Here is a 57671-nt window from a genome sequence, read left to right on the forward strand (position 1 = left end):
CCAGCACCGCTGCGACCACCGAGCCGCCATGCGTCGGCGGGTTCGAGTAGTTCGTGCGGATCACGCGCTTCAGTTGCGACAGCACGCGGGCCGATTCTTCCTTGCTCGCAGTGATGATCGACAGCGCGCCGATCCGTTCGCCGTACAGCGAGAACGACTTCGAGAACGACGACGACACGAACACGTTCAGTTCCGATGCAGCGAACAGGCGAACTGCTGCAGCGTCCGATTCGATGTTGTCGCCGAAACCCTGATACGCGATGTCGAGGAACGGCACCAGATTGCGCGCCTTCACGACTTCGACGATCTGCTTCCATTGGTCGACGGAGAGGTCGACGCCGGTCGGGTTATGGCAGCAGGCGTGCAGCACGACAACCGTGCCCGCCGCGTAGCCGTTCAGCGCGGCCAGCATGCCTTCGAAGTTCACGCCATGCGTCTTCGCGTCGTAGTACGGGTACGACACGACTTCGAAACCTGCACTTTCGAACAGCGCGCGGTGGTTTTCCCAGCTCGGGTCGCTGATCGCGACCTTGCCATTCGGGTTCAGACGCTTCAGGAAATCTGCGCCGATCTTCAGCGCGCCCGTGCCGCCCAGAGCCTGTGCCGTCACGACGCGGCCTGCTGCGAGCAGCGGCGAGTCGTTGCCGAGCAGCAGCGTTTGCACGGCTGCATCGTAAGCGGCGATGCCTTCGATCGGCAGGTAACCGCGCGGCAGCGCAGCTTCGACGCGAGCCTTTTCAGCATCGCGGACAGCGCGCAGCAGCGGAATCTTGCCTTCTTCGTTGAAGTACACGCCAACGCCCAAGTTGACCTTGGTGGGACGTGCATCGGCGTTGAAGGCTTCGTTCAGGCCCAGAATCGGGTCGCGGGGAGCAAGTTCGACGGCGGAGAACAGAGACATGATGGGTGGCAGCAGTAGTGGGAAGAGGGCAAAGAAGGCGGCATCGAGCGCGAGCGGCCCAGCCTGACGGGTATGACGCAAAACGCAGGTCAGGTGACGGACGGCGGCGAGCGAGCGCAACTTCGCATTGTAACGAATCCGCGCGCATTTTTCGGACGACTCGGTTCGCAGAAGGGAATTATTTGCTTGAAAAACAGGCACTCTGGCGTCATGTGGCTTGAGCGGATCGGCGTGGAAAATGCCCGGCGAAGGCCGTCGCGTGCGTTCCGCCGTGCAAATAACGTTCAGAATGCAAGCGCCGCGAACCCGCGAGCAAAAGAAACGGACTGTTCATGCAAAGGGCCAGAGCGTGTGGTTTGCGCCGGCCGGCAGTCACCCCGCGCAAAGGTCTGGAAAGCTGCAAATCCTGGCCCGATCCGCGTTTCCCGCAACCCGTTAGAATGATTCTTTGCCCAAGGCCCGCGCCGTCCCCATGTCCGAACAACATCTGACTGAAGCCGAAGACACGCTCGACGAATCCAAATTCGCGACGTTCGAAGGCTCGCCGTTCCAGTTGTACCAGCCGTACCCGCCCGCCGGCGACCAGCCCACGGCAATCGCCACGCTCGTCGAAGGCGTCGAGGACGGTCTCGCGTTCCAGACGCTGCTCGGCGTAACCGGCTCGGGCAAGACTTTCACGATGGCGAACACGATCGCGCGTCTCGGCCGTCCGGCTATCGTGTTCGCGCCGAACAAGACGCTCGCCGCGCAGCTTTATTCGGAGTTCCGCGAGTTCTTTCCGCGCAACGCGGTCGAGTACTTCGTGTCGTACTACGACTACTACCAGCCGGAAGCATATGTGCCGCAGCGCGACCTGTTCATCGAAAAGGACTCGTCGATCAACGAGCATATCGAGCAGATGCGCCTGTCGGCCACCAAGAGCCTGATGGAACGGCGCGACGTGGTGATCGTCGCGACCGTGTCGGCGATTTACGGTATCGGCAACCCGTCCGAATACCATCAGATGATTCTGACGCTGCGCACCGGCGACAAGCTCGGCCAGCGCGACATCATCGCGCGGCTGATCGCGATGCAATACAACCGCAACGAAGCCGACTTCCAGCGCGGCTCGTTCCGCGTGCGCGGCGACACGATCGACATTTTTCCGGCCGAGCATGCCGAAATGGCGGTGCGCGTCGAGTTGTTCGACGACGAAGTCGAGACGCTGCAACTGTTCGATCCGCTTACGGGTCGCGTGCGGCAGAAGATTCCGCGTTTCACGGTTTATCCGTCTTCGCACTATGTGACGCCGCGCGACACCGTGGTGCGCGCGGTCGAAACGATCAAGAACGAACTGCGCGAGCGGCTCGAATTCTTTTATAGCGACGGAAAACTTGTCGAAGCGCAGCGGCTCGAACAGCGCACGCGTTTCGATCTGGAAATGCTTCAGGAGTTGGGCTTCTGCAAGGGCATCGAAAACTATTCGCGGCACTTTTCTGGCGCGGCTCCGGGCGAGCCGCCGCCGACGCTGGTCGACTACCTGCCGTCGGACGCGATCATGATGCTCGATGAATCGCACGTGTTGATCGGCCAGTTGAACGGCATGTACAACGGCGACCGCGCGCGTAAAGAGAACCTGGTCGACTACGGCTTCCGCCTGCCGTCCGCGCTCGACAACCGGCCGCTGAAGTTCAACGAGTTTGAGCGGAAGATGCGCCAGATCGTGTTCGTCTCCGCCACGCCCGCCGATTACGAAAAGAAAACCGCCGGGCAGGTGGCCGAACAGCTGGTGCGGCCAACCGGTCTCGTCGACCCGGAAATCGAGGTGCGCCCCGCACGCAGTCAGGTCGACGACGTGCTCGGCGAGATCAACGAGCGCGTCAAGGTCGGCGACCGCGTGCTGGTCACCGTGCTGACCAAGCGCATGGCCGAGCAGCTAACCGAATTTCTCGCCGACCACGGCGTGAAGGTGCGCTATCTGCATAGCGACATCGACACGGTGGAGCGGGTCGAGATCATCCGCGATCTGCGGCTGGGCACGTTCGACGTGCTGGTCGGGATTAACCTGCTGCGTGAAGGGCTGGATATTCCGGAAGTGTCGCTGGTCGCGATTCTCGACGCGGACAAGGAAGGCTTCCTGCGCGCCGAGCGCTCGCTGATCCAGACCATCGGCCGGGCGGCGCGTAACGTGAACGGCAAGGCGATTCTGTACGGCGACAAGATCACGGATTCGATGCGCCGCGCCATCGACGAAACCGAGCGGCGGCGCACCAAACAGATCGCGTTCAATGTTGCGAACGGCATTACGCCGCGTGGGGTTGTCAAGCGGATTCGCGACATTATCGACGGTGTGTACAACGTCGACGACGCGCGTGCCGAACTCAAGGAGCAGCAGACCCGCGCGAAATTCGAGGACATGTCCGAGAAGCAACTCGCAAAGGAACTGAAGCGCCTCGAAAAGCAGATGATGGAGCACGCCAAGAATCTGGAATTCGAAAAAGCAGCCCAGACTCGCGACCAGTTGGCGTTGCTGCGCCAGCGCGTGTTTGGCGCGAATGTCGGCGATCACGTTTCCGGCGTCTGACACGTCATCTGATATTTCCTTCTCCCACGGGCGTGGCGATCTGCCGCGCCCTTGTCAATTCCAGCCGGTTCCCTGCCTGGCCGCGTTGGGCGTCACCGGTGTGCCGTTCCACACGCGCTTCCTTAAAACAACCTTAAGACCCTTTTGCGACAAGGCTTTGCGAGTTTCGCAATTTGTTCTCCCCAAGGATCGGTGATAAACTCCGCCAATATTGAGAATGGTTCGCATTAACGTTTCATGTATGCGGTTTGCGGACGGTCGATCGCCCGATTAAGGACGGTGGGACCCTGCGCACAGGCATGCGCACCAACTGTTCCAATGGGTTTGATCCAGTCTGATAAAAAAACAAGGAGTTTCAATGCGAATTTCTTCATTTGTGCGTGGTAGCGCCGCTGCGGTCGCCGCAGTGGCGACCTTGTCGGCTTCGGCGGCGGAATACCCGATCGCCAAGCAGCAGATTCACGGCGGCATGGAAATCGGCGTGGTCTATCTGCAGCCGATCACGATGGAGCCGGAAGGCATGATGCGCAAGGCATCGGATTCGGACGTTCACCTCGAAACCGACATTCACGCGGTCAAGAACAACCCGACCGGTTTCGCCGAAGGCGACTGGATGCCGTATCTGCAAGTGCATTACGAACTGAACAAGGTTGGCTCGAAGAACGTGCAGAAGGGCGACCTGATGCCGATGGTCGCGAACGACGGCCCGCACTACGGCGACAACGTCAAGCTGGAAGGCCCGGGCAAGTATCACCTGAAGATGATCGTCGAACCGCCGATGCAGATGGGCCACATGGCTTTCGGCCGTCACGTCGACAAGGAAACCGGCGTGGGTCCGTGGTTCAAGCCGATCACGCTCGAATACGATTTCACCTTCGCCGGCATCGGCAAGAAGGGCGGGTACTGATCGTCGCATTGCCGTGCTTCGCCGCGTGAGTTCACTGCGAGGCGTCGGCAAATAAGTGATTGAGTCAATGCAGCAGGCGGCGCGCGGGTGGTCATCTTCGTCGCGCCGCGTTTTCCGGAAGGGCTAATGAGAATCAACCGAAAGATCGCGATGTTTGCCGCCACGGCTTTGCTGGCGGGCGCAGCTCACGCAGCGGACCTGCCGACCTTCAAGCTGGAAATGAACGACGGCAAGCTGAACCCGGCCCGCATCGAAGTGCCGGCGGGGCAGCGTATCAAGATCGAAGTGCGCAACACCGGCAAGGGCGCGGCCGAATTCGAAAGCGTCCAGTTGCGCAAAGAAAAGGTGTTGGCGCCGGGCGCGGATTCGTTCGTCGTGATTGCTCCTCTGGAGCCGGGCGAATACAAGTTTTTCGACGATTTTCACCAGCAGGCGCAGGGCGTGATCGTCGCGAAGTAATGGCCTGAATGCGAGCGCCGGCCCGGGAGTGGCGGCGCGTTCGCACAGGCAGTAGAAGGATCGAAGGGAGAGCTTGGAATGGGTCAGATTCTGTTCGTCGTGTGGCGGGAAAGTGTCGAGGCGTTGCTGGTCGTCGGCATCCTGTATGCGTGGTTGAAAAATGGCGACGACGATGCGCGCCGCGGTTTGCCGTACCTGTGGGGCGGTGTCGCGGCCGGGCTGATTGCGGCAGTAGCGCTGGGCGCTGCGCTGGTCGGCTTCACGGAAGTGCTGTCCGGCGACGCGCAGGATTATTTCCAGACCGCGATGGTGCTGGTCGCCTGTGTGCTGATCGTGCAGATGGTGCTGTGGATGAAGCAGCATGGCCGCACCCTCAAGCGCGACATGGAACAGTCGCTGCAAAAGAGCAAGCGCGATTCGAACTGGTGGGGCGTTGCGTTGCTGGTCGCTCTGGCGATCGCGCGCGAGGGCAGCGAAACGGTGATCTTCCTGTACGGCCTCGGTTTCGGCCAGTCGGGTCACGTGGACGGCAGCCAGATGCTCGCCGTCGTGCTCGGCCTGGGCCTCGCGTTCCTGACCTTCTACGTGCTGCAACTGGGCGGCAAGATTTTCTCGTGGCGCCTGTTTTTCCGTGTCACTGAATTCATGCTGCTGTTCCTCGGCGCGGGGCTGTTCCAGACCGGTGTCGACAAGCTGATCGACAAGGAAATCCTGCCGACCATCATCGACCAGGTATGGAATTCGTCGGCGCTGCTCGACGACTCCAGCACCTTCGGCTCGCTGGTTTCCACGCTGACAGGTTATCGCGCGCATCCCGCGCTGATGAACCTGATTGCTTACGCGGTCTACTGGGCGGTCGTCTACCTGCTGGTGCGCCGCGCCAACCGTAAGAACAGCAAGCCGGCGCAGCAGGCGGCAGGGCGCGCAGCATGAGCACCGTGATGACCCGTCCGGGCCGCCTCGCGGCGGCAGGGCAGTGGATGCAGCGTCACGGCGCCGTGATCCGCGGCATTCAATGGGTCGTGGTGGCGGTGTACGCGTTCCTGATCATCGTCCCGGCGGTGATGCCGCTGCCGGACGATACCGCGCATCTCTGGAACAACCTGACGCTCGCCGCGCAGTTCGTGTTCTGGGGCATCTGGTGGCCGTTCGTGCTGCTGTCGATGGTGATGCTCGGTCGAGTGTGGTGCGGCGTGCTGTGTCCAGAGGGCGCGCTCGCCGAGTTCGCCAGCAAATTCGGCCGCGGCTGGGCGATTCCGCGCTGGATGCGCTGGGGCGGCTGGCCGTTCGTCGCGTTCGGCATCACGACGATCTACGGTCAGATGGTGAGCGTCTACCAGTATCCGAAAGCGGTGTTGTTGGTGCTGGGCGGATCGACCTTCGCGGCGATCATCATCGGTTTGCTGTACGGGCGGGAGAAACGCGTCTGGTGCAAATATCTCTGCCCCGTCAACGGGGTTTTTTCGCTTCTGGCGCGGCTCGCGCCGTTCCACTACAAGGTCGATGAAGACGCTTGGCGCCGCTCGTACAAGAACGGTGAGCATGGGCATCGCGTGATCCCGATCAACTGCGCGCCGCTGGTGCCGTTGCGCAATATGAAGGGCGCGTCGGACTGCCATATGTGCGGCCGTTGCAGCGGTCACCGCGACGCAGTGGCGCTGACGTGGCGCAAGCCGTCGTCGGAAGTGGTGCAGCTCGGCGACAAGCAGGCGAATCCGTGGGACACCGCGCTGATTCTGTACGGCTTGCTGGGCATCGCGATCGGCGCGTTCCACTGGACCGCTTCGCGCTGGTTCGTCGACCTGAAGATGTTCTTCGCCAACTGGCTGGTCGATCACAACATCCTGTGGCCACTCGATACCAACGCGCCGTGGTTCCTGTTCACGCATTACCCCGAACAGAACGACGTGTTTTCGTGGCTCGACGGCACGATGGTGATCGGCTACATCCTCGCGACCGCGCTGGTGTACGGCACGACGCTGCTGGTGCTGCTGATGGGCGCGACGCGCATGCTCGGTCGCTTTAACGCCGTGCGTCTGCATCATCTGACGCAGGCGTTGATTCCGATTGCCGGTACTGGCGTGTTTCTTGGTTTGTCGGCGACGACGTTGTCGTTGCTGCGCGCCGAGCATGTATCGCTGTGGTGGGCGTCGGACATGCGCATTGCAATTCTCGCGATTGCGAACCTGTGGAGTGCGTGGCTCGCGTGGCTGGTCACACGTCGCTACAGCGAACGATTCGTTCAACGCGGTCTCGCGATGGTGTGGTTCCTCGCAGCGTTGGCGGTGGTCGATAGCGCGTGGTGGTTGATGTTCTGGGGCTGGTCAGGGAAGTAAGCCTTTAAGCCTTGCATGAACTGGCGCGCCGCATAAAAAAAGCCGTGGAGATGATTTCATCCCACGGCTTTTCGTTTTCTGCATTGAGCATTGCACGGCATGTCGTGCAATCGCGTCGGTGAGGACCGAAAAAAGCGGCCTGGCTTGCTGCGACGGCTGGCTTGGTGTCTGCACGAAGGGGTCTAGTTCTCACGTGCAAGCCGTCGTGGCTGGCTACTGCCTAACACCTCTCTGGGAGGTGGTCCCCACAATACCCGGTACTGACTGCAATTCGTTACTTCGTCAGGATCAGCTTGCCTAAGCGCGTAGCACGCAGCTGGTAGGTTTCGCCGTTATGCAAGATGCTGATGTGACTGTGGCCTTGCAGCAGTGCGTCGCTGCGCACCGACCGCTCTGAGGTCTCCGCCGAACCGCTCGCACGGTCCGCTGCAGGCTTCGCCGCGGAGGTGCTCGCCGTCGAAGCTTTCGGACGGCTGGTCAGCGCGGCTGCCGGACGGCGCAGGCTGAGGGTAGAGGTTCGGTTGAGATCGGTCATTCGTTTTAGGTGTTCGTCGATTCGATGGATTAATTCTAAATGATAACTATTCCCATTTACAAGAAAGAGAAATTGATCGGTTTTGAGTTTCGATAGTTAGATGAATTCGAGGAGGGAGCTGAGCGAGGCCGGTCGTGTCAAATGGCCTCGTCATCGGCGGATATGCAGTTCAGCGGACCCGCACGCGGCGGCGCGGGCAGGGCGCCCGCGCGATGTTCACATACAGCGGCGATTGACGGCTTTTAATGCAGCGAGCCCGGCTCCTGCTTCGTCTGCACGTATTGACGGATCAGCCGCACGGTATCGATATCGTTCTCCCGATACGCCGACTTCACGATTTCCTGCGTCTGCACGGCGTCCTGATCGGTCGAGACAGGCAGGGTGGTCGCGTATTCGAAGCGCAGGAACAGTTGCAACTCGTCCGGCTGCTCGATGGTCATGGTCAGCGAGCCGCCCACATGGTCGGCAGTCGGCAGGATGTCGTAGCGCACGCTGCGGCCGTCTTCCAGCGTGACGCGGTCGCGTACGGTGGCTTTGCCGTAATGCAGTTCGCGCTCGAGCACATTGCCTTCGCGCGAAACGATCGTGCAGCTATCGAGCCCGAGCACGAACAGCTGGGGTTGCTCGGCGCGCAGCACGAGACCCTCCCACAACTGGTCGCGGGTCATCGAGTCGACAAAGGGATTCAACGGATCGTTGATCTGGATAAGGTGTTCGAAATTCAAGACGACAGCTTCCTATGAAAGCGTTGCGATACGTGCGGCCCGCTCACTCGTGGCCGCTTCTTCAAATCGCCGCGCGTCAGGCGACGGCGAGGCCCGAACGGATCGTGATGGAATGCGTGAGGATCTTGTGAACTGGGCATGCATTGGCAATTTGCAAGAGCCGTTCCCGCTGCTCGTCCGACAGATCGCCTTCGAGCACGATCCTGCGGTCGATGGTCGAGCCTTCGGCGCCGGTTTCGATCGACAGCGTCACGCGAACGTCGGCGAGCGGCCATTGCTTGCGCTGGGCGTACATCTTCAGTGTGATCGACGTACACGCGCCGAGGCTCGACAGCAACAGCGTGACGGGCGTCGGGCCGCGATCGCCGCCGCCGAGCGACTCGGGTTCGTCGGCGATCCACGTGTGCTTGCCGTCGTCAAATAAGACCTGGAAATTCGTCGAACCGATGTGGGCGGTGACGGTGGACTCTGCCATGCGCGCTCCTGAACAGGACGGAAAGTCGCCGCGCGCCCAGGTTCATTGCAATGAGACGGCGCGGCGCGCGGCCTGAGCCGCTATTGTGAACGAAATTACCGGGGATAGCGGCCTGGGGTGATCCGCGTGATGGAGCGCGTCGCGGTTCGGCGCGGAAGGGCGTAGCGTGCGTTTTACGGCCTGGCGTGATCGCTGCGCACTGACCGCTGGCATCGACCGGGCAAGCCGGGAACCCTCAGCGGACGGGGAAGCCGCAGCGGCAGTGATGCACGCCTACAGCAACCTCACGTGCCTTGTCGCCACCTCTCGCCACCGCCGCTCGAATTGCGCGAACGCTCAATGCGTAATCTCGCCCATCCGTCCGGCCTGGTAATCGATCACCGCCTGGCGGATTTCGTCTTCGGTGTTCATCACGAACGGGCCGTACCGCACGACAGGTTCTTTCAGCGGCACGCCGCCGAGCAGCAGCACCTCGAGCGGCTCTGCGCCCGCCGTCAGCGTGACGGAGTCGCCATCGTTCTGGAACACCACCATCTTCTGCGCGTCGATTTCCTGCCGCGCTTCGCCTTCGCCATAAAAGCCCTTGCCCGACAGCCCATAAGCGAACACGCGATAGTCAGCGGGCACCGGCTGCGTGATCGTTGCTCCGGGTTGCAGCGAGAAATGCTGATACAGGATCGGCGTGCGTGTTTCGATCGCGGCCTTCACGCCGAGCGCCTCGCCGGCGATCACCTTGACGCGCACCTTGCCATCCGCGGAAGTCGCGACCGGAATGCTCGACGACGGCATTTCCTGATAACGCGGCGCGATCATTTTGTCGCGACGCGGCAGATTCACCCACAGTTGCAGACCGTGCACGCGGCCGCCGGTACGCACGAACGACGGGTCGGGCATTTCGCTATGCACGACGCCCGCGCCGGCGGTCATCCACTGCACGTCGCCCGCATGCAGGGTGCCGGAATGGCCCGCCGAGTCTTTGTGGCCGAACTGGCCTTCGAGCACATATGTCACGGTTTCAAAGCCGCGATGCGGATGATCGGGCGCGCCCTTGGCTTCGCCTGGCGCGTAGTCGATCGGACCCATTTCGTCGAGCAGCAGGAACGGATCGAAATCCATCAGCAAGCGGGTCGGAAACGGGCGGTGGACGATAAAGCCGCCGCCTTCGGTCGTGCGGACGGCGGGAAACGTGCGTTCGATCGTGCGTGCCGAGCTCATTAAAGTCACCTTGAAAAATGGGGAATAGCGTTATTTTTGAAACATGGAGCTATTATAGGGACCGTTTTTCGAGGTGCCAGCCGCCGTCACGCAATGGATTGTTCTATTACTGGAACGATGAGATGAAGATCGATTCACACAACCTGAATGACCTGATGTACTTCTCGCAGGTCGTCGAGCATGGCGGGTTTTCGGCCGCAGAACGCGTACTGGGCATCTCGAAGTCGCGGCTATCGCGCCGTCTGACGGAGCTGGAAGCATCGTTGGGCGTGCGTTTGCTGCAGCGTTCCACGCGCAAGCTGGCGCTGACCGAGGCCGGCCAGCTGTTCTATCAGCACTGTCAGGCGATGCTGAGCGAGGCGCAGGCGGCGGTCAACGTGGTGCAGCAACTGCGTTCGTCGCCGCGCGGCACCGTGCGCGTAAGCGTGCCGGTCACGATCTCGCAAACCATTCTGTCGACGATCCTGCCCGAATTCATGCACCGTTATCCCGAAGTGAAAGTGGTGATGCGGGTGACGAATCGCGTGGTCGATCTGTTCGAGGATTCGATCGACGTCGCGCTGCGCGTGCGTTCCGATCCGCCTGAAAACGCGAACATCGTCGTGCGGCCGCTGTGGCGCACGCAGCAGATGCTGGTCGGTGCGCCGAGCCTGCTGCAGCAGAATGCGCCGCCGTTGCTGCCCGCCGATCTGAACCGCTTCGAAACGCTGGATGTGCCGACCGGCGACGGACGCCACGTGTACAACCTGATTTCGCCCGACGGCACACGTCACGCGCACGAACACGATCCGCGCCTCGTGACTGCCGATCTGATGACGATCCGCGAAGCCGTGCTGTCGGGCGTCGGTATCGCGGCCTTGCCGGAGATGATGTATGGCTCCGCATTGCGCGCGGGGCAGTTGTCGCCGGTCATGCCGGGATGGACTTTTCCGACGCCGCAGTTGTACGCGGTATTCGTGTCGCGGCAGGGGATGGTGCCGGCGGTGCGCGCGTTCGTCGATTATCTTGTCGAAATGCTCGATCCCGACGATGGAAAACACATCATGGACGAGTGCCCGGTGCGCGAAGCCAAAGCCGCCGCACAAGCGTCGATGGCGACGGCGATCTAGCCGCTGTTACGCATTGCAGCATCGTTTTTAGCATTTAAGCGCGGCCTGTCATGAGTACTTTCAATGACCGTTTTCTTGAATGCGCGCGTTCACGGGCCTATATTGAAATCCCTTCGCTAAGGAGTCTCTTATGCGAAAACTCATGGCCGCTATGATAGTCGGCCTGATAGGGCTGACCGCGCTGTCCGTGTCGATCACGGCCGTCGCATGCGATGATTCTAGTGGCCCTCATACTTCGACCGAGGGCAAATGATCCCGCCGCCCGAAGGCGCCGAGTGCGCACAAAAAAAGGCCTTCATCTGACGATGAAGGCCTTTTACTTTTAGCCCTTGAAACAAGGGCTTTTCTTATTTTTTGGCGGGCTGCGTGACGAAGCCGATCTTGGTGAGACCGCCAGCTTGCGCCGCCGACATCACCTGCGCCACTTTCTCGTACGGAACCTTGCGATCTGCGTCGAGATGCAATTCCGGTTGCGGCTCCGCTTGCGCGGCCGCTGCGATTTTTGCGTTCAGCGTCGCGTCGTCGACCTTCTGATCGTCCCACATGACGTTGCCGTCCGCGTCGATCGCGATCGTGACCTGCGCGGGCTTCGTATCTTCCTTCTGACTGCTTGCATGCGGCAGATCGATCTTGACCGCGTGACGGATCACCGGAATCGTCACCATGAAAACAATCAGGAGAACCAGCATGACGTCGACGAGCGGCGTCATGTTGATTTCGTTCATCAGGCCGTCGTCATCGTCGCCGGCGAAGGGGCTCATTGCCATCGGAAAAAGCCTCGTCGATTAGTTGGCGCGGGTCGCGAGACGCAGGCCGTCTGAGGCGGCCGCGCCGGTACCGCGTTTGGACGACGACAGGCGTGCGCCGGTCACGAAGAATGCATGCAGACCGTGTGCGAAGCGGCTCAGCTTGGCGACGACTGCCTTGTTGGCACGCGTCAGTGCGTTGTAACCGAGCACGGCCGGAATGGCGACGAACAGACCGAACGCGGTCATGATCAGCGCTTCGCCGACCGGGCCTGCGACCTGGTCGATCGACGACTGGCCGCTTGCGCCGATAGCCAGCAGCGCGTGATAAATACCCCACACCGTACCGAACAGACCGACGAACGGCGCCGTGCTGCCGATCGACGCGAGAATCGCGAGGCCGCTCTGCATGCGCGACACGCTTTCATCCATCGTGTCTTTCAGGCAGCGCGTGACCCAGTCCGACACGTCCATGCGGTCATGCAGATGCGGCTGCGTCTGGTGATGGTGATCGGCCGCTTCCTGGCCCGACAAGGCGAGCGCGAGGAACGGGTTGTCGTGCGGCGTCGACGAACCGGCGCCGAGCTTCTTGATGCCGTCGGCGAGATCGTCCGAATGCCAGAACGCCTGTTCGGCATTCTTCGTGAGACGCTTCAGGCGCATCACGTTCCACGCTTTAATGACGATGACGCTCCACGACATCACCGACATGATCAACAGGGCGAGCGCGATACCGCGCGTCACGAAATCCCCTTGCGCCCACACGTGCGCCAGTCCGTAGTTTTGCATTGCAATTCCTTATTTTTAAAATCTGCTTCAGTTCGGTTTCAATCGTCGAGACTGAAGGCGAAAGGCTGGTTGTACGCGGCCCGAATCGGCTGGCCGTTTTCAAGATAGGGTTTGCAGGCGCTTGAACGCACGGCGGCGAGCGCTGCGTCATCGAGACGGCTGAAGCCGCTGCTCTTTTTGAGCTCGATGTCTTCGAGTTTGCCGGTCAGGCCGACCACGAATCTCACATAGGCCGTGCCGGTTTCTCCACGACGCCTCGAGAGCGCGGGGTAATCCGGTTTGCCGATATTGCATTCCAGGTGCGACACGTTTTTCGGCGCGCTGATTTCCATCGTCTGACGACCGATGGCCGGCGCGGCCGCAGCAGGCGGCGTGGCCGGAGCGGCGGGCGCGGGCGGCGTCGGGTCCGGCGCCGCAACGGGCGTGGGCGACGGCGCGGCAGCCTCGTGCAATGGCGTGGGCGTCGGTTTGGGTGTCGGAGTCGGCTTCGGCTGAACCTTCGGCTTCGTATGAACCGGCGGCGTCGGCTTGGGCGGCGGCGGCGCGATCGATTGCATCGCGACGGGCGCAGCGACAGGCGCGGGCGGCAGCAATTGCGCGGTCATCACGTGCGATTCGAGCGCGACCTGCACCGGCTCATTGCGCAAGGTCAGGATCACGGCGAGCAACGCGACGTGAACGCCCACCACAATGGCGGTCGCGGTCAGCGCGCGATAATTCGTTCGGACGGACGAAGCCGGCGGAGCGCCGGCGGTAGCGGTATGCGAGGCCTGCATTTCAGTGGGGCAGCGCGCTGTCGAGGCAGCGCGTCCAACGAGACATCGTCATGTTCGGAAGATCAGCAGCGAAATGAACAAAGTAGTCACGAAACCAATCAGCAATTCCATCTCAAACTCCTTTTAACGGGTGAGCGGGGTAGCTGGCTGGTACGGGTACTGGCTTGCTGACGGCAGTGGGATAAAACGTAACAGCGAACGAAGCGGGACTTCAAGGAAGCGACCGGCACTTCAGGGCGCGGCTCACACCGCGCCGAAGTAGTGTTTCAGGCGGCCTTGCGTTCGTAAAACGTCAGCGGTACGGCATTCGTCTGATGATACTCCACGCCACAGCGGCTTGCGCACACGCCGCTTTGCATCATCACGTCGCGCACAGATTCCGCGCACTTGCCACAGCAGGAAGCGACACCCAATTCGAACTGAAGCTCGTCGAACGAATCGATGCCGTCCGCGATCGACGAGCGGATCGTTCGGTCAGAAACAGATTTGCAGACACAGACAATCATGGCAGGGCGTCATAGCTAACGTTAATGCGAATTATTATCATTCTGTTGGGGCCGTTTGGCAAGCGTCGTGCATGATTTTTTGTAACAAAACCAGACTCTTAGAAGGGTTTCGTCTACACAGCGGCTTCTGGCGGTGGATGCGCGCCGATGAACAGGCGCTTGGAAAACACGCAAAAACGCGTCGGGAAGATGTTCTGACGATAGATACAGCGCTGTTTATGCGGCTTGGGAATCCGGCGCTGACGTACGGCGCGACGGGATCAGCACCGTCTCGACATCTGTCTCTATATTGAGAAGAGTGGCGGCCAGTTGCTGTTGATGACTGCCGTCGCCCGTCGAGTAAAAACGGGGCAGAACAGAGGCTGCTTTTTCCGGCGCAGCGCGCAGGCCATGTTGATCGAGCACACGTTCCAGTTGGCGGGCAATCGCCACGCTGGTGTCGATCAGTGTGAGCCGGTCGCCCACGATTTCGCGGATCACCCCATCGAGAAACGGATAGTGCGTGCAGCCGAGCACGAGCGTGTCGGCGCCCGCGTCGAGCATCGGCTGAAGGTAGCTGCGCAGCAGCGCGCGCAATTCCGCCGAGCCGATATCGCAGCGCTCCACCGCCTGCACAAGCCCGTGGCCCGGTTGGCATAGGAAGCGGCAATCGGCGGCGTAACGTTCGAGCAGCCCCTGGAAACGGGCGCTGCGCAGGGTCACCTGGGTGGCCAGCACGCCAGCAACGCGGGTTTTCGATTGCAGCGCGGCAGGTTTGATGCCCGGTTCGACGCCCACCAACGGAATGGTCAGCTTTTCGCGAACTTCGGCGATCGACTGGGCGGTCGCCGTGTTACAGGCCACCACTAGCGCCTTCGCTCCTTGCTTGACCAGCCATTCGCCGATCGCGAGCGTGCGGTCGGTGATGAAGTCGTCGTCGCGTTCGCCGTACGGAGCGTAGAGCGAGTCGGCTACGTACAGCAGCGCTTCGTCGGGCAATTGCGCGCGGACCGCTCGCAGTACCGACAAACCGCCCAGACCCGAATCGAAAATGCCGACCGGCGCGCGCGAAGCGGCATCCGGCGTGAGCGTCCTGACAGCAGGAGACGGCGATTGTTCAGGCATAGGCGGCGAGGGCACGTATCACGCGCGGTCGAAGGAAATTGGGGTAAGCGGGATGCGCAAGTATATCGCCCGCACCTCGCGCGTCATGGCGCACGCGAAAAAAATGCCATGGCGGATGCCATGGCATTTGAGCGGTTCTCATGAGTCGAGCAATGAACTGGCCCACGACTCGACTCATAAGCGGCGCGATGTGCTTCAGCGCCGGGTCGATCAGGATTCGACCGAACCCATCGCGCTTTGCTGGTAGTTCTGAATGCCGATCTTGTCGATCAGGTCGATTTGCGTTTCCAGCCAGTCGATATGCTCTTCGGTGTCGTCGAGAATCTTGACGAAGATTTCGCGCGAGATGAAATCGCGAACCGATTCGCAATACACGATGGCTTCTTTACACGTGCTCTGCGAAATCTGTTCGAGCTTCAGGTCGCATTCCAGAATCTCTTTGGTTTCTTCGCCGATCAGCAGCTTATGCAGGTCTTGCAGATTAGGCAGACCATCGAGCATGAAAATACGTTCGATAAGCCAGTCGGCATGTTTCATTTCGCCGATCGATTCGTCGTATTCATGCTTGCCCAGTTTTTCCAGACCCCAGTGACGATACATGCGCGCATGCAGGAAGTACTGGTTAATGGCGGTCAGTTCGTTTTTCAACTGCGAGTTGAGATATTCGATGACCTTTTTATCGCCTTGCATGATGTGTCCTGTGGAGGGTTTATATAGCGGTTTCAATTTCCCAGAACAATAAACGCCGAAGGCCAAAAAGCCAAGGCAAAAATGCAGTTTCACGCTTGATTTTCAAGGTTTTTTGCGTGATGCGTATTGTTCTCATTTCACCATAAAAAAACCGGGGCGCGTGGCCCCGGTTTCTGTTTTTCAGTTCATCTGATTATCGGTCGAATTGCAATCAGACTGTCGCGACTGGAATCTTTCCAATTTTTGCCTGCCATTCTTTCGGGCCGGTTTGATGCACCGAAGTGCCGGTCGAATCGACGGCAACTGTTACCGGCATATCCTGGACGTCGAACTCGTAAATGGCTTCCATGCCGAGGTCTTCGAATGCGAGGACCTTGGCGCTGCGAATCGCCTTCGACACGAGATACGCCGCGCCGCCCACTGCCATCAGATAAGCCGCCTTGTGTTTCTTGATGGCTTCAATGGCAACCGGGCCGCGTTCCGCTTTACCGATCATCGAGATGAGACCGGTTTGCGACAGCATGGTCTCGGTGAACTTGTCCATGCGCGTGGCGGTGGTCGGGCCTGCAGGGCCAACCGCTTCGTCACGAACCGGGTCAACCGGGCCGACGTAGTAAATCACGCGGTTCGTGAAGTCGACCGGCAGCTTTTCGCCCTTGGCGAGCATGTCGGCGATACGCTTGTGCGCGGCGTCGCGGCCCGTCAACATTTTGCCCGACAGCAGCAGCGTTTGACCCGGCGTCCACGAAGCAACCTGTTCCGGCGTCAGCGTGTTCAGATCGACGCGCTGGCTCTTTTCGGTGTCCGGTTCCCACTGCACTTTCGGCCATGCGTCGAGCGACGGTGCTTCGAGTTTCGCGACGCCCGAGCCGTCCAGCGTGAAGTGCGCATGACGTGTGGCCGCGCAGTTCGGGATGATCGCGATCGGCTTGGACGCGGCGTGCGTCGGCGCGGCCATGATCTTCACGTCGAGCACGGTGGCGAGACCACCGAGACCCTGTGCGCCAATACCGAGCGCATTGACCTTCTCGTGCAGTTCGACGCGCAGTTCTTCGATCCAGTCCTTCGGGCCGCGAGCGATCACGTCCTGAATGTCGATCGGGTCCATCAGCGATTCCTTGGCCATCACCATCGCTTTCTCGGCAGTGCCGCCGATGCCGATGCCGAGCATGCCCGGCGGGCACCAGCCGGCGCCCATCGTCGGCACGGTCTTCAGAATCCAGTCGACGATCGAATCCGACGGATTCAGCATCGCGAACTTCGACTTGTTTTCCGAGCCGCCGCCCTTCGCCGCCACCTGCACGTCGACGGTGTTACCCGGCACGATCTCGTAGTGGATCACGGCCGGCGTGTTGTCCTTCGTGTTCTTGCGCGCGCCTTCGGGCGGGCTCACGATCGACGCGCGCAGCACGTTGTCCGGGTTCAGGTAACCGCGGCGCACGCCTTCGTTGATCATGTCGGTGACGCCCATCGTCGCACCGTCCCAACGCACGTCCATGCCGACCTTCACGAACACCGTGACGATGCCGGTGTCCTGGCAGATCGGGCGCTTGCCTTCGGCGCACATGCGGCTGTTGGTGAGAATCTGGGCGATGGCGTCTTTCGCGGCCGGGCTCTGTTCGAGTTCGTACGCGCGGCCGAGTGCCTGGATGTAATCGAGCGGGTGGTAATAGCTGATGTACTGAAGCGAATCAGCAATGCTCTGAATCAGATCTTCCTGTTTGATGACGGTCATAGCTAGGCTCAGTGGGGACAGCGGCGCTTCTGTTCCGATCGCAGTGCAATGCGGCCGGTTGCGCGCCTTAGGGACGGAAACTTTTGTTTCTGACACGCAGTCGAGTGCGTGTCAGTCGTGCGCTTTCAGTGGAGTCGAACCTTTAACCGAACCGACGGCGTGCAGCACCGCGGGCTCTTCGAAATGCTTCGGATGCGTATGGGTGGTGAGACGGTCGACCAGCGCCATCACGAGTGCCGACACCAGGAACGCCACGTGGATGATCACCTGCCACATGATGGTATGCGTCGAATTCTGGTCGGGGCTGATGAAGGTCTTCAGCAGATGGATCGACGAGATGCTGATCAGCGCCATCGACAGTTTGACTTTGAGCACGCCCGCGTTCACGTGGTCGAGCCACTCCGGTTCGTCCGGATGACCTTCTACACCGAGGCGCGACACGAACGTTTCATACCCGCCGATGATCACCATGATCAGCAGGTTCGAGATCATCACCACGTCGATCAGTCCGAGCACGACCAGCATGATGTTGGTTTCGTCGAGCGTCATCGAGGCCGTGACGAGATGCCAGACCTCCTTGATGAACAGCACGACGTAGACCGCCTGCGCGACGATCAGGCCGAGATAGAGCGGCACCTGCAGCCAGCGGCTCATGAAAATGATGGCGGGCAGCGGGCGCATCGGGCGGCGCTGACGGGTCGGGTCGGGTCGCGAAGCGGACATAGGCAAGTGTCAGATGAAACGCAGGTGACGGAACAGGGGCGAAACGCGCGGACTCGAGGTGCGGGCCGTTGACCAGGCGCAGCACAGAAACCGGACACGCAAAACCGGGCGCCGACGACGCGGTGCATGGCCGGGAGAGGCCGGAAAAGCTCGCGTCAGGCGCGCTATTGTACAGCGTCGGCCTGGTTTGCTGCGGCGCGGCGGGCAGCGTGGCGGATCGGTGCTTGACAGATGGCGGGAGGGGTGTCGCGACGTGTCGACGGGAACCGCCGCCGATGATCACACGCCGCGCCGCGCGTTGCGGGCGAAACGCGCAGCTGGGCCTCGGCGGCCCGTCGGTCAGGATGCGACCGGCGGCACCCGCTTCGGCTTCAGACTGGCGAGCCCGATCCCCACGATCACGCAGGCAAGCGCGAAACCATGTGCGAGCGTCGGCCGTTCGCCGAGAAACGCGATGCCGTAGATCGCCGCCGCCACCGGCAGCACCGCGCTGAACACGCCCGCGAGACTGCCCGGCACGTGCCGGATGCCCTTCATCCACAGCCAGAACGAGAAGATGCTGGCCGACAGCCCGTACCACAGCACCAGCGTCCACACGCTGACCGGCACCGCGCGATAGTCGAAGTGCGTCAGCGCGCCCGCGCCGAACGGCAGCATCAGCAGCAGGCCGAACAGATGCGTGTACGCGCAGATGTCGATCGGCTCGAGGGTTTGCGTGAGACGGCGCGACAGGATGATGTAAAGCGACTCGCAGCACACTGCGCCGAGCACCATCAGATTGCCCGCGAGCGACGTCTCGCCGCCCGCGCTCTCCTGCACATGCACGAGATTGATCACCACGACGCCGACGATTGCCAGCACGATCGACGCGAGTGCGCGCCCGTTCGGACGCTCCTTGAGGATCAGCCACGACAGCAGCGCAACGACCGCGGGGATCGTGCTGGTGATGACCCCGGCTGCGACCGCGCTGGTGCGCTGTACGCCATTGAGCATCAGCAGCGTAAACCCGAAGGTGCCGAACAGCGCCTGCAGGAACAGATTGATCCACTCGTCGCGTTTGACGCGGCGCAGTTTGGCGACGCGCAGCAGTGGCCACAAAACCGCCATCGCGATCACAAAACGCAATAGCGCGAACAGCGGGACGGGGACGAATTCGACGATCGATTTGCCGATGCCGACATTGCTGCCGACCAGCAGCATCGAGGTAATGAGAAGCAGGGAGTAGCGATTCAAGCTGGAATCCAGACGGCTAGTTCAGTTAGCATTGTAAGAGGCCGTGTGAGGCAGCGTAAAGAAACGCGCCGACTGTCACCTGGTGTGGCGGCATGCGGGATACTTGCCGTGTGTCCGTCGTAGGCTGCTTCGATGGATGAATGTGTCGGCTCGAATACATGAATGTGCGCCGACGCGTAGCATGCGCGCGATGCATCGATTGCGTCGGCTTGCAGAGCATGACCTGCACATCACGCTCTAAGGGTTTTCGCTGGCGAGCCAATGCCGCTCGCGTAAGTGGACGGTAAGTTGCAACGCTTATGTTTGAACACGCGCGAGAAAGTGCGGCACGCATTGACTCTTGTTGCGATGCCGCATGAGCATGTCGTGCAAACGAACGGCGACGCGGCGATCAGCGGCCAGCGATCACGCCCAGAGCGCGAACATGGAAGACAGCGCGCCGCCTGTCGAATCCCGGCAGCGGCTCGGAAAACGTAGCAACACTTGACGCGCGAGTCGCGCGTCGGCACAGATTGACGTTTCATCTTCACCAAGGGGTTGTCGATGTCTGCGATTGAATCGGTTCTTCAGGAACGCCGTGTTTTCCCGCCCTCCGCTGAAGCAGCGGCCGGCGCGGCGATCTCCGGCATGGACGCATACCGGGCGCTCGCCGCCGAAGCGGAGCGCGATTACGAAGGTTTCTGGGGGCGCCTCGCCCGCGAAACGCTGAGCTGGAAACAGCCCTTCACCAAGGTGCTCGACGAATCGAAAGCGCCTTTCTACACGTGGTTCGAAGACGGTCAACTGAACGCGTCGTATAACAGCATCGATCGTCACGTCGAAGCGGGCAACGGCGAGCGCGTCGCGATCGTCTTCGAAGCCGACGACGGCACCGTCACCAACGTCACCTATCAGGATCTGCTGCAACGCGTGTCGCGTTTCGCGAACGCGTTGAAAAAGCGCGGCGTGAAGAAGGGCGACCGCGTAGTGATCTATATGCCGATGTCGATCGAAGGCATCGTCGCGATGCAGGCCTGCGCGCGCATCGGCGCGACGCACTCGGTGGTGTTCGGCGGCTTCTCGTCGAAGTCGCTCAACGAACGGCTGGTCGACGTGGGCGCGGTCGCACTCGTCACATCGGACGAACAGATGCGCGGCGGCAAAGCGCTGCCGCTGAAAAACATCGCCGACGAAGCCCTCGCGATGGGCGGCTGCGAAGCGGTCACGAGCGTGATCGTTTATCAACGCACCGGCGGCAAGGTCGCGTGGAACGAAGGCCGCGATTTGTGGATGCATGAGCTTGCCGAAGCCGAATCCGATCAGTGCGCGCCCGAGTGGGTCGGCGCGGAACATCCGCTGTTCATTCTCTACACGTCGGGTTCGACCGGCAAGCCGAAGGGCGTGCAGCACAGCACCGGCGGCTATCTGTTGTGGGCCGCGCAAACGCTGAAGTGGACCTTCGACTGGAAGCCCACCGACGTATTCTGGTGTACCGCCGACATCGGCTGGATCACCGGGCATAGCTACATCACATATGGTCCGCTGGCACTCGGCGGCACCCAGGTCGTGTTCGAAGGCGTGCCGACCTACCCGAACGCGGGGCGCTTCTGGGACATGATCGCGAAGCACAAGGTCTCGCTGTTCTACACGGCGCCCACGGCAATCCGCTCGCTGATCAAGTCCGCCGACGCCGATCCGAAAGTGCATCCGAAGAGCTACGACCTGTCGACGCTGCGCATCATCGGCACGGTCGGCGAGCCGATCAATCCGGAGGCGTGGGTCTGGTATCACGAGAACGTGGGCGGCGGCCGCTGCCCGATCGTCGATACGTGGTGGCAAACCGAAACCGGCGGTCACATGATCACGCCGCTGCCGGGCGCGACGCCGCTCGTGCCGGGTTCGTGCACGCTGCCGCTGCCGGGCATCATGGCTGCGGTCGTCGACGAAACCGGGCAGGACGTGCCGAACGGGCAGGGCGGCATTCTGGTCGTGAAACGTCCGTGGCCGTCGATGCTGCGTAACGTGTGGGGCGACCCCGAGCGCTACAAGAAGAGCTACTTCCCTGAAGAACTCGGCGGCACGCTGTATCTCGCCGGCGACGGCGCGGTGCGGGACAAGGAAACCGGCTACTTCACGATCATGGGCCGGATCGACGACGTGCTGAACGTGTCGGGTCACCGGCTCGGCACGATGGAGATCGAGTCGGCGCTGGTGTCGAATCCGCTCGTCGCCGAGGCAGCGGTCGTGGGCCGTCCCGACGCAACCACGGGCGAAGCGGTCTGTGCGTTCGTCGTGCTGAAGCGCGCTCGTCCGGAAGGCGAAGAAGCGGTGAAGCTCGCCAACGAACTGCGCAACTGGGTCGGCAAGGAGATCGGGCCGATCGCGAAACCGAAGGACATCCGCTTCGGCGAGAATCTGCCGAAGACGCGCTCCGGCAAGATCATGCGTCGCCTGTTGCGCTCGCTGGCGAAGGGCGAGGCGATCACGCAGGACGTGTCCACGCTGGAGAATCCGGCAATTCTCGATCAACTCGGCGAGTCGTTGTGACGGTTGGTTTTGTCGGGTACCAGGTCGAAGCGTGTCGAGTCACACGTTTGCGACCTGACCGGTTCTGACGACCATAGGGGTTCGACTCGCGTTCGTCGCACCAACATGATCCCGCCTCACGCGGATCGTTGAGTCAGCCTCCCAAAGCCACCGCGCGGTCAATCCCGATTGCCTGCGCGGTGGCTTTTTGATACATAGGCGCATGACCGCGCCGCAGCACTCCTCTCACGCCACGCTGAACCCCGCGCCCGAACCGCCTCCGGTCTCGGCGGCGATGGCGCGCGCGCATCGAACCTACTGGCGTTTCAATCTCGTGCTGATCACGACGCTGATGGCGCTCGGCTTCGTCGTCTCGTTCGTATTGCCATTGATGGCGCCCGCGTTGTCACAGTTGCGGATCGGCGGCTTCAGGTTGCCGTTCTACTTTGGTGCGCAGGGCGCGATCCTCATCTACCTGGCGTTGATCGTCGTGTATATCGTGCTGATGCAGTTCGCCGACCGTCGGCTGCAACGTGCTTTCGATGCCGATATCAACGAACGCAGGCAAGCCAACGCGAGCCTGCCGTTGAACGAACCCGATCGCGGACGCTGAGCCACTCGATGAAACTGACGCATCGACTCATCCGTTCCTACGCGCTTTATACGCTCGGTTTCCTGCTTTTCATCTACGTGATGTGGCGCATCGAGCGCACCACGGGTCCGGGCGTGTGGATCGGCTACGTGTTCCTGTTCGTGCCGATCGCCGTGTATGCGGTGATCGGCGTGCTGTCGCGGACCTCCGATCTGGTCGAATACTACGTCGCGGGGCGGCGCGTGCCGTCCGCGTTCAACGGCATGGCGACGGCCGCCGACTGGTTATCGGCGGCGTCGTTCATCGGTCTCGCCGGCTCGATCTATGCCACCGGATACGACGGTCTCGCGTATCTGATGGGCTGGACCGGCGGCTATTGCCTCGTCGCGTTTTTGCTCGCGCCGTACGTGCGCAAGCTCGCGCGCTACACGATTCCCGATTTCCTCGGCACGCGCTTTTCGAGCAACGCGGTACGCGGACTCGCGGCGCTCGCCGCGATTCTCTGCTCGTTCGTTTATCTGGTCGCGCAGATTCAGGGCGTCGGCCTGATCGCCACGCGCTTTATCGGCGTGGATTTCGCGGTCGGCATTTTCTGCGGACTCGCGGGCATTCTGGTGTGCTCGTTTCTCGGCGGCATGCGTGCGGTGACATGGACCCAGGTTGCGCAGTACATCATCCTGATCGCCGCGATCCTGATACCCGTATCGATGATTGCGCATAAGGACGGCCTCGGCTGGGTGCCGCAATTCAGCTACGGCCGTTTGATGGAGCGCATCGAAGGCCTGGAGAAACAGGTGCGCGACGCGCCGCTCGAACAGACCGTGCGCGACGATTACCGACGCCGCGCGACGCTGATGCAGATGCGGCTCGACACGTTGCCGCAATCATTCGTCGACGAAAAGCAGCGTCTCACGCGGGAGGTGGCCGATTTACGCCGTCATAACGGCCCGTTGCGCGACATCAAGGAACGTGAGAGGGCGCTCGAACAGTTTCCACGCGATGCCGCCGCCGCGCAGATCGTGTGGACGCAACGCCGCGATGAAATGCTGATGCGCGCGGCCGCGCCGGTGCCGATGCACGAACCGTTTCCCGCTACCGGCGACGAAGACCGGCGCACCCATGAGCGCAATTTTCTGTCGCTGCTGCTGTGTCTGTCGCTGGGGACGGCGAGCTTGCCGCACATCCTGACGCGCTATAACACGACGACGTCGGTGGCCTCCGCGCGACGCTCGGTCGGCTGGACGCTATTTTTCGTCGCGCTGTTTTATCTGACCGTGCCGGTGCTCGCGGTGCTGATCAAGTATGAAATTCTGACGAGTCTGGTCGGCCATCATTTTTCGGATCTGCCGCAGTGGCTCACGCAATGGCGCAAGGTCGAGCCGAGCCTGATCAGCCTCGCGGATATCAACGGCGACGGCATCGTGCGCTGGAGCGAGATTCAGATGCAGCCCGATATGGTCGTGCTCGCCGCGCCAGAAATCGCGGGGCTGCCGTATGTGATGTCGGGCTTGATCGCGGCGGGCGCGCTGGCCGCAGCGCTTTCCACGGCCGATGGCTTGCTGCTCACCATCGCCAATGCTTTATCGCACGACGTGTATTACCACATGGTCGATCCGGGCGCGTCGAGTCAGCGGCGCGTGACGATCTCGAAGATTCTGCTTCTGGGGGTCGCATTGTTCGCGTCGTATGTGGCGTCGTTGAATACGGGGAACATTCTGTTTCTGGTGGGGGCGGCGTTTTCGCTGGCGGCGTCGAGTCTGTTTCCGGTGCTGGTGCTCGGCGTGTTCTGGAAGCGCACGACGCGGCTTGGGGCGGTCGCCGGCATGGTGGCGGGGCTGGTGGTGTGCATCTATTACATCGTGTCGACATACCCGTTCTTCACGCAGCTGACGGGTTTCGCCGGCGGACGATGGTTCGGCATAGAGCCGATCAGTTCCGGCGTATTCGGCGTGCCGGCGGGGTTTCTGGTGGCGATCGGGGTGAGCCTGATCGACCGGAAACCGGATGCTTATACGATCGCGCTGGTCGACTATATCCGGCATCCTTGAACGGGTTTGCACAGGGGTGTGGCATAAGGCGCGAAGTTTGCTATAATTCGGCTCCCCGCCGGAGAGATGGATGAGCGGTTTAAGTCGCACGCCTGGAAAGCGTGTATAGGTTAATAACCTATCCGGGGTTCGAATCCCCGTCTCTCCGCCAGAATCGAACACTAAAGCCCTGTAAGTTCAACGACTTACGGGGCTTTTGTTTTTGTCGGCTCATCAATTAGCCCATCATCAGGCAAGATTTCATGGCTGGCATGGCGAGTTCTCTTGTCCGTCGCGACCCGTCGCACGTTCGCCACACTCCGCTAGAATCCGGCTTGTCTGGGGCGCGCAGTTTCTGCTGCGGTCGCATCGTTAAGACCACAGCGAGCGTTTGGGGGCAACGTGAAACAGCCCATATTCGTACAAACATCAATCCGTTGTGGAGTCTGGTTGATCCGCGGACCGTTGTGCAGGCGGCACTAGTCGCAGGCTTCGACCCAAACTCGGTTGATGAAAGCGGCGACTAGTTCAAGAACCAGCAAACCGGAATGACCGACAGTAACGGGATCACATGGATTCACACTGCATTTGCAGCGCTGGTCAATGCGGTTAATGCCCGCACGCTGAAAGGCAACGATACGCCGCTCAGCATGGGAACGGGGTGGGACGAGGAGCCGGGCGAGGGTGAAGCGTATGCGCAGAAAGTCACGGTAAGAGACGATGACGCCGCGCAGGCTTGGGACATTGCCGAACCTCATGTCGTCAAGGTGCGACGGTCGATTATCTATCGTGTTGCACCTGACTGGAAGTTGACCACCGTGGACGTTGACGACATTCGCGAGTGGCTCGCATCGCGAGGTATAAAGACGGGTTTTTCTTTCCCGATGCAACGGATGCGCCGGACTATCTCAACTCCAAACACCCACGCTACGCGCCGAGGCTCGCCGCTGCTGTCAATGCGTGGCTGGCTGTCACGCAGGGCAGGGGCAAGAGTGTCAAGGACGCAATCAGGAAGTGGCTCCGTGAGCATGCGGCAGAGTTCGGCCTGACCAACGACGATGGCAACCCGAACGAGACGGGCATCGAGGAAGTTGCGAAGGTTGCGAACTGGCAACCGGCAGGCGGCGCGCCGAAGACCCCCGGCCAGTAACCTACCCGCCCCTTTGGGCTTTGGCAGGGGTGGGTTTTCTGAACCCACCCAGCTATTCACGGCCCGATTGCGCCAATCTAATACCGCCATGTCGCGTCATTCCGGCGCGCACTTTCGCATCGATGGTGAGTCATGGCCGATCAAACTATTCCCATCAGGATTCCTCGCTATCGCGTGTCGCAGATTACGGGGCTTCAACGTAGCGCGCTGTACGAGCGCATCGCACGCGGCGAATTCCCGAAGCCCGTCGCTATTGATAGTGCCGCTGTACGCTCGATCGAAGCCGAAGCCGAAGTCGAAGTCGAAGTCGAAGCCGAAGTCGAAGTCGAAGTCGAAGTCGAAGTCGTGGCATGGGTTCAGCAGCAGATCGATACAAGCCGCAAGCATGCTGCGCGGGGAAAAAGCGATGAACGTCGCAAGCCCGCATAACGCGACGCGTCCCGACGATGCCGAAGCACTCGACGTCGCGTGTGCGCTCGATACTGCGGTTATCCGCGTCGATCAATTGCAAGCGCTGGCGGGATTGCTGAGTCAGGAAGAAGTCGCGGAACAGTTCTCTGATCTTTTAACCGGCGTGCAAGTTTCCATTTTTGGTCTGTTCGAGGATGCACTTGCGGACATACGCGCAACACTAACGCAGACAGTGGCGCATGAGTAACCGTGCTGGCTAAATCGGTCGCCTAAAAAAAAGGCGACGTATACCTAACACGGCGCACCGCCTCACCATTTGACAGCCGGGAAAGACCGGCATGAAAACCGACCTCGCAAGGGTCGGTTTTTTGTTTGAGACATAAACAGACCAATAGCGCGACTCATTGGTACGAGTTAACTTTTGACGAATGTTGACAAAACATCTAGAGCACGGAGGTTACTCTTGCGAGACGCGTTCGTATCAGATACGGCGGTCGTTCATATAGGAGACTTAAACATGCCGGAAAAGCAAAGCAATAAAACCGCCTACCTTTTCGTTATCCAGGATTTGCGTACTGAGCGCGGCGGGCGAGTCAGCCGGGTAACGACCAAGGCGGAGTATCAAGGGATGGCGCTGGCGAGTGTCGGCGATACAGTCACTTATGACGACGGCAGCGAGGCCACGATCATCGACGGTGCGGGCTTTGCTGCTTCATGGGATGGCAAGCCGTATGCCCTTGTCGGTTCCCGCCTGAGCAACGGCGACACAATCACGGAAACATTGCAGGATGGCTGCGGTATCACGGTTCGCAGCGGCAAACCTGTGCCCGGTCTGTTTGGCCCCGCCTATGTGTCGTTTTCGTCCGGATCTGCTTGCTGACGGGGAACGTCTATGAATCGAGCTATGGTTCGACACGGTGATCCGACGACAACAGGCGGCTTTGTTATCGCCCTCACTTCTACCATGTTTGACGATGGAAAGCGGAGGCATGTCTGCACATGGGGCGATGCCGGCCACCAGGTCGCGCTAATCGGCGGCGTGGCGTATTGCGAGGCGTGCAGGAGTGTCGGCTCGATTGCAAAATCGGGAGACCCACGCCGTAATCAAGTTATGAGCGAAACCGCCGCTGATGGCGATATCGTCCTGTGCAACTGCGCGTTGCCGCCTCGTATTGTCGAGAAACTGGCAGGCGAATCATGGTGCGATGATATGGCCGAATCAATGGGCACGGTGGTCTCCAGCAGGGCTGGCGGCGGTGTCGCGTCTGTCGTCATAGTTGCATATGACGAACAGGTACGGGCAGTAGGACAGGGCGCGTTCGAAGGTTATCCGTATGTCATCGAAACAGCAGATGGACGGACTCACGCGGGAAGTATTGACGCTAGTTGCCACCTACCACGCATGTACACCGACTCAAGCGACGACTACACAGTGCATTGGGGCGACGAGGCCCTGGTAAGACAGAATGGAATCTGAGACATGCGAAACAAGAAAACTGTGGTCCGAACCAACACGACGCTGAACTCAATCAAGGAAGTACAATTAAAAGCCCTGACCTTTCAGGATCTGTGGGACAACTACCCGTCAGGTCATCCCTACGACGATCCGAGCGGCAACTATGGCAACCAGTGTGCGATCCGCATGAGCGTAACGTTCCATCGTGTCGGCAGCGAGATGAAATCATTTTCGCAGAAGATTGTAAAACCGATGCCGGGAAAGCCGACTTTGGGGCGGCTTATTCTGGACGGAAAAGCTACAGCTACTCGCGCCTATGAGCTGGCCGAATGGCTTCAGCAAAGGCCATTCGCAGGCGTTTCAACGGCTGAGAGCATTACTGGACCGGATTGGCCGAGCAAGATAAAGGGGCGCACAGGAATCGTGTTCTTCTATGGTTATTGGCGACAGGATGGCGATTCGGGAGCGGACTTAAGCGGCGGCCATATTGATCTGTGGGACAGAGATACTCTTACACCTTCGGCGGAATCGTTTCTACGATTTCGTGTCGGAGTGCCCAGCATTCCCAATCCTTTGTCATGGCTGAGAGGCCGGAGCGATAACATTTATTCGAACCTCGGAAAATCCAGGCAGATACTATTTTGGGAAGTGCGGTGAGGCGGTTATCCGTCGCGGCGCTGGGGTTCGTGTGGGGGCTTCTGCTGACATGGCTCCTGCTCTATGTGTTCAGCCATGTAAATTGGCAACGTGAAGTTGCGCCAATGTCCGGCTGCTCTGACATGGAGCATTGCAGTCCGCGGACTCTCACGTTGTTCGTCCTTTTCGGTACGTTGTTTTGTCCCGCGTTTGTTTTTGCGGGCATCAACGCTGTGGCGTATAAACACTGGTCAACCCAAAAATGGACGTTAGTTTTTAGCGTTGGGAGCATTTTTGTCATGCTGTTTTATACGGTTCTTTACGCCATGCCGCAATCTGGAAGCTATTTGAAGTAACGCTTGTTGTAATACGGTGGCGCGCCTCTTCACCGTGCGGGTTCGCGCTGCCGCGACCGACTAACAGTTAGTCCGTCACACTGCAAACATGCTTTGCCCACGCCTCCGTCAGCGGTCGCCGCTGCTCCAACAAATCAGTCCGGTGATACGCCGCTTCGACCTTGTTCGCGATTGTATGAGCGAGCGCCCGCTCGGCAAGATCACGCACATAACCTTGTTCACTGGCCCAATCGCGGAAGCTGGAACGGAAGCCATGCGCCGTCGCCACGCGTCCCGGCGTATCGCTGTTTGCCTTGACCCGGCGTAGCAGTGCAGTAAGCGTCATGTCGCTGAGTACCTTTTCGCGTGGCGGCGGAAAGACAAGGGTTTCATGCTGCTTCTGTTCCTTGAGCGCCTTTACCAGTGTGAGCGCCCTGTCGGCGTTGATAGCAACATTGAAGGAGTTCTTCAACATCACGGCGTTAGGTGGGCATCGCGAATATCAGCTTCTGGCGCCAAGGAACGAAGGGCGGGCCTGTCCAGGTAAGTACGGCATGCAGGTGGTTGAAGAAATGCGCGCGAAATTCGGGCTTGCGGCACCCTCAAAGTGAGATTGTCCAGCCAAGCTGCTCATTGATGATGTAAGTATGGCGTTCAAGTTGGTTCTGAACCAATCGGCAGCGTTGCGGTTTTGAAAGGCGATTGGTCTCCGGCAGCCGGGCCTTTTCCTCAAATGCGTTGAACCACTCACTGTTGCCCAAGTCGGGTCCGTGCCCTTCACCATCTGAGATGTCGAAGTAGTGGCTGTCGAGGTATGAGAACCACTCTTGCGTACACGGTTGGACGACTGGAGCATGTGCTACCCTGGTAGTCGCAAACAGCCACGCGAGAACAATAACGGAACAGATGCCAATGAGGATTTTCATTTGCGCTTTTTAAAGAGAATTGCTTGCTTGTGGCTACTTTCGGGGGGCGTGCTGGCTTCAGTTGGCCTGTTTTCTCGGGCCCATCCAGCGGATGTTGCCGTTGTGCTGGGAAATACGGTACATGTCGATGGTAGTCCGTCGCCCAGGTTGGCGGCAAGGCTGGATAAAGCCTACCAGTGCTATGAACAGCGGCAATGCAAGCTGGTTTTTGTCAGCGGCGGTGTCGATGCCTCCGGTACAGACGAAGCGCTCGCAATGCGAACCTATCTCGTGTTTCGTGGTGTTCCATCCGACAGCATCGTGCTCGATCGTTCGGGTAACGATACCTGGTCAACCGCACGTAACGCGAGTGCCTTCATGCGGGCTCGCGGCCTGTCGAGTGCATTGGTCGTGACGCAGTATTTTCATCTTCCGAGGGCGATGTTCGCGCTCAAGCGCTTTGGCGTGCGTCAAGTCAGTGGTGCGTACCCGGCGTTCTGGGAGGCGCGTGATGTCTATTCGATTGCGCGTGAAGTGCCGGCCTTGGTCTGGTATGCCATTCGCCCACTTTAGTATTGGTTTGCGAATGCTCGGCTGCGGCTCGGTGGCGCTGAATATGCGGTATGTGAAACGCTCGTTCAGCTTCGTCCTCGACCAAGCGCATCACAAGTCACAAAAATTCCCCCCTCGTGCCCAATCCGCCAGCACGATCACGCCCAATCACACGCGCCAATGACGCACTTCGTGCGTGAATCATCCCAGGTGCCAGGCTTCTGACCCAGCAGAAAAAGACGTCCCGACACAAACGCAAATCCAATCCCCAGCCACACCTGCCACGACGCCCCCCAACAAGGCAAAATCATAAACGACGCTCCGGAGCCCACTAACAGATCCAGAAGGCCGTTGATGAATACTTTGCTTGCATGGTTCGCCGCAGCGCGTTGGCGGTTGTCGCTGTCCCATTGCCTCGAAGGGCTGCTGATTCAGGCACCACTCGGGCTGCTGTTCGATTTTCGGCTCGGCGCGCTTGCTGTCATCGTCTGGTACTGGTCGCGCAAGAAGCTCGAGGCGGAACTCGAAACCTTGCCGCCAGAGAAAGCGCAAGAGTTCGAAGCCCACGCTTATACCTGGGCGATCGGCTGGTTCCCATGGCAGTGGGATGCCTACAAGGTGCTGGACCTGGTGCTCCCGGCAATTTCGTCGGCGCTGATTGCCGTGGCGTTAGCGGGATACCGTGGCCCGCTAACGGTGTATTAGAGACTTGCAGCCTCGGGCTACGTCCCGGGCTCAACCCCCAGCTTCGCGTGACCGACCGGTGAAGCGATCCACTTCGAATCATTTGCGTACAATTGCCGTTCTTTCCCGACCCGGCAAAAGAAGCGTGCGGCCCATCCATGCCGCGCGAAGCGCGTCGGCCGAACCGGTGGCATAACATCACCGCGCGTTCCGGCTGCATGCAGAAGCGACTACCTGTGACCACCTGACGGCAATCGAGACCACTTGCGCCGTCAGGCCAGCCCTGTAACGAACCCACACTCATGTCTACCGACCCAAGCGGCTCCGAATCTTTCAGTTTGCCAAAACACCCTGCGTTCCAGCGATTCTGGTGCACCCGCATCTTCTCGTCACTGTCGTTCCAGATGCTGGCCGTCGCGATGGGCTGGCACATCTACGCGCTCACGCATAGCGCCTTCGCACTCGGCCTCGTCGGCCTCGCGCAGTTTCTGCCGATGTTCGCGCTGACGCTCGTCGTCGGCCACGTCGCCGATACCTTCGACCGCCGACGCATCGCGGCCATCTGTCAGGGCCTCGAAAGCGTCGCTGCGTTGTTATTCGCCGTCGGCACTTTCGGCGGCTGGATCAGCGCGCCGATGATCTATGTGCTGGCCGCATGCGTCGGCGCAGCGCGCGCATTTGAATCGCCTGCGGTGGCCTCGCTGCTGCCCGCCGTCGTGCCTCGCGGACAACTGCCGAAAGCAACCGCATGGGCGACTTCCGCGAATCAGACCGCGCAGATCGCGGGGCCCGCGTTGGGTGGCTTGCTGTACGGCATCGGTCCGGGCACGGTCTATCTCGCCTGCACGCTGTCGTTCGCTGCCGCTGCGGCAGCGGTATGGAGCATTCCGCTGCAGACGAAACCTGCGGTTCGCGCACCCGTCACGCTGGAATCGGTGTTCTCGGGCATCGCGTTTATCCGCAAGGAACCGGTGATTCTCGGCGCGTTGTCGCTCGATCTGTTCGCCGTGCTGTTCGGCGGCGCGACTGCGTTGTTGCCGATTTTCGCGCGCGATGTCCTGCACGCGGGACCGCTCGGCCTTGGTCTGTTGCGCTCGGGCACCGCCATCGGCGCGCTCGCGGGCACCATCTGGCTCGCGCATTTTCCGTTGCGCAACCGCCCCGGCGCGGCGATGTTCGGCGGCGTGATTGCGTTCGGCCTGGCTACGCTGGTGTTCGGTCTGTCGAATCAGTTTTTCGTGTCGCTGCTTGCGTTGATCGTGCTGGGCGCGTCCGACACCATCAGCGTGGTGGTGCGTCTGTCGCTCGTGCAGTTGCGCACGCCGGACGAGATGCTCGGACGAGTCAGCGCGGTCAATTCGCTGTTTATCGGAACCTCGAATCAATTGGGCGAGTTCGAATCGGGCGTGACGGCAGGGTGGTGGGGCGCGCGCCCTGCGGTGCTGGTCGGCGGCATCGCGACGATCACCGTCGCGTTGCTGTGGATGAAGCTATTTCCGGAACTTCGTCTCACGCGTTCGCTGGAAAAAGAAGAAGAACTGGCGCCGAGCAATTGATCAAGCGCAGCTGCCACTAGCTGCGTTTCTATCGATGATCGAAGAAAACCCCTTGCCAGAAGGGGTTAACGCGAAGCGGCCAGCGCTCTGCGCCGCTTCGCACCCGCTATGATGATGTGATCGTCACTCGATAAAAACATCATCATGCGCATTGCCCCTCTACCTCCGCTGCAATGTCTGGTCGCGTTTGAATCGGCCGTGCGGCATGCGAGTTTCACCAAAGCCGCCGCTGAATTGCATCTGACGCAAAGCGCCGTGAGCCGGCAGATTGCGCAACTCGAAGACTTCCTCGGCCGCTCGCTGTTCGTGCGCGAGCATCGCGCATTGCGCTTGACGATCGCGGGCGAAGGCTACGCGAAACACGTGCAGTGGTTGCTTGCCACGTGTTCCGAAGCCACGCTCGACGTGATGAAACGTTACGGCGATCTCGAACTCACCATCGCCTGCTCATCGGGCGTCGCGGTGTTGTGGCTGACGCCGCGACTCGGCGCGTTTCGCGCCGCGCATCCGACCGTCAAGATCAGAATGATCGTGCGTGACGGACTCGCTTCGTTATCGCCCGCTGAATTCGACGTGGGGCTGTATTACAGCCGTCAACGCGCCGAGCCGCATTTCACCGCGCGCCGTATTTTCGACGAAGAGGTGTATCCGGTATGTTCGCCGGGATATCTCGCCGGCCGGGTACTCGAACCCGCCGACCTCGCGCGCGAAACGCTACTGATGCAGGAAGACGGCCAGCGGCAATGGATGTCGTGGTCCGAATGGTTTCGTCTGAACGATGTGCAGATGCCGGCATCGCCGCAAGCGGTCGTCGTCAATCATTATCCGCAACTCGTGCAGATGGCGATTCTGGGGCAGGGCGTCGTGCTCGGCTGGCGGCATATGATCGACGCATGCCTGAACGAAGGGCTGCTGGTGCGTGCAACGCAAGCGTCGGCGAGTCACGGCGGCGGTTATTACGTGGTGTCGCCGAACGACCGCTCGCAGAACCAGGCTGCGCGCCTGTTCACACGCTGGCTGTTCGAGCAGGCCGACGAGCAGATGGGCAAACCGGCTGGCTGAAGCAAGGTTAGACCCGAAAGCCAGACATAAGGCCCAAGCGAGAAGTTCGCATGCGCTAAACGCATGCAAGCATGCGAATCTTTCGTTTCGAAAACAAATCAGCTCTCTCTACGATCGGTGTCATGCATGCGAAAGCGCCATTCGAAGGCGTGGCGCGTTGCCGACATAATTGCCCGACAGGCAGCCAGATGAGGAAAGAGACCATGCAAGGAACGCTTTCATCCGCCGTCCCGCTCTCCGTGGACACGCTCGCGCGGCAGCGCCGCCGCGCCATTATCGCCACCGTTCTCGGCAACGGGCTCGAGTGGTTCGACTTCACGGTGTACAGCTTCTTCGCGGTCATCATCGCGAAACTGTTCTTCCCGACCGGCAATGAACTGACCTCGCTGCTGCTGGCGGTTGCCACGTTCGGCGTGGGCTTTTTCATGCGGCCGGTGGGCGGCATGGTGCTGGGTGTCTATGCCGATAAAGTCGGCAGAAAGGCGGCGCTCTCGCTCACGATTCTTCTGATGGCAGGCGGCACCGCGCTGATCGGTCTCGCGCCGACCTACGACCAGATTGGCCTGTGGGCACCGGTGCTGATCGTGGTCGCACGTTTGCTGCAAGGCTTTTCCGCCGGCGGCGAAATGGGCAGCGCGACAGCCTTCCTCACCGAATACGCACCCGCAGACAAACGCGCGTTCTATTCGAGCTGGATTCAATCGAGCATCGGCTTCGCGGTGCTGCTCGGTGCAGCGGTCGGCACCTTCGTGACGGCGAATCTGAGTGCCGATTCGCTGCACTCGTGGGGCTGGAGAATGCCGTTCCTGATCGGTATTCTGATCGGGCCGGTTGGCTATTTCATTCGCAGCCGCATGGACGAAACACCGGCCTTCGCCGCAGTTGCTGAAGAAGCAAAGAACGATTCGCCGCTCGCAGACGTATTCCGCAGCTATCCGCGCGAAACCTTCGCCAGTTTCTCGATGGTCATTCTGTGGACCGTTTGCACCTACGTGCTGCTGTTTTATATGCCGACGTATTCGGTGCGTACGTTGCATCTGCCGCAATCGACCGGCTTTCTCGCGGGCATGTTCGGCGGCTCGATGATCATGTGCTTCTCGCCGGTGGTCGGCAAACTCGCGGATCGCTTCGGTCGCCGACGTTTTCTGTCGGGCGCGGCTGCACTGATCCTGGTGCTCGCATGGCCGATGTTCGCGTACATCAACAGCGCACCGGGCCTCGCTTCGCTGATCGTGTTTCAGGGCGTGTTCGGCCTGTTGATCGCGGCGTACACCGGTCCGATTCTCGCAGCGTTCTCCGAACTGTTCCCGACCAAAGTTCTGTCGACGGGTCTCTCCGTTGCGTACAACTTCGCGGTGACGATTTTCGGCGGCTTTGCACCGTTCTTCATCACGTGGCTGATCGCGTCGACGGGCAGCAACATGGCGCCCGCGATCTACGTGATGATCGCAGCAGGCATCAGCCTGTGCGGCACCTTCTTCGTGCGCGATCCGCGTCGGCGCACAGCTTGAACAGGCGCGTCCGGCTGATCCGCGCCGGACGGATTCCTTCATCCAGTCAGGAAGATTTCAATGAGCATTACGGTAATCAGCGGCGGCAACGTACTCGATCTGGCCCGGGGTATCTTGCTGGAACATCATCATGTCGTGATAGAAAACGGTCATATCGTCGAAGTCACCGACCGTCCCGTCGATCTGCCGAACGCACGCGTGATCGACGCGCGCGGCAAGACGGTGATGCCGGGTCTGATCGACTGTCACGTCCATGTGCTGGCTTCGCGCGCGAACCTCGGTGTGAATGCGGCGCAGCCGAATATTCTGACCGCGATTCGCGCGTTGCCGATTCTCAAGGCAATGGTCGGCCGCGGTTTCACCAGCGTGCGCGACGCGGGCGGCGCGGATTGGGGTTTGACGCAGGCGCTCGAAAGCGGGCTGATTCCCGGCCCGCGAATTTTCCCGTCGGGCAAGGCGCTGTCGCAAACCGGTGGTCACGGCGATTTCCGGCCGCGCGGCGATGTGCTCGAACCGTGTTCGTGCGCGTTCCGCGCGGGCGCGATTGCGCGCGTGGTCGACGGCGTGGATGCGGTGCGTCTCGCCGTGCGCGAAGAGATCCAGAAGGGCGCGACGCAAATCAAGATCATGGCGTCGGGCGGCGTGGCGTCGCCCACCGATCCGATCAGCAACACGCAGTATTCCGAGGACGAAATTCGCGCGATCGTCGCCGAAGCCGAAGCGGCCAATACGTACGTGATGGCGCATGCGTACACGGGACGCGCGATTTCGCGCGCGATCCGCTGTGGCGTGCGCACCATCGAACACGGCAATCTGGTCGATGCGGAAGCCGCGAAACTGATGCATGAGCACGGCGCATTCGTCGTACCGACGCTGGTCACGTACGACGCACTCGCTAAACATGGTGCTGATTACGGGCTGCCCGCCGACTCGATCGCGAAGATCGAAACGGTGCGGCAGGCCGGCCGCGATTCGCTGGAAATCTACGCGGACGCGGGGGTGCCGATGGGTTTCGGTTCCGACCTGCTCGGAGAAATGCACACGTTCCAGAGCGACGAACTGCGCATTCGGGCTGACGTCCTCGGCAATCTGGAAGCGCTGCGTTCGGCCACCACGATTGCCGCGGATATCGTCAATCTGAAGGGCAAGCTCGGCGTGATCGAGGCGGGCGCGATTGCCGACGTGCTGGTGGTGGATGGCGATCCCCTCAAAGACATCGGCGTGCTGACCGGTCAGGGCGAGCGTGTGACTTATGTATTGCAGCGAGGCGAAGTCGTGAGCGAGCGGGGCACGGTCGCGTCACGTTGAAGGCTTCAATGGCGCAAGCCGTTACGCGACCAATAACGCAAACAACTTCGCACTAAAAATACCGTAGCGTTTCGCACAGGTGTCGTTCACGCCTGCGCGACGCTCGCGCGCCACGCGCTCCAGCGCACCGTCGCCATAATCGACGCAGCGACAATCAGCGCACCGCCGAGCCATGCGCTCACCGAAATCCTTTCCCCCAGCCAGATGCAGGCGAACAGCGCACCAAACGCCGGTTCGCTGCCCATCAACAACGACACGCGTGTCGGACTGCTGCGTTTGATCGCGAAGTTCTGTGCGAAAAACGCGAACAGCGTGCAAGCCAGCACGAGATAAGCGACATAGCCCCAGAACGACGCGTGTCCCGCCAATGTCGGCAGCGCCTGCAGCTGGTGCGGCGCGAACACGCACGCGGCCGCCAGGCTCCCCGATGCGACGACACCCGCTTGCACCGCAGTCACCGTCAAAGGCGGCAACGCCGAATCGCGCATCACGCGTTTGGTCACGCACACGGTCAACGCGCGCAGCAATGCGGCGAGCAGAATCAGCGCGTCGCCGGGATTCAGGCTCAGTGAACCGTCGCCGGCCAGCAGCCATGCGCCGAGCAACGACACCGCGACCGCCGCCCACTCGACCCGGCTGGGCCGGCGCTTGAGCATTTGCCATTCGACCAGCGGCGTCAGCACCACGCACAGGCTGATCAGAAACGCGGCGTTGGCGGCGCGCGTCAGCAGAATGCCGAAGGTTTCGCACAGAAAGATGCCGAGCAGCAGAACGCCGGCAATCAGCACGCCGCGCAGTGTGCGGGCGTCGGCGGCGCGCAGGTGGCGCAGCGCGGGCGACAGGATGGCGAAGGTGATGCCGAAGCGCAGTGCCAGCAGCCCCAGCACCGGATAAAACACCAACGCGCTTTTGACGACGCCATAACTCGTGCCCCACACGACGGCAACCGCGAGCAGCATCAGATCGGAGAGAAAAAGCAGGCGTTCCTGTTTCGGCATGACAAACCTCGTGCAATAAAGCACGTATTGTCGAATGATGCAGGGGAGATGATAATCGGGTCGTTGCGCACAGCGTTTATGTCGCAAATGCATTAATCATTCGCGCGTTCTCAAGGCTGCCACGATGACCCCTGCCGAGCTTTTCGACTTGCTGCCCGATATGGCGGTGTTTGCGCGCGTAGTCGAGGCGGGCAATTTTTCGGTGGCGGCGCGTCAGTTGGGCAGCACGCCGTCCACGGTCAGCCGTCAGATCAAGCGGCTCGAAGACGCGCTCGCTACGCGTCTGCTCGAACGATCCACCCGCACCGTGCGCGTGACCGAATCCGGCGCACAGGTGGTGAGATTCTGTCGCGACATGGTCGGCGCGGCGTCGGCTGCCGTCGATGCCGCCGGACAACTGTCGGGCCGCGCGCAAGGCAAGGTGAGCCTCAGTGCGCCGACGCAATTCGCGAGGGCGGTGATTCATCCGCTGATTGCGGGCTTTTTGCGCGCTTATGAAGAGGTCGATCTGCAACTGCTTTTCACCGATCACGACGTCGACCCGCTGGCCGATGACGTCGATCTGGTGATCCGTCTGACCGAGCATCCGCCGCAAGGCTTGGCTGGGCGCCGGTTGGGCGCGGTGCACTGGCTGCTGGTGGCGTCGCCCGCTTATCTGCTTGAGCGCGGCACGCCCGCGCATCCACGCGATCTGCTGACACACGCATGCATCTATCTCGGCGAAACTGCCGACGACAACCGTTGGCGCTTTCGTCGCGGCACGGAAACGCACAGCGTCGATGTGAAAGGGCGCTATATCGCCAATCACGCCGGGGCGAGGCTCGAAGCCGCGCTGCAGGATTTCGGTATCGCAAACGTTCCGGAGTTCGCCGCCGAAGCCGCGTTGCAGAGCGGCGAACTGGTGCAGGTGCTGCCGGACTGGCGGCTCGATGCGCGCGCGTATGTCGGGTCCGTCTGGCTGCTTTATCCGCCGAACCGTTTTTTGCCGCCAAAGGTGAGGGCGTTGATCGACTATCTGGTCGAGCACATTGACGTCGCCGACAATGCGGAATAAACGCGCATCGCGCGATCCGATTTCGATTTTCGATTTTCGATTTTCGAATCACGAAACGAACGTGGAATCGCCTGAGCGATCCATGACTGAATGCAACGCACGTCAAAACGAGCACGAGGAGAACCAGCATGACCCTGCGCGAAACCGGCCCGGTTGCGGCGACTGTCTATCGCGGCGAATCGATTGAAAACTCGCATCTCGCGCATGTCGCGGTCGTCGATGCGAAGGGGCGTCTGCTGTATTCATTCGGCGACCCGTCGCGGATGACGTTGGCCCGCTCCGCAGCGAAGCCCGCCCAGGCGCTCGCGGTGCTGGAAACCGGCGCGCTCGAACGCTTCGGTTTCGACGAGGCCGATCTCGCGTTGATGTGCGCGTCGCATAGCAGCGAGCCGCGTCATATCGACCGGACGCGCAGCATGCTTGCCAAGGCGCGGGCGAGCGAAGACGATTTGCGTTGCGGCGGCCATCCGCCGTTGTCCGATGCGGTGTATATCGACTGGCTCAAGCGCGACTTCAAGCCGGGAGCGGTGTGCAGCAACTGCTCCGGCAAGCACGCCGGCATGCTTGCCGGAGCGCGTTCCATCGGCGCGGCGATCGGCGGTTATGAGCGACCCGAGCATCCGTTGCAGGTCCGCGTGAAGCACACGGTCGCCGACGTGTGCGATCTGCCGGACGACGCGGTTCAATGGGCCATCGACGGTTGCAATCTGCCGACACCGGCGTTTCCGCTGGACCGGCTTGCGCGCCTGTTTGCGAAGCTGGCGGCGTCGCAGGACGAGGTGGCGGACGGTAGTTCATCGGCCACGTCCCGCACGCAGGCGCTCGCACGGATCTATCGCGCGATGACGGCGTATCCTGAACTGGTGGGCGGCGAGGGCCGTTTCTGTACCGAGTTGATGCAGGCATTCGACGGCGCGCTGGTCGGCAAGGTTGGCGCGGACGGCAGTTACGCGATTGGCGTGCGGGCGTCGCCGCAAACCGCTGCGTTGGGATCGGACGGCGCGCTGGGTATCGCGGTAAAAGTCGAAGATGGCAATGTGAGCGTGCTGTACGCGGTAGCCGCCGAACTGCTTGCGCTGCTCGACATCGGAACAGCGGAACAACGCGCGAAACTCGACGCTTTTCGCGCGCCGAAGCGGCTCAATACGATGGGTGTGGAAACGGGTCGGCTAGCTTTTTCGGTCGAACTCGAGCGGGCGCAATAATCGCGTCGTGATACCGTTTTCGCAGCGATTGTCCGTAGGCAATCGCTGCATCTGCAACACGCTCTAACGCCACTCCCGCCTGCTACGCAGCAACTGCCGATGGCGCAGCCCCCAGCGCATGGCGGATCGCATCGGCCAGTTCGGCGGCGGCGAACTTCGCCACATACCCGTTCGCGCCCGCATTCTTCACATGCGCCTCGTTCGCCGCGCCCGTCAGCGACGAATGGATGATCACCGGAATATCGCGTGTGCGTTCATCTGCCTTGATCTGACGCGTCAGCATGAAGCCGTCCATTTCGGGCATCTCGAGATCGGTCAGCACCAGCGCAATCGTGTCTTTCGCGCGGGTGCCGTTCGACTGCGCTTCGCGGGCGACCTGCTGCAGCGTATTCCAGGCTTCTTCGCCGGTCTTGGTCATCACGTAATCCGCGCCGATCGCGCTCAGCGCCTGCTCGATCAGCTTGCGCGCGAAGCCGGAATCGTCGGCGGCGAGAATCTTGGCGCCCCGGCGAATTCCCAGCGCCTCGCCGACCGAGGTCGGGTCCACGCTCGGATGCTGCGACGGAAACACATCGCGCAACACCTGCTCGACGTCGATCACCTGGGCGAGCCGCGAATCGCCCGTGTTGCCGTCGATCCGCGCAATGCTGGTGACGAGATTGCCGCCCGCCGCGCCCTCGGCCGACAGCACCTGATTCCACTCCAGCCGCACGATGTCGTCCACTTCCTCGACCGCGAACGCCTGGGTCGAGCGCGCGAATTCGGTGACCAGCAGGATGTTCAACCCGCGCGTCGGCTCGCAGCCCATCAGGCGCGGCAAGTCGATCACGGGGATGATCTGCCCGCGAATATCGACCGCGCCCATCACGAACGGCGACGATCCGGCGATCGGCGTGACGGCCGGCATCGTCGAGATTTCACGCACCTTGAAAACGTTGATGCCGTACAGCTCGTGCGCGTCGCTGCCGGGCACGGAGCCGAGCCGATACAGCAACAGCTCGAATTTATTCGAACTGGTCAGGTTGCTGCGTTCGTTCGCACGATTTTCTTCCGACATCGACTCTCTCCACGATTCACGATTGCTTTGCTTGATGGCCTGCCTGCGATGGCCTGGGGTATTGCGCTCTGCTTATTGCGCGCCATGGATGCGTTGCGTTCAGCCCTGGCGCGAGGCTTACCTCTCGGTTATCGGCGGCGCTGCCGAAAAATTCAGCGATTTTCGTGCGGATTCGATCGACTGGACGGCACGTCTTCGCGGGTATTGATATGAAGGTTACCTAAGGTTACAGAAGCGACAGCAGCGTTTCACCTGCACCGGGAAGCGCCTCCTAGAATCGACGGCGATCAAAGCGTGGCGTCAATCACGAACCGAAAGCTTTCTGCAAGCATGATGTGCAGAGCGGGTTCAAGGCGCACACGTATCACTGTCGTTTCGCTTCCACCTCAAGGAGAACATATGATCCGCCTGCCTCTCGCCACTTTCACCAGCGCCTGTCTTCTGGTTGTCGCCACGGCGGCCAGCGCTCAAACCGGTGCGCCGGCCGCCGCCGACGCGGGCCGTCTGCATGCCGCCGACCAGGCGTTCATCGCCGACGGCACGCAGGGCGTCGCGACGCAGCGCGATGCCGCGCGTATCGCCACCTCGCGTTCCACCGACCGTGACGTGAAGGCGTTCGCCGAACGCGTGTCGACCGACAACGCGAAAATCTCCGACGCGTTGCGCGCCGCAAGCCCGCGCGGCGTCGACGTGCCGAAGAACGATCCCGACGCAGCCGTGCTCGCGAGCATCAACAATCTGCGTGGCGCCGATTTCGACAAGACGTATATCGAACAGGTCGCGCTGGCGGGCGAGCAGAAGACGCTGTCGGCATTCCAGGCGGAAATTGCGTCGGGTCGCGACGACCAGTTGAAGGCCGCCGCGCAGAAGGCGCTGCCGACGATCCAGCAGCACTACGCGATGGCGCAGGATCTGGCCAAGCGTAAGCATCTGTCCACGACGGCGCAGTAAAGCGGGGCGCTTCACGTTTTAACGTTTGCGCTTCATACTTTTCACGCGCGTCACGTTGTGGCGTGACGCGCGGCTTCTCGCGGTTCCTCACTGCTCTCGCGGCAGGTCAAGTGCGGGCTTTTCGGCGATAATCGGCTTCTTCTTTCGGGCCTGCGTTTCAGATACGCGACATGCGCGAATCGCCAGCGCTGAGCGCCCGAAGCAAACCTGACGTTTTTCACCGCACTCACTCCAAGCTCACCCTATGAGCAAGCCTGCCAATCTGCCGCAACAGTTGGACTACATGCTCCGGCAAGCCGTCGCGCTTCAACAGAGCGGCGCACATGTCGAAGCCGAAGAACTCTATCGCGAGATTCTCGAACTCAAGCCCCGTCATTTCGATGCGCTGCAATTGCTCGGTGCGCTGATGCTGCAAAGCGGCCGTCTGCAGGACGGGATCGATCTGCTGAAGAAGGCGCTGGCCGTCAACCCGAAACAGCCCGCGATTCACTCGAACCTCGCCTACGCGCTTAACGCATTGCAGCGTTTCAACGAAGGTCTCGTGAGCGCCGATCGCGCGCTGGCGTTGCAACCTAAATTTCTCGATGCGCTGAACAATCGCGGCAATGCGCAAGCGGGCCTGAACAAGCCGCTCGACGCACTCGGCAGTTTCGATCGCTGCATTGCGCTGTCGCCGGAATTCGCGCCCGCCTGGAACAATCGCGCGTGCGTGCTGCGCGATCTGGGCCGTCCCGCCGATGCACTCGCCAGTTGCGATCACGCGCTGGCCTTGCAGCCGGGCTATCCCGATGCATGGAGCAATCGCGGCAATGCGCTGAGCGATCTGAACCAGCCGCAGGACGCGGAGCGCAGCTACCGGCGCGCGCTCGAACTGGCCCCGGCATTCGCGGACGCCTGGAACAATCTCGGTCTCACGCAGATCGATCTCAACCAGCATGGCGAAGCGCTGTCGAGTTACGAACGCGCGCTCGCCGTGAATCCCGACGCGGCGGAAACGCATTGGAACGAGTCACTGTGTCTGCTGCAAATGGGACGCTTCGACACCGGCTGGCGCAAATACGAATGGCGCTGGCAGCGCAACCGGATCAAGGCGGGCGCGCGCCAGTTTGCGCAGCCGTTGTGGCTCGGCGATTTTCCGCTCGACGGCAAGACGATTCTGCTGCATGCCGAACAGGGGCTCGGCGACACGTTGCAGTTTTGCCGTTATGCCGCGATGGTGTCGAAGCTCGGCGCGAAGGTCGTGCTCGAAGTGCCGCACGAATTGATGCGCCTGATGCGTACGCTCGACGGCTTCGATCAGTTGATCGAAGCGGGGCAGCCGCTGCCGCCGTTCGATTGCCACTGTCCTTTGCTGAGCTTGCCGCTGGCATTCAGGACCGACGAACACAGCATTCCATCGGCGACGCCTTATCTATTCGCCGACGCGGATTCCGCACGCCAGTGGCATGACCGGATTCACATGCCCGCCGATAACCGTCTGAAAGTCGGTCTCGTGTGGGCAGGCGGAAACCGGCCGCATGTCGCGGAATTGCGCAAGAACGATGCACGCCGCTCGATCGCATTCGACCAGTTGGCTCCCATCCTCGACCTGCCGGATGTGCGCTTTTTCAGCCTGCAAAAAGGCACGGCGGCGCAACAGCAATTGCTGGCGAGCGAACGGCGCGATCGCGTCGAAGACTACACGCAGCACCTCGACGATTTCGCCGATACCGCCGCGCTGGTCGCCAACCTCGATCTGGTCATTTCCGTCGATACGTCCACCGCTCATCTGGCGGGCGCGCTCGACAGGCCGGTCTGGATCCTGAACCGCTTCGACACCTGCTGGCGCTGGATGCTCGAACGCAGCGACACGCCCTGGTATCCGTCCGCGCGGTTGTTCCGTCAGCCCGCACTCGGCGATTGGGACAGCGTGCTGCAGCACGCCCGCACTGCGCTCGCCGCGTTAAGCGCATGACCGTCTGACAAGGTGGCGTCAACCTGCGCGCCTGCCGACGCATTTACGCAGACACGCGTAGACTGAACGTCCGTTTTATCGACGGCTATGCCACGGAGAATCATCAATGGAATACAGACATCTGGGTGCATCCGGTTTCAAGGTGCCGGTACTGAGTTTCGGTACGGGCACGTTTGGCGGTAAGGGCGAATTTTTCGAGGCGTGGGGCGCGACCGATGTTGCCGAAGCGCGTCGTCTGATCGACATCTGCTTCGACTCGGGCGTCACGATGTTCGACAGCGCGGACATTTATTCGGGCGGCGCGTCCGAGTCGGTGCTGGGCGAAGCGCTGAAGGGCAAGCGCGACAAGGCGATTATTTCCACCAAGGCCACCTTCCGTTTCGACGATGGTCCGAACAGCGTCGGCTCGTCGCGTTTCCATCTGACCCAGGCGGTCGACGCCGCGCTCAAGCGGCTGCAAACCGATTACATCGACCTGTTCCAGTTGCACGGCTTCGACGCGAAAACGCCGATCGCCGAAGTCATGTCGACACTCGACGATCTCGTGCGCGCGGGCAAGATCCGCTACACGGGCGTGTCGAATTTCTCGGGCTGGCATCTGATGAAATCGCAGGATGTCGCGGACCGTTATGGCTATCCGCGCTACGTCGCGAATCAGACCTACTACTCGCTGGTCGGCCGCGATTACGAGTGGGAACTGATGCCGCTCGGCGTCGATCAGGGGGTGGGCGCAGTGGTGTGGAGTCCGCTCGGCTGGGGGCGTCTGACGGGCAAGATCAAGCGCGGCCAGCCGCTGCCGGATTCGAGCCGTCTGCATAAAACCGCCGACATGGGGCCGCCGGTGCCCGACGAATATCTGTTCCGCGTACTCGATGCGATCGACGAAATCGCGGCGGAAACCGGCAAGACGGTCCCGCAAATCGCGTTGAACTGGCTGCTGCAGCGGCCGACGGTATCGACGGTGCTGATCGGCGCGCGCAATGAGGAACAACTGCGGCAGAACCTCGGCGCGGTCGGCTGGAATCTGACGCCGGAGCAGGTCGCGAAGCTGGATGCGGCGAGCGCGGTGCGACCGGCTTACCCGTACTGGCATCAGGAAGGTTTTGCGGAGCGCAATCCGAAGGCGGTTTAACCGCGCTTTCGTGCGGCGCGTGCTGCACGAAAGCGCCGGGCTGCCAGGTCGGGCAGCCCGGCTGGCGCGATGGCCGGGCGCGCCGCGGTCATCGCTAGCCAGGCGGCGGCAGCCCGAATCGCCCGCGACCGGGCGCAAAACTTCGCGACGAGCGCGTCGCGGTCCATCAGGCCAATCCACCATTGGCCCGCAGCACCTGCCCATTCACCCAGCCCGAATCGGCCCCCGCCAGAAACGACACCACGGCGGCGATATCGTCCGGCTGACCCAAACGTTGCAGCGGCGGCATTTTCGAGAACGTCTCGATCTGCTCATCGGTCTTGCCTTCGAGGAACAGTGCCGTCGCGATCGGACCCGGCGCGACCGCGTTCACTGTGATGTTCCGGCCGCGCAATTCCTTTGCAAAAATGTGCGTGAACGATTCGACGGCCGCCTTGGTCGCCGTATAGATCGCATAGCCCGGCATGTTCAGCGCCAGCACCGTGCTCGAAAAATTGACGATGCGTCCGCCGTCGTTCATCCGCGTGGCCGCTTCGCGCAACGTGTTGAAGGTGCCGCGCACGTTGATGTCGAAGGTCTGGTCGTATAGCGCGTCGCTGGTATCGGCGAGCGGCACGGTCTTGAGCACGCCTGCGTTGTTGATCAGCACATCCACCTTGCCGAGTTGCTGTTCGGTGATCTCGAACAGGCGCCGCACGTCGTCCGCCTTCGATACATCCGCCTTGACCGCAATCGCATTACCGCCTGCCGCCGTCAGTTCGGTGACGAGCGCGTCCGCTTCCTTCGAGCTGGACGCGTAGTTCACGACGACCGCGAGGCCGTCCTTCGCGAGCCGCTGCGCGATCGCCGCGCCGATGCCCCGCGATGCGCCGGTGACGATAGCGACGCGAGCGTTGTGAGTCGTGTTCATGATTCGTTTCCTTCGATCAATGGTTCGTTGAGCAAGTGAGACGAATCATGACCGCTTTTGCGACGAAGATAATCAGGTTAGACTGACCATCATCATTCCATTTGCTTTAACAATAGTGGTTATGCAGCCAAAGGCGGCTGGACCGCGACCGGGCGTCGACCATGGATCGTTTCGAGGAAATGCGGGTTTTCGTGCGGATTGCCGAGCGGCAGAGCTTCACGCGCGCGTCGGACGATCTGCAGATTCCCCGCGCGACCGTCACCAATCTGATGAAGCGCATGGAGCAGCGGCTCGGCGCGCGGCTGCTGGAGCGCACCACGCGCACGGTGCGGCTCACGCCCGATGGCGACGCGTATTACCGCCGTTGCGTCCGGCTGATCGCCGACATGGAAGAGGCCGAGGGTTCGTTTTCGAACCTCGCGCCGAAGGGGCTGCTGCGGGTGAATCTGCAAGGCACGCTCGCGCGTTACTTCGTCGTGTCCGCGTTGCCGGCGTTTCTCGCGCGGTTTCCCGACATCGAACTGACGATTGCCGAAGACGACCGGCTGGTCGATCTGGTGCGCGAAGGTATCGACTGCGTGTTGCGGGCCGGCAATCTGCAGGATTCGTCGATGGTCGGGCGGCGCGTCGCCGAATTGCGTCAGGTCACCGTCGCGAGCCCGGCGTATCTCGCTGAATATGGCGAGCCTGCCGATCCGTCGGAACTGTCCACGCATCGGGCGGTGAATTACGTGTCGAGTGCGACGGGCAAGCCGGTGCCGCTCGAATTCAGCGTCGGCGGCCGCGATATCGCGATGGTGCTGCCTTCGGCGGTCTCGGTGACGGGCGCCGACCTGTATGCCGGATCGGCGCTCGCCGGACTCGGCATCGTGCAGGTGCCGCAGTACCGCGTGGCGGGCGACCTCGCCGCCGGACGCCTCAAGATCATCCTCGCGAATTTCCCGCCGCCGCCGATGCCGGTGTCGGTGTTGTATCCGCAGAATCGCCAGTTGTCGTCGCGCGTACGGGTGTTCGCGCAATGGCTGCGCGACATTTTCGAAGCGGCGGAGAAGGCGCAGCGCCTGTCGTAACCCCACGACATCAAGGCTTTAGACGCACGGTGTGTGTTCCCATTTTCCCAGTACCATCGCAGCATCCTGAACCCGTTCGAAGGAATCGAACATGTTGTCGGAAGACGAACTGGCTTTGCTCGACGCAATCCGCGAAACCGGCAGTCTGTCGCGTGCAGCGGCGCGGCTCGGCAAAGCGCCATCCACGATTTCGCATGCCGCGCGCCAACTCGAGACGCGCTTCGACGCGCTGCTGTTCGACCGCCGTCGCTACCGCCTGCAACTGACGCCCGCCGGTCAGCTTCTCGCCGATGAAGCCGCGCGTCTGCTGCTCGACATGGCGCGCATGACGCAACGTGTGCGGCAGATCGCGAGCGGCTGGGAGGATCGGCTGTGGGTGGTGACGGACGAGATCCTCGAATTCGAATTGCTGATGCCGGTGGTGCGCGCGTTCGATACGCTCGACTCCGGCGTCAAGCTGCGTTTTACGCACGAAGTGCTGGGCGGCACGTGGGAGGCGTTGCGCGACGGCCGCGCGGATCTGATCGTCGGCGCGACCAACGAGCCGCCGGCGATTCCCGGTTTGCGCTGGTTCGAACTCGGCGTGATGGAGTGGGTTTTCGCGGTCTCGCCGCGCCATCCGCTGGCGTCGGTCGAGGGGCCGCTGGGCCGCGAGCAGATACTCGCGCATCGCGCCGTGGTCGTCGCCGATTCGTCGCGCGCGACAGCGGGGCGAGCGTACGGCGTGATAGGCGGACAGTCATCGCTGGCCGTGCCAGGCATGCGCGCCAAGATTCTCGCGCAGCGCGATGGCCTGGGCGTGGGATGGGTGCCGCGTCAACGGGTGGCGTCGTTATTGAAGAACGGTGAACTGATCGAGAAGACGACCGCCGATCCGCGCGAGCCGAACGTGTTGTATGTCGCATGGCGCGGTGATCACGAAGGGCGCGCATTGCAATGGTGGCTTGAACAGTTGCGGCAGCCGCGATTGGCGAAGCGTCTCGTGCGCGGCGTCGATATAACGATGGGCGGGTAGAGGTGGGCCATTTTCCCGCGTTAGAAAGCGTCTTTTCTGCTGCGGGCATGGCGTCTCATGGGATCATACGCACCGTGCCGGGCAATTCCGCTTTCTGCACAGTAACGGTAACAGTGACAGGAGCAGGGCAATGATCGATGGACTGGTGGGCGGGCGGTTATACGGCGAGGCGCAGATTCGCACCGGGCAGAACGGCAGGCGTTTCGTGACCTGCAAAGTGCGGGCGACCACCAACGACGGCGACACGATTTTCGTCAACGTGATTGCTTTCGACGACGATGTGCAGACCGCGCTGCTCGCGTTGTCCGACGCCGACAGCGTCGCGCTGAGCGGGACCATTACGCCGAAGGTCTGGACCGACAAGAACGGTCTCGTCAAACCGGCCGTGGACATGATTGCCCACAAACTTCTGACCGCCTACGACGGCCGCCGCGACGCCGAAGCCTGACGCGTTTTCTCCGGCGCCGCGCCCGCTTCGCGGAGATAGTCGACGAAGCGGTCCGCGACCGGCTCAGTGTCCGCGTTTCGTCGCAGCAGCAAAACCTGTGACAGCAAAGTCTCGCCACGCAGCGGCAAAAAGCACACGCGCGGGTCCTGCACCTGCTGCAACGTGTACGGCACCAGCGCCACGCCCATGCCGAAGCCGACCATCGTCACGACGGTCTGCCACAAGCGCGCCTCATGGCGAATCAGCGGACTGAACCCGGCCCCGACGCATTGCGCGATGATCAGATCGTGATAATGCGGCGACACGGTACGCGGAAATAGAATGAACGGCTCCTGCGCGAGCGCGCGCAGATCGACTTTGCGTTTGCGCGCGAGCGGATGAGTCGCGGGCAGGCAGCACAGAAACGGCTCGGAAAATACCGGCGACGAAATCACGTCCGACGGAAAATTGCCCCAATGCGCGCAGCCCATGTCGATCTGCATCCGCTGGATGGCGTGGACCTGCTCGCTGGTGTTCATCTCCTTCAAGACGATTTCGACGCCCGGATAGTCGGCCTCGAATCGGCTCACCGCCTGTGGCATTCCGCGATACAGCATCGAGTTGACGAAGCCGATTCGCAGCCGCCCTGCGAGCCCATGCGCGGAGCGAACCGTGATGCGCTCGGCCTCGCTCGCCTGCAATAACAGGCGGCGCGCTTCGCCCAGCAGCACCTGACCGGCGTTGGTGAGCGCAACCGATTTGTTGGTGCGCGCCAGCAGTTGCACGCCGAGTTGCTCCTCGAACTTGCGGATGTCGAAACTGAGCGCGGGCTGCGAAATGAACAGCCGTTTGGCCGCGCGGCCGAAATGAAGCTCTTCGGCGACCGCCACGAAATAGCGAAGTTGCTTGAGGTCCATGGAGGTCTCCGGTTTCTTATCGATAAGCGTTGTCTATCGTACCGGATATAAGTTGTATTAGACGATTATCGACGCCGCTTCTATGCTGGCTCCAGAACGCATCCATGATGCATCCATGACACATGGGCCAGGAGACAGGCATGACCAACATCAGCGATATCAGCGGCATCGTCGCGCGGCCGGAAAACGGCTCGTCCAATATCCCCGATAGCCGGGGCATCAACTTCTTCACCAGCGATCCCGATTTCGCGCGGTTGCTGAAACTGCATCTCGGCGACGCGTTGTATCGTGAACTCGAAAGCCAGTTCGTTTCGCTGGGGCAACGCGCGTCGGACGAACTCGACCTCTGGGCGCTTTCCGCCGACAAAAACCCGCCGCAACTGCACCACCGCACGCGTCGCGGCGAGGCACTGCAAAGCATCGACAAGCATCCCGATTACGTCGCGCTGGAACGCGTCGCTTACGCGGAGTTGGGGCTGGCGTCGATGAGCCACGACACCCAGCCACGCAGAACAGCGCCGCCGCCGCTCGTGAAATACGCGTTGACGTTCCTGTTCGTGCAGGCGGAATTCGGCTTGTGCTGCCCCGTCAGCATGACCGATTCGCTGACTCGCACGCTGCGCAAATTCGGCGCGCCCGAACTGGTCGCGCGTTTTCTGCCGATGCTCGCGTCGCGCGATTTCGACACGCTGTTTCAGGGCGCGATGTTCATGACCGAGCAGGCGGCGGGCTCCGATGTCGCGCGTATCGCCACGCGGGCAACGCGCGGAACCGACGCGAACGGCGAGCCGGAATGGCGTCTGTCCGGCGACAAATGGTTCTGCTCGAACGCCGACGCCGACCTCGCGATGGTGCTCGCGCGCCCCGACGATGCACCGCCCGGCATCAACGGGCTCGGCCTGTTCCTGCTGGCGAAAACCTTGCCCGACGGCTCGCGCAACAGCTACCGGATTGTGCGTCTGAAAGACAAGCTCGGCAGCCGCTCGATGGCGAGCGGCGAGATCGTGCTGGAAGGCGCGGTCGCGTATCTGATCGGCGAAGTGGGGCGCGGTTTTCATCAGATGGCCGACATGATCAACATGTCGCGGCTCTCGAACGGCGTGCGTGCTGCCGGGTTGATGCGGCGTGCGCTGACGGAAGCGCTGCATATCGCGCGAAACCGCGAAGCATTCGGCCGCAAACTGATCGACATGCCGCTGATGCAGCGGCAACTGCTGAAGATGATGCTGCCCGCCGAACAGGCGCGCTCGATGTTCATCCGCATCGCGCAGTTGCTGCCGCTCGCCGATGCGGGCGACCGTCAGGCGGCGAAATGCGTGCGCATTCTCACGCCACTGATCAAATTCCGCGCGTGCCGCGACGCGCGCCGCGTGACCGGCGATGCAATGGAAGTGCGCGGCGGCACCGGCTATATCGAGGAATGGAGCGACGCGCGGCTCGTGCGCGACGCGCATCTCGGGTCGATCTGGGAAGGCACCAGCAACATCGTCGCGCTCGATATCGCGCGCGCGGCGAAACGCGACGGCGCGCTCGAACCGTTGCGCGACTATCTGAACGATTTGCTCGGCGCGGCCGGTTTGCCGGCCCAGAGTCTCGCGTTGCTGCGCTTGACCTTGACGCGGGCTTGCGATGCACTCGCGAGCGTGGCCGATTCCGGTCGCGACGAGTGCGTCCGGCAGGCGGGCTCGGCGTTGTATCACGCGAGTACGGCGGTGCTGATGGCGTGCGAAGGCGTGCAACTTGCGCCGGATTACCGGCGTCTGGCGCTCGCGCATCTGGTGGTGCGGCACAAGTTGCTGCCGTCCGATCCGCTCGATCCGTACAGCGCAACGGACGATGTCGACGTGATCGACGCGCTCGTCGATGGCCGCGCGATCACGCTCGGTCAGGCGATCCAACTGCTGCCCGCAGGAGCCGCGCAATGACCGCCGCGACGCATCAAACTCAAGGCGCGCTGCAAGGCATCAAGGTCGTCGATCTGAGCCGCGTGCTCGGCGGCCCGTACTGCACGCAGGCGCTCGCCGATCACGGCGCGCAGGTCATCAAACTGGAACCGCCGGACGGCGACGAAACACGCGGCTGGGGGCCGCCGTTCTATGGCGACACCGCGTGGTATTTCGCGGGCGTGAACCGCAACAAGCAGGGCATCGCGGTCGATCTGTCGCGTGAAGAAGGCCGCGCGATTCTGTGGCAGCTTCTCGACGACGCCGACGTGCTGGTCGAAAACTTCAAACCCGGCACGCTCGCGCGCTGGGGCATGGACTACGAGCGCGATCTGCGTGTGCGCTTTCCGAAGCTGATTCATTGCGCGGTGTCGGGCTTCGGCCCCGACGGCCCGCTCGGCGGCTTACCCGGCTACGACGCCGCGATTCAGGCGATGACCGGCCTGATGAGCGTGAACGGCGAGCGCGACGGACCCGCCACGCGGGTCGGCTTGCCGGTGGTCGATATGGTCACCGGCCTGAACGCGCTCGCGGGCATTCTGCTCGCGCTCGCCGAGCGCGCGAAAAGCGGGCACGGCCAGTCGATCGATATCGCGTTGTACGACTGCGGCGTGTCGCTGCTGCATCCGCATCTGCCGAACTATTTCGGCTCGGGACGCACGCCGCAGCGCAGCGGCAACGCACACCCGAACATCACGCCGTACGACAGCTATCGCACCGCGACCGCGCCGATCTTTCTCGCAGTCGGCAACGACCGGCAATTCGCGCGGTTATGCGCGCATCTCGGCGCGCCCGAACTCGCCGGCGATCCGCGTTACGCTGACAACCGCAGCCGCTGCGCGCATCGCGAGCCATTGAAAGCGGCGCTCGAAAACCTGCTCGCCGCGCACGACTGCGAACCGCTCGCGCAGGCGCTGATCAACGCGGGTGTGCCGTGCGGCCCGGTGCAAACGGTCGATGTCGTCGCGCGCCATCCGCATACGCTGCATCGGCAGATGGTGGTCGAGATGGGCGAGTATCGCGGCACCGCCTCGCCGATCAAGTTGTCGCGCACGCCCGCCACTTATCGCAGCGCGCCACCGTCGCTCGGCGCCGATACGCGTGACGTGCTCGACGCGTTGGGGATCGACGCGGCCACCCAGCAGCGCCTGTTCGACGCGGGCGTGCTGAAGGCCGACGGACGTGAGGCATCCGAAGCAAAGGCGCACCAGGCCGAGGTAGCCAAAGCCTGACCCACCAGCGGTTTCCCGGCGACGGCACACAGATAGCCGCGCCTCCCAGAAGAATGACCTTGGAGACAGACACATGAATCGCGCATCCGACGACCACGCCGCCACCCGGCAACCCACGCGCGCGGCAGCGGCCGCTTTTGTCGGCACCACGATCGAGTGGTACGACTTTTACATCTACGCCACGGCATCCGCGCTGATTTTCGGCAAGCTGTTTTTTCCCGGCAGCGATCCGTTTTTCGCGACGCTCGCGTCGTTTGGGACCTTCGCGGTCGGCTTCTTCGCGCGGCCTTTTGGCGGACTGGTGTTCGGCCACCTGGGCGACCGCATCGGCCGGAAGAAAGCGCTGGTGGCGACGCTCGCGATCATGGGCGTCGGCACGGTCGGCATCGGCTTCTTGCCGACCTACGCGAGCGCGGGCATGTGGGCGCCGGTTCTGCTGGTGCTGCTGCGGGTCGCGCAGGGCGTGGCGATCGGCGGTGAGTGGGGCGGCGCGGTGCTGATGGCGAGCGAACATGCGCCGAAGGGCAAGCGCACGTTTTTCGCGTCGTTCGCGCAGTTGGGCAGCCCGGCCGGGTTGATCCTGTCGCTGCTGGCGTTCCGCGCGGTGGCGTCGATGGATAAAGATGCGTTTTTCAGCTGGGGATGGCGCCTGCCGTTTCTTGCGAGCGCGGTGCTGCTGGTGGTCGGTCTGCTGATTCGCGCAGGCGTCGGCGAATCGCCGGAGTTCAATGCGCTGAAAGCTCAGCGGAGAGTCGCCGCGTTGCCGGTTGCCGAGGTCGTGCGCGATTCGTGGCGCACGCTGCTGCTGTGCCTCGGCGCAAACGTGATCGGCGTGGCCGGTGCGTGGTTCGTCAACACGTTCATGCTGAATTACACGACGCAGACGCTCGGACTCGACCGCTCGCTGATTCTCGACTGTCTGTTCGTGGTCGCGTTTATCCAACTGTTCACGCAGCTTGGCTCGGGATGGTTCGCGCAACGCATCGGCACGGGGCGTTTCCTGAAGGGCGCGGCGGCGCTGGCGATGCTGTCGCCTTATCCGATGTTCGCGCTCGTGTCGACCGGCCGGCCGGTGGCGATCGTGGTCGGCGTCGCGCTCGCGGTGATGTGCATGTCGAGTTCGTATGCGGTGATGGCGGGGTTCATGTCGACGGCGTTTCCGGTGCGCGTCCGCTATTCGGCGATCTCGCTGTCCTATCAGGTCTGCGCGGCACTGGCCGGTGGTTTGACGCCGCTGATCGGGACCGTGCTCGCGCATCGTTATCCGGGCGCATGGTGGCCGCTCGCCGTGTTTTACAGTTGCCTCGCGGCCATCTCGCTGGTGTGCATCGGCACGCTGGAGCGCCGCAAGCGGGGCGCGGCGCGAGGCGTCGTCGAAGTCGCCTGACGGTTTTCCCTGAACCGCTGCGGCTGCCATTGCAATATCGAGTTCGATTGACCCGGCGAAACGCGTGGAAAGGACGCGTTCGTGGTTAACCCCACGTCATACGCGCCCGACATAATGTCATCCTCAAGCGCTCAAAAGCCGCCTACCATCAAGGCGAGCAGACTCAATGACAGGGGAAGTCATCATGAATCGCTTTCGTTCGCTAGGAGTGGTGACGGGCGCGGCGCAATTCGCCAGCGCCGACGTGCTGAGCCGGATGAGTGTGGCGTCGAACCGGCCTGGCGCGGGCCGTCCTTTCGACCTCGTTCTCGAACAGCGATCCTGGCAAGGCTCCGTTTCACCGGATGCGCCGGACGCCGCGAATGCGCAGTTCAGGATTCATGTGTTCGATGCGATACGCACGCTCGAAAAACGCGGCGTCGACGCGATCGTGCTGCCGTGTTTTCTCTGCCATACCTTTATCGACGAGTTGTCGGCCAACGTCGGCGTGCCGGTCGCGAACATCATGACGGCGCTGCGCGCGCATGTGCGGCGCGCCTTCCCTTCGGTGCGCCGGATCGGCGTGCTCACGTCCGCGACGATCCGCGAAAACGGCCTTTTCGAGCGTTACTTCGACGCAGGTCGATTCGACGTGCTGCATCCGCGTAGCGAGACCGGGATCGACTGCGTGTCGGGCGCCGTGTATGGCGACGAGGGCATCCGGAACGGCCGTCTGTTCGGCCGGCCGGTCGAATTGCTGCGCGCAGCTTGCGCGGACCTGATTGCCCAGGGCGCCGAACTGATCGTGCCGGGACTCGCGGAAATCGGCCTCGTCAAACGCGCGCTCGGTGCGCTCGACGTGCCGTTCGTCGATGCCAACCAGGTCTATGCGCGCTATGTCGCGTCCGATCAATATTCGCAGCCGGACGCGCGCTTCAAGCTCGGCGTGGTCGGCGGCGTCGGGCCTGCGGCAACGGTCGATTTCATGGCGAAGCTGGTGCGCAACACGCCGGCATCGCGCGATCAGGACCATATCAAGGTGATGGTCGAGCAGAATCCGCAGATTCCGGATCGGACCGACGCGCTGCTCGGCCACGGCGACGACCCGACGCTCGCGCTGTATGCCGCATGCAAAACGCTGGAAGAGGGCGGCGCGAATCTGATCGCGATTCCGTGCAATACCGCGCATGCGTTCGTCGAGCAGATTCAGTCGTCGTTGAAGGTGCCGATCATCAATATGCTGACCTGTACCGTCGATTATCTGCGCGAGAGTTTTCCGACGCTGCGCGAAGTGGGCGTGCTGGCGACGTCGGGCACGCTCGCAAGCGGCGTGTATGAGCGGTCGCTGCAGACGCGCGGCTTCGTGCAGATTGCGCCCGCCGCGTCGGCGCAGGCGCGTCTGATGAACGCCGTGTATGGTCCTCGCGGCGCCAAGGCGGGTTACACGTCGGGCGAGTGCGCCGACGATGTCGCCGCCGCAGTCGACGATCTCGTTGCCCAAGGCGTGCAGGTGATCGTGCTGGCGTGCACCGAGTTGCCGCTGCTGTTGCGCGACGCGGTGCTGGCGTGTCCGGGTGGACGGGTGGTGCGGCTGGTCGATCCGACCGAGGTGCTGGCTCGGGCTTGCGTGGCGCATGCGCTGGGTCAGCGCGGCGTGCTGGATGGCGCCGGGGCGGGCGCGGGTGCGGACGAAACCGCATCGGCGCAAAGTCCGGTTGGTGCGGAGAGCGCTTACGGCTAAGCGGCGGCCGCTGGCTTCTTCACACCGATGGCCTGATCGCTCTTCGTTATTTTTCTCAGCCGGGCCGCTTTGCGCCTGGCTTCATCCGCCTTCCGAATCGGCACAACCCTTGCTGCCACCATCCAGTGTCTCCCGGTTTTGCCGTCATTCACGCCCGCTACACTTCCGGGCACCCTCCCGGCAGGGTCATGGAAAACTGTATAGATATACAGTATAGTATTCCGTTGCAAGCCGGGCTTCGGCGCGTCTGCGCTGCCACCCCGGCTGCACCGAACTTGCGCGGTCGCGAGGCGTCCGTGACATGTGGCCCACTCGGGCCCGCCCATTCAGACATTCATTCAGACGGTCGGAAAAATTGTCATCTAACGGCACTATCAAGATCCGCGGCGCGCGCCAGCACAATCTCAAGAACATCGATCTCGACGTACGAACCGGCGAAATGACGGTCGTTACCGGGCCGTCCGGGTCCGGTAAATCGAGCCTCGTGTTCGACACGCTTTACGCGGAAGGTCAGCGGCGCTACGTCGAAACCTTCAGCGCCTACGCGCGTCAGTTCCTCGACCGCATGGACCGGCCGCAGGTCGACCGGGTGGACGGTGTGCCGCCTGCCATCGCGATCGACCAGACCAATCCGGTGCGCAGTTCGCGTTCCACCGTAGGCACGATGACGGAGCTGAACGATCACCTGAAGCTGCTGTATGCGCGCGCAGCCGAATTGTTCGACCGCAAGACCGCACAGCAGGTGCGCCACGACACGCCGGAAACGATCTACGCCGATCTGCTCGAACGTACCGAGCAGGACGAACCGCGGCTGGCGGTCACGTTTCCCGTCGAGCTGCCCGAATCCGCGTCGGAACAGGAAGTGGAGCAGTGGCTGTCCGCGAGCGGATACACGCGCGTGCAGGCGCAGCGCGAAGTCGATTCGCCTACCGGTAAGCGCAAGGTGCTCGACGTGGTGGCCGACCGTTTCCGTTTGCGTTCGGTGGACAAGCAGCGGGTGGTCGAGGCGATCGAGGCGTCGCTGAAGCGCGGTGGCGGGCGCGTCAATATTTACGTGCTGCCCGCGTCGTCTGAAGCGGCGGAGGGCCAGAGCGCCGAGCCGCCAATCTGGCGGTTCTCCACGGGCTTGCACAACCCGGACAGCGATCTGCGTTATGCCGACCCGCAACCGGCGCTGTTTTCGTTCAACTCGGCTTACGGCGCGTGTGAAGTGTGCCGGGGCTTCGGGCGCGTGATCGGCGTCGACCTTGGCCTCGTGATTCCCGACGCGCGCAAGACGCTGCGCGACGGCGCGATCAAGCCGATGCAAACGCCCGCGTGGAAAGAATGCCAGGACGACCTGATGCGCTACGCGGCGAAAGCCGACATTCCGCGCGGCACGCCTTGGGGCGAGCTGACGGATGCCGAGCGCGACTGGGTCGTCAACGGTTCGCCGGACTGGAACGGCAAGTGGCAAACCCATTGGTACGGCGTCAAACGCTTCTTCGAATATCTCGAATCGAAAGCGTACAAGATGCATATCCGCGTGCTGCTGTCGAAATACCGTAGCTATACGCCGTGCGAAACCTGCGGCGGCGCGCGTCTGAAGACGGAATCGCTGTTGTGGCGTCTCGGCACCAAAGCGAATGCGGATGACGTGCTGGCCGCAGAGCGCCGCTTCATGCCGCGCGGTGTCGACTGGACACGCGCGCAACTCGAAGCGTTGCCGGGTCTGACCGTGCACGATCTGATGCTGATGCCGATCGAGCGCATTCGCCGCTTCTTCGACGAAATCAGTTTGCCGTCCGCGTTGCTGGACGACGCGCTGAAGCTGTTGCTCGCCGAAGTGCGTACCCGTCTCAAGTATTTGTGCGACGTGGGCCTCGGTTATCTGACGCTCGACCGGCAAAGCCGCACGTTGTCGGGTGGCGAGGTGCAGCGGATCAACCTGACCACGGCGCTCGGCACGTCGTTGACCAAAACGCTGTTCGTGCTCGACGAGCCGAGCATCGGGCTGCATCCGCGCGATCTGAACCGGATCGTCGAGGCAATGCATCGCCTGCGTGACGCGGGTAATACGCTGGTGGTGGTTGAACATGACCCGTCGGTCATGCTGGCGGCGGATCGCCTGATCGATATGGGTCCCGGTCCGGGCGAGCGGGGCGGTTCGATCATTTACGACGGCGCGCCCGAGGCGATCCGTTCGTCGGGCACGCTCACCGGCGAGTATCTCGGTGGCCGCCGGCATGTGGCCGACGCCGCGCACTGGTCGTCACGTCCGGTCGATGCGAAAACGCCGCGTATCGTGCTTGAAGGTGCAACCGAACACAACTTGCGCGACGTCACCGTCGAGATTCCGTTGGAGCGGCTGGTCTGCGTGACGGGTGTGTCGGGCTCCGGCAAGTCCACATTGCTGCAGGACGTGCTTTATCCGGCCATGGCCCGTCATTTCGGTCTGGCCACCGAATCGCCCGGCGCATTCAGAAGCCTGACCGGTGCGGAT

General features: G+C 61.9%; 54 protein-coding genes and 1 tRNA gene (2 of these 55 running past the window's edge). 35 read left to right on the top strand and 20 right to left on the bottom strand.

Going from position 1 to position 57671, the window contains the following annotated elements; all coding sequences use genetic code 11:
- On the bottom strand, positions 1–901 hold the 5' portion of the coding sequence (locus BLS41_RS06650) for an amino acid aminotransferase (RefSeq protein ID WP_074766330.1). It extends 299 nt beyond the left edge of the window; the window shows 901 of its 1200 coding nt (coding positions 1–901); it begins with the start codon at positions 899–901; the stop codon falls past the left edge of the window.
- 472 nt (positions 902–1373) lie between these two features.
- Here BLS41_RS06650 and uvrB point away from each other — a divergent pair, with 472 nt between their 5' ends.
- From uvrB to BLS41_RS06675, 5 genes are all read left to right on the top strand, one after another.
- Positions 1374–3464, top strand: a complete 2091-nt coding sequence (uvrB, locus tag BLS41_RS06655) for an excinuclease ABC subunit UvrB (RefSeq protein WP_074763574.1) — start codon at positions 1374–1376, stop codon at positions 3462–3464.
- Positions 3465–3822: 358 nt separating this feature from the next.
- Positions 3823–4371 carry an iron transporter gene (locus BLS41_RS06660; RefSeq protein WP_074763575.1) on the top strand — a complete coding sequence of 183 codons (549 nt, stop codon included), beginning with the start codon at positions 3823–3825 and terminating at the stop codon, positions 4369–4371.
- Positions 4372–4497: 126 nt separating this feature from the next.
- A complete protein-coding gene (locus BLS41_RS06665; RefSeq protein WP_074766332.1) occupies positions 4498–4830 on the top strand; it encodes a cupredoxin domain-containing protein in 333 nt (110 codons plus the stop codon).
- 78 nt (positions 4831–4908) lie between these two features.
- Positions 4909–5763: an FTR1 family iron permease gene (locus BLS41_RS06670; RefSeq protein WP_074763576.1), complete on the top strand. Its 855-nt coding sequence runs from the start codon at positions 4909–4911 to the stop codon at positions 5761–5763.
- On the top strand, positions 5760–7166 hold the full coding sequence (locus BLS41_RS06675) for a 4Fe-4S binding protein (protein WP_074763577.1): 1407 nt from the start codon (positions 5760–5762) through the stop codon (positions 7164–7166). The genes BLS41_RS06670 and BLS41_RS06675 overlap by 4 nt, the downstream gene beginning before the upstream one ends.
- 274 nt (positions 7167–7440) lie before the next feature.
- Here BLS41_RS06675 and hemP read toward each other — a convergent pair whose 3' ends face one another.
- The 4 genes from hemP to BLS41_RS06695 form a co-directional block, all read right to left on the bottom strand.
- The gene (hemP, locus tag BLS41_RS06680; RefSeq protein ID WP_074763578.1) at positions 7441–7701 is read right to left on the bottom strand and encodes a hemin uptake protein HemP; all 261 of its coding nucleotides are present in this window, start codon (positions 7699–7701) and stop codon (positions 7441–7443) included.
- Positions 7702–7943: 242 nt separating this feature from the next.
- Positions 7944–8426 carry an SRPBCC family protein gene (locus BLS41_RS06685; RefSeq protein ID WP_074763579.1) on the bottom strand — a complete coding sequence of 161 codons (483 nt, stop codon included), beginning with the start codon at positions 8424–8426 and terminating at the stop codon, positions 7944–7946.
- A gap of 76 nt (positions 8427–8502) precedes the next feature.
- The gene (locus tag BLS41_RS06690; protein WP_074763580.1) at positions 8503–8901 is read right to left on the bottom strand and encodes an OsmC family protein; all 399 of its coding nucleotides are present in this window, start codon (positions 8899–8901) and stop codon (positions 8503–8505) included.
- Between the two features lie 336 nt (positions 8902–9237).
- Positions 9238–10116, bottom strand: coding sequence for a pirin family protein (locus BLS41_RS06695; protein ID WP_074763581.1), 879 nt, complete (start codon positions 10114–10116; stop codon positions 9238–9240).
- Between the two features lie 122 nt (positions 10117–10238).
- Here BLS41_RS06695 and BLS41_RS06700 point away from each other — a divergent pair, with 122 nt between their 5' ends.
- Complete coding sequence (locus tag BLS41_RS06700) at positions 10239–11225, top strand: LysR family transcriptional regulator (protein WP_074763582.1); 987 nt, start codon at positions 10239–10241, stop codon at positions 11223–11225.
- 347 nt (positions 11226–11572) lie between these two features.
- On the opposite strand, the gene BLS41_RS06705 is transcribed toward BLS41_RS06700, so the two are convergent.
- The 9 genes from BLS41_RS06705 to BLS41_RS06745 form a co-directional block, all read right to left on the bottom strand.
- Positions 11573–11992, bottom strand: a complete 420-nt coding sequence (locus tag BLS41_RS06705; RefSeq protein WP_074763583.1) for an ExbD/TolR family protein — start codon at positions 11990–11992, stop codon at positions 11573–11575.
- Positions 11993–12010: 18 nt separating this feature from the next.
- Complete coding sequence (locus BLS41_RS06710) at positions 12011–12760, bottom strand: MotA/TolQ/ExbB proton channel family protein (protein WP_074763584.1); 750 nt, start codon at positions 12758–12760, stop codon at positions 12011–12013.
- 38 nt (positions 12761–12798) lie between these two features.
- Positions 12799–13536, bottom strand: coding sequence for an energy transducer TonB (locus BLS41_RS06715; RefSeq protein WP_074763585.1), 738 nt, complete (start codon positions 13534–13536; stop codon positions 12799–12801).
- A gap of 266 nt (positions 13537–13802) precedes the next feature.
- Positions 13803–14042, bottom strand: coding sequence for a (2Fe-2S)-binding protein (locus BLS41_RS06720; RefSeq protein ID WP_074763586.1), 240 nt, complete (start codon positions 14040–14042; stop codon positions 13803–13805).
- A 216-nt stretch (positions 14043–14258) separates the two neighbouring features.
- Complete coding sequence (murI, locus tag BLS41_RS06725; protein WP_074763587.1) at positions 14259–15146, bottom strand: glutamate racemase; 888 nt, start codon at positions 15144–15146, stop codon at positions 14259–14261.
- 210 nt (positions 15147–15356) lie between these two features.
- Complete coding sequence (gene bfr / locus BLS41_RS06730; protein WP_074763588.1) at positions 15357–15836, bottom strand: bacterioferritin; 480 nt, start codon at positions 15834–15836, stop codon at positions 15357–15359.
- 211 nt (positions 15837–16047) lie between these two features.
- The gene (locus BLS41_RS06735) at positions 16048–17571 is read right to left on the bottom strand and encodes a fumarate hydratase (protein ID WP_074763589.1); all 1524 of its coding nucleotides are present in this window, start codon (positions 17569–17571) and stop codon (positions 16048–16050) included.
- A gap of 111 nt (positions 17572–17682) precedes the next feature.
- Positions 17683–18294, bottom strand: coding sequence for a TIGR00645 family protein (locus BLS41_RS06740; protein WP_074763590.1), 612 nt, complete (start codon positions 18292–18294; stop codon positions 17683–17685).
- A 339-nt stretch (positions 18295–18633) separates the two neighbouring features.
- Positions 18634–19527 carry a DMT family transporter gene (locus tag BLS41_RS06745; protein ID WP_074763591.1) on the bottom strand — a complete coding sequence of 298 codons (894 nt, stop codon included), beginning with the start codon at positions 19525–19527 and terminating at the stop codon, positions 18634–18636.
- Between the two features lie 543 nt (positions 19528–20070).
- On the opposite strand from BLS41_RS06745, the gene acs reads away from it, so the two are divergent.
- The 10 genes from acs to BLS41_RS06795 all read left to right on the top strand — a co-directional run bounded on the left by acs (position 20071) and on the right by BLS41_RS06795 (position 28325).
- The gene (gene acs, locus BLS41_RS06750; protein ID WP_074763592.1) at positions 20071–22053 is read left to right on the top strand and encodes an acetate--CoA ligase; all 1983 of its coding nucleotides are present in this window, start codon (positions 20071–20073) and stop codon (positions 22051–22053) included.
- A gap of 202 nt (positions 22054–22255) precedes the next feature.
- The gene (locus BLS41_RS06755) at positions 22256–22645 is read left to right on the top strand and encodes a DUF4212 domain-containing protein (RefSeq protein ID WP_074763593.1); all 390 of its coding nucleotides are present in this window, start codon (positions 22256–22258) and stop codon (positions 22643–22645) included.
- Positions 22646–22653: 8 nt separating this feature from the next.
- A complete protein-coding gene (locus BLS41_RS06760) occupies positions 22654–24672 on the top strand; it encodes a sodium:solute symporter family protein (protein WP_074763594.1) in 2019 nt (672 codons plus the stop codon).
- Between the two features lie 60 nt (positions 24673–24732).
- Positions 24733–24823, top strand: a tRNA-Ser gene (locus tag BLS41_RS06765).
- 669 nt (positions 24824–25492) lie between these two features.
- Positions 25493–25801, top strand: a complete 309-nt coding sequence (locus BLS41_RS06770; RefSeq protein ID WP_074763595.1) for a hypothetical protein — start codon at positions 25493–25495, stop codon at positions 25799–25801.
- A 132-nt stretch (positions 25802–25933) separates the two neighbouring features.
- On the top strand, positions 25934–26230 hold the full coding sequence (locus BLS41_RS06775) for a helix-turn-helix transcriptional regulator (protein ID WP_074763596.1): 297 nt from the start codon (positions 25934–25936) through the stop codon (positions 26228–26230).
- Positions 26208–26459: a hypothetical protein gene (locus BLS41_RS06780; protein WP_074763597.1), complete on the top strand. Its 252-nt coding sequence runs from the start codon at positions 26208–26210 to the stop codon at positions 26457–26459. Before BLS41_RS06775 ends, BLS41_RS06780 begins: the two co-directional genes overlap by 23 nt.
- Before the next feature lie 270 nt (positions 26460–26729).
- Positions 26730–27092, top strand: a complete 363-nt coding sequence (locus BLS41_RS39355) for a PAAR domain-containing protein (RefSeq protein WP_074763598.1) — start codon at positions 26730–26732, stop codon at positions 27090–27092.
- A 12-nt stretch (positions 27093–27104) separates the two neighbouring features.
- Positions 27105–27689 (top strand): PAAR domain-containing protein, encoded by a 585-nt coding sequence (locus BLS41_RS39520; protein ID WP_253189629.1) that lies wholly within the window; start codon positions 27105–27107, stop codon positions 27687–27689.
- A gap of 3 nt (positions 27690–27692) precedes the next feature.
- Positions 27693–28325, top strand: coding sequence for a type VI secretion system amidase effector protein Tae4 (locus BLS41_RS06795; protein ID WP_074763600.1), 633 nt, complete (start codon positions 27693–27695; stop codon positions 28323–28325).
- A gap of 402 nt (positions 28326–28727) precedes the next feature.
- Here BLS41_RS06795 and BLS41_RS06805 read toward each other — a convergent pair whose 3' ends face one another.
- Both BLS41_RS06805 and BLS41_RS38935 read right to left on the bottom strand, forming a co-directional pair.
- Entirely contained in the window at positions 28728–29114 is a 387-nt protein-coding gene (locus BLS41_RS06805) for a tyrosine-type recombinase/integrase (RefSeq protein WP_143026230.1), read from the bottom strand.
- 127 nt (positions 29115–29241) lie between these two features.
- Positions 29242–29565, bottom strand: a complete 324-nt coding sequence (locus tag BLS41_RS38935) for a hypothetical protein (protein ID WP_074763602.1) — start codon at positions 29563–29565, stop codon at positions 29242–29244.
- Between the two features lie 27 nt (positions 29566–29592).
- On the opposite strand from BLS41_RS38935, the gene BLS41_RS06820 reads away from it, so the two are divergent.
- The 6 genes from BLS41_RS06820 to BLS41_RS06845 all read left to right on the top strand — a co-directional run bounded on the left by BLS41_RS06820 (position 29593) and on the right by BLS41_RS06845 (position 36217).
- Positions 29593–30117, top strand: coding sequence for a YdcF family protein (locus tag BLS41_RS06820; protein ID WP_253189630.1), 525 nt, complete (start codon positions 29593–29595; stop codon positions 30115–30117).
- Positions 30118–30450: 333 nt separating this feature from the next.
- On the top strand, positions 30451–30801 hold the full coding sequence (locus BLS41_RS06825; protein WP_074763604.1) for a hypothetical protein: 351 nt from the start codon (positions 30451–30453) through the stop codon (positions 30799–30801).
- 281 nt (positions 30802–31082) lie between these two features.
- On the top strand, positions 31083–32336 hold the full coding sequence (locus BLS41_RS06830; protein WP_074763605.1) for an MFS transporter: 1254 nt from the start codon (positions 31083–31085) through the stop codon (positions 32334–32336).
- A gap of 144 nt (positions 32337–32480) precedes the next feature.
- Positions 32481–33398, top strand: a complete 918-nt coding sequence (locus tag BLS41_RS06835; RefSeq protein WP_074763606.1) for a LysR substrate-binding domain-containing protein — start codon at positions 32481–32483, stop codon at positions 33396–33398.
- A gap of 203 nt (positions 33399–33601) precedes the next feature.
- Complete coding sequence (locus BLS41_RS06840) at positions 33602–34909, top strand: MFS transporter (RefSeq protein ID WP_074763607.1); 1308 nt, start codon at positions 33602–33604, stop codon at positions 34907–34909.
- A 60-nt stretch (positions 34910–34969) separates the two neighbouring features.
- A complete protein-coding gene (locus BLS41_RS06845) occupies positions 34970–36217 on the top strand; it encodes a metal-dependent hydrolase family protein (protein WP_074763608.1) in 1248 nt (415 codons plus the stop codon).
- An 86-nt stretch (positions 36218–36303) separates the two neighbouring features.
- Here the strand turns inward: BLS41_RS06845 and BLS41_RS06850 are convergent, their stop codons facing one another.
- Entirely contained in the window at positions 36304–37215 is a 912-nt protein-coding gene (locus BLS41_RS06850) for a DMT family transporter (protein ID WP_074763609.1), read from the bottom strand.
- A gap of 124 nt (positions 37216–37339) precedes the next feature.
- On the opposite strand from BLS41_RS06850, the gene BLS41_RS06855 reads away from it, so the two are divergent.
- Both BLS41_RS06855 and BLS41_RS06860 read left to right on the top strand, forming a co-directional pair.
- Positions 37340–38269, top strand: coding sequence for a LysR family transcriptional regulator (locus BLS41_RS06855; RefSeq protein WP_074763610.1), 930 nt, complete (start codon positions 37340–37342; stop codon positions 38267–38269).
- A gap of 128 nt (positions 38270–38397) precedes the next feature.
- Complete coding sequence (locus tag BLS41_RS06860) at positions 38398–39474, top strand: asparaginase (protein ID WP_074763611.1); 1077 nt, start codon at positions 38398–38400, stop codon at positions 39472–39474.
- 82 nt (positions 39475–39556) lie between these two features.
- Here the strand turns inward: BLS41_RS06860 and BLS41_RS06865 are convergent, their stop codons facing one another.
- Positions 39557–40531 (bottom strand): chemotaxis protein, encoded by a 975-nt coding sequence (locus BLS41_RS06865; protein ID WP_074763612.1) that lies wholly within the window; start codon positions 40529–40531, stop codon positions 39557–39559.
- 399 nt (positions 40532–40930) lie between these two features.
- On the opposite strand from BLS41_RS06865, the gene BLS41_RS06870 reads away from it, so the two are divergent.
- The 3 genes from BLS41_RS06870 to BLS41_RS06880 all read left to right on the top strand — a co-directional run bounded on the left by BLS41_RS06870 (position 40931) and on the right by BLS41_RS06880 (position 44568).
- A complete protein-coding gene (locus BLS41_RS06870) occupies positions 40931–41482 on the top strand; it encodes a DUF4142 domain-containing protein (RefSeq protein ID WP_074763613.1) in 552 nt (183 codons plus the stop codon).
- Positions 41483–41726: 244 nt separating this feature from the next.
- Positions 41727–43436, top strand: coding sequence for a tetratricopeptide repeat protein (locus BLS41_RS06875; RefSeq protein ID WP_074763614.1), 1710 nt, complete (start codon positions 41727–41729; stop codon positions 43434–43436).
- A 106-nt stretch (positions 43437–43542) separates the two neighbouring features.
- The gene (locus BLS41_RS06880) at positions 43543–44568 is read left to right on the top strand and encodes an aldo/keto reductase (RefSeq protein ID WP_074763615.1); all 1026 of its coding nucleotides are present in this window, start codon (positions 43543–43545) and stop codon (positions 44566–44568) included.
- Positions 44569–44734: 166 nt separating this feature from the next.
- Here BLS41_RS06880 and BLS41_RS06885 read toward each other — a convergent pair whose 3' ends face one another.
- The gene (locus BLS41_RS06885) at positions 44735–45478 is read right to left on the bottom strand and encodes an SDR family oxidoreductase (RefSeq protein WP_074763616.1); all 744 of its coding nucleotides are present in this window, start codon (positions 45476–45478) and stop codon (positions 44735–44737) included.
- A gap of 161 nt (positions 45479–45639) precedes the next feature.
- Between BLS41_RS06885 and BLS41_RS06890 the strand changes: the two genes are divergently transcribed.
- The 3 genes from BLS41_RS06890 to BLS41_RS06900 all read left to right on the top strand — a co-directional run bounded on the left by BLS41_RS06890 (position 45640) and on the right by BLS41_RS06900 (position 48011).
- Entirely contained in the window at positions 45640–46548 is a 909-nt protein-coding gene (locus BLS41_RS06890; protein ID WP_074763617.1) for a LysR family transcriptional regulator, read from the top strand.
- Positions 46549–46639: 91 nt separating this feature from the next.
- A complete protein-coding gene (locus BLS41_RS06895; RefSeq protein ID WP_074763618.1) occupies positions 46640–47563 on the top strand; it encodes a LysR family transcriptional regulator in 924 nt (307 codons plus the stop codon).
- Positions 47564–47693: 130 nt separating this feature from the next.
- The gene (locus BLS41_RS06900) at positions 47694–48011 is read left to right on the top strand and encodes a single-stranded DNA-binding protein (RefSeq protein WP_074763619.1); all 318 of its coding nucleotides are present in this window, start codon (positions 47694–47696) and stop codon (positions 48009–48011) included.
- On the opposite strand, the gene BLS41_RS06905 is transcribed toward BLS41_RS06900, so the two are convergent.
- A complete protein-coding gene (locus BLS41_RS06905; protein ID WP_074763620.1) occupies positions 47981–48907 on the bottom strand; it encodes a LysR family transcriptional regulator in 927 nt (308 codons plus the stop codon). The genes BLS41_RS06900 and BLS41_RS06905 overlap by 31 nt on opposite strands.
- A gap of 158 nt (positions 48908–49065) precedes the next feature.
- Here BLS41_RS06905 and BLS41_RS06910 point away from each other — a divergent pair, with 158 nt between their 5' ends.
- From BLS41_RS06910 to uvrA, 5 genes are all read left to right on the top strand, one after another.
- Complete coding sequence (locus BLS41_RS06910) at positions 49066–50832, top strand: acyl-CoA dehydrogenase family protein (RefSeq protein ID WP_436971995.1); 1767 nt, start codon at positions 49066–49068, stop codon at positions 50830–50832.
- Positions 50829–52082 (top strand): CaiB/BaiF CoA transferase family protein, encoded by a 1254-nt coding sequence (locus BLS41_RS06915; RefSeq protein WP_074763622.1) that lies wholly within the window; start codon positions 50829–50831, stop codon positions 52080–52082. Before BLS41_RS06910 ends, BLS41_RS06915 begins: the two co-directional genes overlap by 4 nt.
- A 73-nt stretch (positions 52083–52155) precedes the next feature.
- Positions 52156–53469, top strand: coding sequence for an MFS transporter (locus tag BLS41_RS06920; RefSeq protein WP_074763623.1), 1314 nt, complete (start codon positions 52156–52158; stop codon positions 53467–53469).
- A gap of 184 nt (positions 53470–53653) precedes the next feature.
- The gene (locus BLS41_RS06925; RefSeq protein ID WP_074763624.1) at positions 53654–55189 is read left to right on the top strand and encodes a cysteate racemase; all 1536 of its coding nucleotides are present in this window, start codon (positions 53654–53656) and stop codon (positions 55187–55189) included.
- Between the two features lie 301 nt (positions 55190–55490).
- On the top strand, positions 55491–57671 hold the 5' end (the start) of the coding sequence (uvrA, locus tag BLS41_RS06930; RefSeq protein WP_074763625.1) for an excinuclease ABC subunit UvrA. The gene runs 3759 nt beyond the window's last position; 2181 of the gene's 5940 nt are visible here — the first part of the coding sequence; its start codon is at positions 55491–55493; its stop codon lies beyond the right edge, outside the window.

Source organism: Paraburkholderia fungorum (genome assembly GCF_900099835.1).
Classification (GTDB): Bacteria; Pseudomonadota; Gammaproteobacteria; order Burkholderiales; family Burkholderiaceae; genus Paraburkholderia; species Paraburkholderia fungorum_A.

Coding starts and splice junctions, on each gene's coding strand:
- BLS41_RS06775 (WP_074763596.1), top strand. CDS start 25,934: ATGGCCGATCAAACTATTCCCATCAGGATTCCTCGCTATCGCGTGTCG.
- murI (WP_074763587.1), bottom strand. CDS start 15,146: ATGCCTGAACAATCGCCGTCTCCTGCTGTCAGGACGCTCACGCCGGAT.
- BLS41_RS06755 (WP_074763593.1), top strand. CDS start 22,256: ATGACCGCGCCGCAGCACTCCTCTCACGCCACGCTGAACCCCGCGCCC.
- BLS41_RS06835 (WP_074763606.1), top strand. CDS start 32,481: ATGCGCATTGCCCCTCTACCTCCGCTGCAATGTCTGGTCGCGTTTGAA.
- BLS41_RS06920 (WP_074763623.1), top strand. CDS start 52,156: ATGAATCGCGCATCCGACGACCACGCCGCCACCCGGCAACCCACGCGC.
- BLS41_RS06715 (WP_074763585.1), bottom strand. CDS start 13,536: ATGCAGGCCTCGCATACCGCTACCGCCGGCGCTCCGCCGGCTTCGTCC.
- BLS41_RS06830 (WP_074763605.1), top strand. CDS start 31,083: ATGTCTACCGACCCAAGCGGCTCCGAATCTTTCAGTTTGCCAAAACAC.
- acs (WP_074763592.1), top strand. CDS start 20,071: ATGTCTGCGATTGAATCGGTTCTTCAGGAACGCCGTGTTTTCCCGCCC.
- BLS41_RS06675 (WP_074763577.1), top strand. CDS start 5,760: ATGAGCACCGTGATGACCCGTCCGGGCCGCCTCGCGGCGGCAGGGCAG.
- BLS41_RS06805 (WP_143026230.1), bottom strand. CDS start 29,114: ATGTTGAAGAACTCCTTCAATGTTGCTATCAACGCCGACAGGGCGCTC.
- BLS41_RS06865 (WP_074763612.1), bottom strand. CDS start 40,531: ATGTCGGAAGAAAATCGTGCGAACGAACGCAGCAACCTGACCAGTTCG.
- BLS41_RS06915 (WP_074763622.1), top strand. CDS start 50,829: ATGACCGCCGCGACGCATCAAACTCAAGGCGCGCTGCAAGGCATCAAG.
- hemP (WP_074763578.1), bottom strand. CDS start 7,701: ATGACCGATCTCAACCGAACCTCTACCCTCAGCCTGCGCCGTCCGGCA.
- BLS41_RS39355 (WP_074763598.1), top strand. CDS start 26,730: ATGCCGGAAAAGCAAAGCAATAAAACCGCCTACCTTTTCGTTATCCAG.
- BLS41_RS06875 (WP_074763614.1), top strand. CDS start 41,727: ATGAGCAAGCCTGCCAATCTGCCGCAACAGTTGGACTACATGCTCCGG.
- BLS41_RS06925 (WP_074763624.1), top strand. CDS start 53,654: ATGAATCGCTTTCGTTCGCTAGGAGTGGTGACGGGCGCGGCGCAATTC.
- BLS41_RS06880 (WP_074763615.1), top strand. CDS start 43,543: ATGGAATACAGACATCTGGGTGCATCCGGTTTCAAGGTGCCGGTACTG.
- BLS41_RS06825 (WP_074763604.1), top strand. CDS start 30,451: ATGAATACTTTGCTTGCATGGTTCGCCGCAGCGCGTTGGCGGTTGTCG.
- BLS41_RS06720 (WP_074763586.1), bottom strand. CDS start 14,042: ATGATTGTCTGTGTCTGCAAATCTGTTTCTGACCGAACGATCCGCTCG.
- BLS41_RS06885 (WP_074763616.1), bottom strand. CDS start 45,478: ATGAACACGACTCACAACGCTCGCGTCGCTATCGTCACCGGCGCATCG.
- BLS41_RS06780 (WP_074763597.1), top strand. CDS start 26,208: ATGAACGTCGCAAGCCCGCATAACGCGACGCGTCCCGACGATGCCGAA.
- BLS41_RS06705 (WP_074763583.1), bottom strand. CDS start 11,992: ATGGCAATGAGCCCCTTCGCCGGCGACGATGACGACGGCCTGATGAAC.
- BLS41_RS06665 (WP_074766332.1), top strand. CDS start 4,498: ATGAGAATCAACCGAAAGATCGCGATGTTTGCCGCCACGGCTTTGCTG.
- bfr (WP_074763588.1), bottom strand. CDS start 15,836: ATGCAAGGCGATAAAAAGGTCATCGAATATCTCAACTCGCAGTTGAAA.
- BLS41_RS38935 (WP_074763602.1), bottom strand. CDS start 29,565: ATGAAAATCCTCATTGGCATCTGTTCCGTTATTGTTCTCGCGTGGCTG.
- BLS41_RS06860 (WP_074763611.1), top strand. CDS start 38,398: ATGACCCTGCGCGAAACCGGCCCGGTTGCGGCGACTGTCTATCGCGGC.
- BLS41_RS06845 (WP_074763608.1), top strand. CDS start 34,970: ATGAGCATTACGGTAATCAGCGGCGGCAACGTACTCGATCTGGCCCGG.
- BLS41_RS06660 (WP_074763575.1), top strand. CDS start 3,823: ATGCGAATTTCTTCATTTGTGCGTGGTAGCGCCGCTGCGGTCGCCGCA.
- BLS41_RS06700 (WP_074763582.1), top strand. CDS start 10,239: ATGAAGATCGATTCACACAACCTGAATGACCTGATGTACTTCTCGCAG.
- BLS41_RS06760 (WP_074763594.1), top strand. CDS start 22,654: ATGAAACTGACGCATCGACTCATCCGTTCCTACGCGCTTTATACGCTC.
- BLS41_RS06895 (WP_074763618.1), top strand. CDS start 46,640: ATGTTGTCGGAAGACGAACTGGCTTTGCTCGACGCAATCCGCGAAACC.
- BLS41_RS06710 (WP_074763584.1), bottom strand. CDS start 12,760: ATGCAAAACTACGGACTGGCGCACGTGTGGGCGCAAGGGGATTTCGTG.
- BLS41_RS06855 (WP_074763610.1), top strand. CDS start 37,340: ATGACCCCTGCCGAGCTTTTCGACTTGCTGCCCGATATGGCGGTGTTT.
- BLS41_RS06740 (WP_074763590.1), bottom strand. CDS start 18,294: ATGTCCGCTTCGCGACCCGACCCGACCCGTCAGCGCCGCCCGATGCGC.
- BLS41_RS06840 (WP_074763607.1), top strand. CDS start 33,602: ATGCAAGGAACGCTTTCATCCGCCGTCCCGCTCTCCGTGGACACGCTC.
- BLS41_RS06735 (WP_074763589.1), bottom strand. CDS start 17,571: ATGACCGTCATCAAACAGGAAGATCTGATTCAGAGCATTGCTGATTCG.
- BLS41_RS39520 (WP_253189629.1), top strand. CDS start 27,105: ATGAATCGAGCTATGGTTCGACACGGTGATCCGACGACAACAGGCGGC.
- BLS41_RS06870 (WP_074763613.1), top strand. CDS start 40,931: ATGATCCGCCTGCCTCTCGCCACTTTCACCAGCGCCTGTCTTCTGGTT.
- BLS41_RS06890 (WP_074763617.1), top strand. CDS start 45,640: ATGGATCGTTTCGAGGAAATGCGGGTTTTCGTGCGGATTGCCGAGCGG.
- BLS41_RS06795 (WP_074763600.1), top strand. CDS start 27,693: ATGCGAAACAAGAAAACTGTGGTCCGAACCAACACGACGCTGAACTCA.
- BLS41_RS06905 (WP_074763620.1), bottom strand. CDS start 48,907: ATGGACCTCAAGCAACTTCGCTATTTCGTGGCGGTCGCCGAAGAGCTT.
- BLS41_RS06670 (WP_074763576.1), top strand. CDS start 4,909: ATGGGTCAGATTCTGTTCGTCGTGTGGCGGGAAAGTGTCGAGGCGTTG.
- BLS41_RS06900 (WP_074763619.1), top strand. CDS start 47,694: ATGATCGATGGACTGGTGGGCGGGCGGTTATACGGCGAGGCGCAGATT.
- BLS41_RS06690 (WP_074763580.1), bottom strand. CDS start 8,901: ATGGCAGAGTCCACCGTCACCGCCCACATCGGTTCGACGAATTTCCAG.
- BLS41_RS06695 (WP_074763581.1), bottom strand. CDS start 10,116: ATGAGCTCGGCACGCACGATCGAACGCACGTTTCCCGCCGTCCGCACG.
- BLS41_RS06850 (WP_074763609.1), bottom strand. CDS start 37,215: ATGCCGAAACAGGAACGCCTGCTTTTTCTCTCCGATCTGATGCTGCTC.
- uvrB (WP_074763574.1), top strand. CDS start 1,374: ATGTCCGAACAACATCTGACTGAAGCCGAAGACACGCTCGACGAATCC.